Origin of the sequence: Streptomyces sp. CA2R106 (assembly GCF_037034245.1) — a bacterium.
GTDB lineage: Bacteria > Actinomycetota > Actinomycetes > Streptomycetales > Streptomycetaceae > Actinacidiphila.
Genome location: NZ_JBAGKC010000028.1, coordinates 57,505 through 106,922 on the forward strand (window position 1 = coordinate 57,505; position 49,418 = coordinate 106,922).

Annotated in this window: 40 protein-coding genes and 2 pseudogenes (1 of these 42 running past the window's edge); 23 read left to right on the forward strand and 19 right to left on the reverse strand. The window is 74.2% G+C overall.

The genetic code is table 11. From position 1 onward, the window contains the following. The 3 genes from WA788_RS29025 to WA788_RS29035 form a co-directional block, all read left to right on the forward strand. On the forward strand, positions 1-704 hold the 3' portion of the coding sequence (locus WA788_RS29025; protein ID WP_335982258.1) for a polyprenyl synthetase family protein. Its footprint begins 340 nt before the window's first position; only the last 704 of its 1,044 coding nucleotides appear in the window; the start codon falls outside the window, past its left edge; the stop codon is at positions 702-704. 78 nt (positions 705-782) lie between these two features. Then, entirely contained in the window at positions 783-1,919 is a 1,137-nt protein-coding gene (locus WA788_RS29030) for a methyltransferase domain-containing protein (protein ID WP_335982259.1), read from the forward strand. Then, positions 1,916-2,287, forward strand: a complete 372-nt coding sequence (locus WA788_RS29035; RefSeq protein ID WP_335982261.1) for a GntR family transcriptional regulator — start codon at positions 1,916-1,918, stop codon at positions 2,285-2,287. The genes WA788_RS29030 and WA788_RS29035 overlap by 4 nt, the downstream gene beginning before the upstream one ends. A 49-nt stretch (positions 2,288-2,336) precedes the next feature. Here WA788_RS29035 and WA788_RS29040 read toward each other — a convergent pair whose 3' ends face one another. Then, positions 2,337-3,494 (reverse strand): DUF5925 domain-containing protein, encoded by a 1,158-nt coding sequence (locus WA788_RS29040; RefSeq protein ID WP_443034109.1) that lies wholly within the window; start codon positions 3,492-3,494, stop codon positions 2,337-2,339. Positions 3,495-3,795: 301 nt separating this feature from the next. Here WA788_RS29040 and WA788_RS29045 point away from each other — a divergent pair, with 301 nt between their 5' ends. Beyond that, complete coding sequence (locus tag WA788_RS29045) at positions 3,796-4,059, forward strand: hypothetical protein (protein ID WP_335982264.1); 264 nt, start codon at positions 3,796-3,798, stop codon at positions 4,057-4,059. A gap of 93 nt (positions 4,060-4,152) precedes the next feature. Here the strand turns inward: WA788_RS29045 and WA788_RS29050 are convergent, their stop codons facing one another. From WA788_RS29050 to hmgA, 3 genes are read right to left on the reverse strand one after another with little or no spacing between them, the layout of a single operon-like run. Then, positions 4,153-5,400 carry a type ISP restriction/modification enzyme gene (locus WA788_RS29050; protein ID WP_443034110.1) on the reverse strand — a complete coding sequence of 416 codons (1,248 nt, stop codon included), beginning with the start codon at positions 5,398-5,400 and terminating at the stop codon, positions 4,153-4,155. A 23-nt stretch (positions 5,401-5,423) separates the two neighbouring features. Then, positions 5,424-6,179, reverse strand: coding sequence for a GntR family transcriptional regulator (locus WA788_RS29055; RefSeq protein ID WP_335982267.1), 756 nt, complete (start codon positions 6,177-6,179; stop codon positions 5,424-5,426). Next, positions 6,176-7,498 carry a homogentisate 1,2-dioxygenase gene (gene hmgA, locus WA788_RS29060; RefSeq protein WP_335982268.1) on the reverse strand — a complete coding sequence of 441 codons (1,323 nt, stop codon included), beginning with the start codon at positions 7,496-7,498 and terminating at the stop codon, positions 6,176-6,178. Before hmgA ends, WA788_RS29055 begins: the two co-directional genes overlap by 4 nt. 406 nt (positions 7,499-7,904) lie before the next feature. Between hmgA and WA788_RS29065 the strand changes: the two genes are divergently transcribed. From WA788_RS29065 to WA788_RS29075, 3 genes are all read left to right on the forward strand, one after another. Beyond that, a complete protein-coding gene (locus WA788_RS29065) occupies positions 7,905-8,510 on the forward strand; it encodes a TetR/AcrR family transcriptional regulator (protein WP_335982270.1) in 606 nt (201 codons plus the stop codon). 219 nt (positions 8,511-8,729) lie between these two features. After that, positions 8,730-10,172, forward strand: coding sequence for an aldehyde dehydrogenase family protein (locus WA788_RS29070; protein ID WP_335982272.1), 1,443 nt, complete (start codon positions 8,730-8,732; stop codon positions 10,170-10,172). A gap of 102 nt (positions 10,173-10,274) precedes the next feature. Beyond that, positions 10,275-11,357 (forward strand): zinc-binding dehydrogenase, encoded by a 1,083-nt coding sequence (locus WA788_RS29075; RefSeq protein ID WP_335982274.1) that lies wholly within the window; start codon positions 10,275-10,277, stop codon positions 11,355-11,357. Between the two features lie 24 nt (positions 11,358-11,381). On the opposite strand, the gene WA788_RS29080 is transcribed toward WA788_RS29075, so the two are convergent. Continuing rightward, on the reverse strand, positions 11,382-11,921 hold the full coding sequence (locus tag WA788_RS29080) for a DUF402 domain-containing protein (RefSeq protein WP_335982276.1): 540 nt from the start codon (positions 11,919-11,921) through the stop codon (positions 11,382-11,384). A 33-nt stretch (positions 11,922-11,954) separates the two neighbouring features. Beyond that, entirely contained in the window at positions 11,955-12,590 is a 636-nt protein-coding gene (locus WA788_RS29085) for a TetR/AcrR family transcriptional regulator (protein WP_335982278.1), read from the reverse strand. 76 nt (positions 12,591-12,666) lie between these two features. On the opposite strand from WA788_RS29085, the gene WA788_RS29090 reads away from it, so the two are divergent. After that, complete coding sequence (locus WA788_RS29090) at positions 12,667-13,815, forward strand: acyl-CoA dehydrogenase family protein (protein ID WP_335982338.1); 1,149 nt, start codon at positions 12,667-12,669, stop codon at positions 13,813-13,815. A gap of 119 nt (positions 13,816-13,934) precedes the next feature. Next, positions 13,935-14,552 carry a TetR/AcrR family transcriptional regulator gene (locus WA788_RS29095; RefSeq protein ID WP_335982280.1) on the forward strand — a complete coding sequence of 206 codons (618 nt, stop codon included), beginning with the start codon at positions 13,935-13,937 and terminating at the stop codon, positions 14,550-14,552. A 64-nt stretch (positions 14,553-14,616) separates the two neighbouring features. Here WA788_RS29095 and WA788_RS29100 read toward each other — a convergent pair whose 3' ends face one another. Both WA788_RS29100 and WA788_RS29105 read right to left on the reverse strand, forming a co-directional pair. Continuing rightward, positions 14,617-15,078, reverse strand: coding sequence for a MaoC family dehydratase (locus WA788_RS29100; protein ID WP_335982282.1), 462 nt, complete (start codon positions 15,076-15,078; stop codon positions 14,617-14,619). 110 nt (positions 15,079-15,188) lie between these two features. Continuing rightward, positions 15,189-16,007 carry a helix-turn-helix domain-containing protein gene (locus WA788_RS29105; protein ID WP_335982284.1) on the reverse strand — a complete coding sequence of 273 codons (819 nt, stop codon included), beginning with the start codon at positions 16,005-16,007 and terminating at the stop codon, positions 15,189-15,191. Between the two features lie 151 nt (positions 16,008-16,158). On the opposite strand from WA788_RS29105, the gene WA788_RS29110 reads away from it, so the two are divergent. The 7 genes and pseudogenes from WA788_RS29110 to WA788_RS29140 all read left to right on the forward strand — a co-directional run bounded on the left by WA788_RS29110 (position 16,159) and on the right by WA788_RS29140 (position 25,655). Then, a complete protein-coding gene (locus WA788_RS29110; protein WP_335982286.1) occupies positions 16,159-17,163 on the forward strand; it encodes an NAD-dependent epimerase/dehydratase family protein in 1,005 nt (334 codons plus the stop codon). A gap of 244 nt (positions 17,164-17,407) precedes the next feature. Continuing rightward, positions 17,408-18,151, forward strand: coding sequence for a methyltransferase domain-containing protein (locus WA788_RS29115; protein ID WP_335982288.1), 744 nt, complete (start codon positions 17,408-17,410; stop codon positions 18,149-18,151). Positions 18,152-18,366: 215 nt separating this feature from the next. Next, positions 18,367-21,141, forward strand: a complete 2,775-nt coding sequence (locus WA788_RS29120; protein ID WP_335982290.1) for a penicillin acylase family protein — start codon at positions 18,367-18,369, stop codon at positions 21,139-21,141. Positions 21,142-21,300: 159 nt separating this feature from the next. Then, positions 21,301-22,086 (forward strand): annotated as a pseudogene (locus WA788_RS29125) (SDR family oxidoreductase); the annotation flags it as partial. A 158-nt stretch (positions 22,087-22,244) separates the two neighbouring features. Then, positions 22,245-23,960 carry an AMP-binding protein gene (locus tag WA788_RS29130; protein WP_335982292.1) on the forward strand — a complete coding sequence of 572 codons (1,716 nt, stop codon included), beginning with the start codon at positions 22,245-22,247 and terminating at the stop codon, positions 23,958-23,960. Positions 23,961-24,024: 64 nt separating this feature from the next. Further along, on the forward strand, positions 24,025-24,675 hold the full coding sequence (locus WA788_RS29135; RefSeq protein ID WP_335982294.1) for a TetR/AcrR family transcriptional regulator: 651 nt from the start codon (positions 24,025-24,027) through the stop codon (positions 24,673-24,675). Next, a complete protein-coding gene (locus WA788_RS29140) occupies positions 24,672-25,655 on the forward strand; it encodes an NADPH:quinone oxidoreductase family protein (RefSeq protein ID WP_335982296.1) in 984 nt (327 codons plus the stop codon). The genes WA788_RS29135 and WA788_RS29140 overlap by 4 nt, the downstream gene beginning before the upstream one ends. Positions 25,656-25,775: 120 nt before the next feature. Here WA788_RS29140 and WA788_RS29145 read toward each other — a convergent pair whose 3' ends face one another. Both WA788_RS29145 and WA788_RS29150 read right to left on the reverse strand, forming a co-directional pair. Further along, positions 25,776-26,990 (reverse strand): acyl-CoA dehydrogenase family protein, encoded by a 1,215-nt coding sequence (locus tag WA788_RS29145; protein ID WP_335982298.1) that lies wholly within the window; start codon positions 26,988-26,990, stop codon positions 25,776-25,778. A gap of 6 nt (positions 26,991-26,996) precedes the next feature. Beyond that, the gene (locus WA788_RS29150; RefSeq protein WP_335982300.1) at positions 26,997-28,094 is read right to left on the reverse strand and encodes a phosphotransferase family protein; all 1,098 of its coding nucleotides are present in this window, start codon (positions 28,092-28,094) and stop codon (positions 26,997-26,999) included. 152 nt (positions 28,095-28,246) lie between these two features. Here WA788_RS29150 and WA788_RS29155 point away from each other — a divergent pair, with 152 nt between their 5' ends. Then, positions 28,247-29,566, forward strand: a complete 1,320-nt coding sequence (locus tag WA788_RS29155) for a glucarate dehydratase family protein (RefSeq protein WP_335982340.1) — start codon at positions 28,247-28,249, stop codon at positions 29,564-29,566. Positions 29,567-29,647: 81 nt separating this feature from the next. Here the strand turns inward: WA788_RS29155 and WA788_RS29160 are convergent, their stop codons facing one another. Next, the gene (locus WA788_RS29160; RefSeq protein ID WP_335982302.1) at positions 29,648-30,604 is read right to left on the reverse strand and encodes an acyl-CoA desaturase; all 957 of its coding nucleotides are present in this window, start codon (positions 30,602-30,604) and stop codon (positions 29,648-29,650) included. A 209-nt stretch (positions 30,605-30,813) separates the two neighbouring features. Then, positions 30,814-32,022, reverse strand: a complete 1,209-nt coding sequence (locus tag WA788_RS29165) for a helix-turn-helix domain-containing protein (protein ID WP_335982304.1) — start codon at positions 32,020-32,022, stop codon at positions 30,814-30,816. A 341-nt stretch (positions 32,023-32,363) separates the two neighbouring features. Between WA788_RS29165 and WA788_RS29170 the strand changes: the two genes are divergently transcribed. The 4 genes from WA788_RS29170 to WA788_RS29185 all read left to right on the forward strand — a co-directional run bounded on the left by WA788_RS29170 (position 32,364) and on the right by WA788_RS29185 (position 41,475). Beyond that, on the forward strand, positions 32,364-33,911 hold the full coding sequence (locus WA788_RS29170; RefSeq protein WP_335982305.1) for an acyl-CoA carboxylase subunit beta: 1,548 nt from the start codon (positions 32,364-32,366) through the stop codon (positions 33,909-33,911). A 100-nt stretch (positions 33,912-34,011) separates the two neighbouring features. Then, on the forward strand, positions 34,012-35,841 hold the full coding sequence (locus WA788_RS29175) for a fatty acyl-AMP ligase (protein ID WP_335982307.1): 1,830 nt from the start codon (positions 34,012-34,014) through the stop codon (positions 35,839-35,841). Continuing rightward, positions 35,834-40,438 carry a beta-ketoacyl synthase N-terminal-like domain-containing protein gene (locus tag WA788_RS29180; protein WP_335982309.1) on the forward strand — a complete coding sequence of 1,535 codons (4,605 nt, stop codon included), beginning with the start codon at positions 35,834-35,836 and terminating at the stop codon, positions 40,436-40,438. Before WA788_RS29175 ends, WA788_RS29180 begins: the two co-directional genes overlap by 8 nt. A gap of 8 nt (positions 40,439-40,446) precedes the next feature. Further along, on the forward strand, positions 40,447-41,475 hold the full coding sequence (locus WA788_RS29185; RefSeq protein WP_335982311.1) for an alpha/beta hydrolase: 1,029 nt from the start codon (positions 40,447-40,449) through the stop codon (positions 41,473-41,475). A gap of 59 nt (positions 41,476-41,534) precedes the next feature. Here the strand turns inward: WA788_RS29185 and WA788_RS29190 are convergent, their stop codons facing one another. Then, positions 41,535-42,122 carry an NUDIX hydrolase gene (locus WA788_RS29190; protein ID WP_335982313.1) on the reverse strand — a complete coding sequence of 196 codons (588 nt, stop codon included), beginning with the start codon at positions 42,120-42,122 and terminating at the stop codon, positions 41,535-41,537. 156 nt (positions 42,123-42,278) lie between these two features. Between WA788_RS29190 and WA788_RS29195 the strand changes: the two genes are divergently transcribed. Together WA788_RS29195 and WA788_RS29200 are read left to right on the forward strand one after the other, a co-directional pair. Next, positions 42,279-44,159, forward strand: coding sequence for an acyclic terpene utilization AtuA family protein (locus tag WA788_RS29195; protein ID WP_335982342.1), 1,881 nt, complete (start codon positions 42,279-42,281; stop codon positions 44,157-44,159). An 18-nt stretch (positions 44,160-44,177) separates the two neighbouring features. Beyond that, on the forward strand, positions 44,178-45,143 hold the full coding sequence (locus tag WA788_RS29200) for a pirin family protein (protein WP_335982315.1): 966 nt from the start codon (positions 44,178-44,180) through the stop codon (positions 45,141-45,143). A gap of 202 nt (positions 45,144-45,345) precedes the next feature. Here WA788_RS29200 and WA788_RS36125 read toward each other — a convergent pair whose 3' ends face one another. From WA788_RS36125 to WA788_RS29230, 6 genes and pseudogenes are all read right to left on the reverse strand, one after another. Then, positions 45,346-46,113, reverse strand: a complete 768-nt coding sequence (locus WA788_RS36125; protein WP_443034111.1) for a hypothetical protein — start codon at positions 46,111-46,113, stop codon at positions 45,346-45,348. Next, positions 46,110-46,700: a hypothetical protein gene (locus tag WA788_RS29210; RefSeq protein WP_335982317.1), complete on the reverse strand. Its 591-nt coding sequence runs from the start codon at positions 46,698-46,700 to the stop codon at positions 46,110-46,112. The genes WA788_RS36125 and WA788_RS29210 overlap by 4 nt, the downstream gene beginning before the upstream one ends. Further along, the gene (locus WA788_RS29215) at positions 46,694-47,296 is read right to left on the reverse strand and encodes a 3'-5' exonuclease (protein ID WP_335982319.1); all 603 of its coding nucleotides are present in this window, start codon (positions 47,294-47,296) and stop codon (positions 46,694-46,696) included. The genes WA788_RS29210 and WA788_RS29215 overlap by 7 nt, the downstream gene beginning before the upstream one ends. Then, on the reverse strand, positions 47,293-48,396 hold the full coding sequence (locus WA788_RS29220) for a radical SAM protein (protein WP_335982321.1): 1,104 nt from the start codon (positions 48,394-48,396) through the stop codon (positions 47,293-47,295). Before WA788_RS29220 ends, WA788_RS29215 begins: the two co-directional genes overlap by 4 nt. 41 nt (positions 48,397-48,437) lie before the next feature. Next, positions 48,438-49,064, reverse strand: coding sequence for a nucleoside-diphosphate kinase (locus tag WA788_RS29225; RefSeq protein WP_335982322.1), 627 nt, complete (start codon positions 49,062-49,064; stop codon positions 48,438-48,440). Then, positions 49,061-49,418, reverse strand: a pseudogene (locus WA788_RS29230) (hypothetical protein); the annotation flags it as partial. The gene WA788_RS29225 and the pseudogene WA788_RS29230, both read right to left, overlap by 4 nt.

Consider the following 49,418-nt stretch of genomic DNA (forward strand, 5'->3'; position numbering starts at 1 on the left):
CGAGCGTGGCCGCGCGCTTCGGCCAGGCCGACGCCCTGGTGGGCGGGGACGCCATGATGTGCGCCGCGCTCGGGCAGGCGCGGGCGCTCGCGACCAGCGGCTACGGTGCCGAACAGGCACTCCGGGTGCTGGATGTGATCAGCACGGCCGCCGTCGAGGTCAGCCGCGGCCAGATGATGGAAGCCGACCTCGCCGGGCGGATGGACTGCGCCATGGCGCAGTACCTCCGGATGGTCCGGCTCAAGACGGGCGCCCTGCTCGACGCCGCGACCCGTGCGGCCGCCGTGCTGACCGAAGCGGAGCCGCCGCACGTCCGCGCCCTGGCCCGGTTCGCCGACCACCTCGGGATCGCCTTCCAGATGCAGGACGACCTGCTGCCGTACGCCGAGGACGACCGGGCGGCCGGCAAGCCCGCCCTCAGCGACCTGCGCAACCGGCGCCCGACCCTGCCGGTGCTGATCGCCTTCGGCAACGCGACGCCCCAGCAGCGCCTGCTGTTGCAGGACCTGTGGCAGCGGCCGGCGGAGGACGCCCAGCACGCCTTGGCCGGACTCCTGGAAGCGGCCGGGGCGCTGCACGCCGCCCGGGCCACCGCCGCCGATCACCTCGCGGCCGCGCTGGCCGCGCTGGAGGACCTCCCGCCCGGACAGCACCGCGACCACCTCGCCGCCATGGCCGGACGCCTGGCCGCCCGCCGCGCCTGAGCCCTCCTCGTCCGTCCGATCCGCTCGGCCGGTCAGCACGCCGGCGGCCGTGTCAGTGGTGGGTGCGAAGCTTCTCGTATGAGCACCGACGCAGACGCCCGGCAGTACTGGGATGCCGCCGCGGACCACTTCGACGACGAACCCGACCACGGCCTGCGCGACCCGGGCGTCCGCTCGGCCTGGGAGGCGCGGCTGAGGTCCTGGCTGCCGGCGGAGCCGTCCGACGTGCTGGACCTCGGCTGCGGCACCGGGAGCCTCGCCCGCCTCGCCGCTGCCGGCGGGCACCGCGTCACCGCGGTGGACCGGTCGGAGCGGATGGCCGCGCGGGCCCGCGCGAAACTCGCCGGCACGGACGCGCGGGTGGTCGTCGGCGACGCGGGGCACCCGCCGGTGGGGGCCGGCGGATTCGACGTCGTCCTCGTCCGCCACGTGCTGTGGGCGCTGCCGGACCCGGACGCCGTGCTGCGGCGGTGGGCGGACCTGCTGCGGCCCGGCGGACGGCTGGTCCTCGTCGAGGGAAGGTGGGGGACGCCCCCGGTCGGCATCTCGGCGGACACCCTCGTCGAACTCACCGCGCCGCTCGGCGGGTCGACCCGGGTCGAACAGCTCGGACACGACACGGCGCTGTGGGGGCGGGAGGTGTCCGACGAGCGGTATGCGGCGGTGGTCCGCCCGGTGCCCCGCGGCTCCCGCCGGCACACCGAGGTCGTCGACGTCCACCTGCTCCTGCTGCGCGGCCGGGACGTGCTGCTCGCCCGCCGGGCCGGGACCGGCTACGCGGACGGCCTGCTGCACGCCCCGTCCGGGCACCTCGAGGACGGCGAGGACGTCAGGAGCGGAATGATCCGCGAGGTGCGGGAGGAGATCGGGCTCGACCTGGCCCCCGGCGACCTGGAGGCCGCACTGGTGATGCAGCACCGGGCGCCCGACGGACGGGCCAGGATCGGCTGGTTCTTCGTCGCGCACCAGGCGCCCGGCGGCCCCGAACCGGTCAACCGGGAGCCGGACAAGTGCTCGGAGTTGGGCTGGTATCCGCTGGACGCGCTGCCCGACGACATGGTCGCCTACTGCCGCGCGGCGATCGACGGCCACCTGGCCGGCCACCGCTTCCTGCTCCATCTGCACGAGAGCGGGGACTCCATCGCCTACGCCCCGGGCGGTCCGGCCCGAGCGGTGCCGCTGGCGGTGCCCGCTGTGCCAGTATCCGGCGTATGAGCCTGGAGATCACGATCGATCCGGACGCGACCGCCGCCCCGTACGAGCAGGTGCGCGGTCAGATCGCGGAGAAGGCCCGCGCGGGGGAGCTCCCGGTCCACTACAAGCTGCCCACCGTGCGCGGGCTGGCCGAGCAGTTGGGACTCGCGGCGAACACCGTCGCGAAGGCGTACCGGGCACTGGAGGCGGACGGGGTGATCGAGACCCGGGGCCGTCACGGCACGTACATCGCGGCGGGCGACGCCCAGGCCCGCGAGGTGGCCGCTGCCGCGACCGGCTACGCGCAGCGGGTCCACCGTCTCGGCCTGGACGCCGCCGCCGCGCGTGCCGCCGTGGAGGAGGCGCTGCGCGCGGAGTACGGCGCGTAGGCCGGGGCCGGCGGGGCCGGCGGGCCGGACCGGTGGCGGGGCCCGGCCGTCACAGGTAGAGGCCGCCTTCCGCCTGGGGCGGCACGGCGAGGGTGGGCGAGGCGCCGCGGCGCAGGGCGTACAGCTCGGCGAGGGTGGCGCCCTCGCGTCCGATGCCCTCGCTGGTGCCGAGCCACCGCACCGCCTCCTCGCGGTTCAGCGGGCCGACCTCGATGCGGGCGAGGCAGCGGCCGGGCCGGACGACAGCCGGGTGCAGGCGTTCCAGGGCTTCGTTGGTGGTGATGCCGACCAGGACGTTGCGGCCCTGGCCGAGCAGCCCGTCGGTGAGGTTGAGCAGCCGGGACAGCGCCTGGCCGGTCTCGTGCTTGGCCTGGCCGCGGATGAGTTCGTCGCAGTCCTCCAGCAGGAGCAGCCGCCAGCGGCCGCCCTCGCTCTCGTCCTCGCCGATGGCGATGTCCATCAGGTAGCCGACGTCGTTGAAGAGGCGTTCGGGGTCCAGGACGCAGTCCACCTGGCACCAGTCGCGCCACGAGCGGGCCAGGGTGCGCAGGGCGGACGTCTTGCCGGTGCCGGGCGGTCCGTGGAGCAGGAGCAGCCGCCCGGTGACGTCGTCGGCGGTCATCTTCATCAGGCCGTCCATGGCGTCGGCGACCGGTGCCGAGTAGTTGCCGCGCAGCTCGTCCCAGGTGTCGGCGGAGATCTTCCGGGTGGTGCGGTGCGGGCCGCGCCGGGGGGAGACGTACCAGAAGCCCATGGTGACGGTCTCCGGCTGCGGCTCCGGTTCGTCCTCCGCGTCCTCGACCGCCGACTTCAGCACCCGCTCGGCGAGTTCGTCGGAGGTCGCCGTCACCGTGACGTCGGCGCCCCGGTTCCAGCGCGAGACGAGGATCGTCCAGTCCTCCCCCTCGGCCAGGAGGGCACTGCGGTCCTTGTCGCGGGCCTGCCGCAGCACGGTCGCGTCCGGCGGCAGCAAAGTGAGGCCGGCCTTGACGTTCTCCAGGGAACTGCTGCGGGCGAAAGGCTGCTGTCCCGAGGTGAAGCGCCCCAGGAACAGGGCGTCGACGACGTCGGACGGGGAGTCGCTGTCGTCCAGCCGCAGGTGGACCGGCAGGGCGCGGAACGGATCGGCGGCCGCGGCGGCCTTCGCGTCGGCGGCGGGAGAGGTGGGCGGCACGTGCCTCCTCGGCGGACGGGATGTGGCGGACATGAGGCCATGATCCGGCACGGCGGCGCGATCGCCCAGCGCTTTTCGGTTCGACTCGGGCTGTTACGCGAACTTCCAAACCCCTCGAAAGGGTTGATTTGCCGTACGTGTGTCCGGAAATGATTCCGGTGAGGCCGGAGCGATGACGTGCGATGCCGTCCTCCTTTGCGCCCTGTACCGCGTCAACCCCCTTGGGTGGAGGGCGAATCGGGCGACCGGGGCGGCGGGGGATGCGCACGTGACGTGACGGGGCGATAGGGTTACCCTGCCCGTGCTGGGTGCCCTCGACAGGGTGGGGAGAGTCATGGAACAGATAGCGATGCACAGCAGGTCCAGAGTGCCTGCCATCAACTGCGGTACTACGGCGTCCAGTGCGCGTCTGGACCGGCACCTTGCGATACTGGCCGGCCCGGCCGTTCCGCAGCGCGAGGCCGAGGAGGCCACCGTGCTGCTGCGGGAGCTGACGGCGCGTGACACCACGCGGGTCAGGACCAGCAGGAGCGCCCGGGTGTCGCTGTTCGCGCCGCTGCGTCGACTGCGGAGGACGCTCTTCGGCAACCACCGCTGAGCCACGAGCAGTTCGCGTCCGTCCTGCTGTCCATGCGGTGGGGTGTGTGCGGCCGTCCTCCCCAGCGGCCGCAGCCGACCCACCGCACCGCCGTCACAGCAGGGCGAACTGCCCGTCGGGACCTTCTTCCTGGTGCTCCAGTACCGAGGCCGGCCTGCGCCTGGCCGGGGGCACCGGAAGGACTCCGGCGGTTCGCAGTGCCACCGCGCCGGTGGTATCCGCCCTGTCGACGCCCGTAGCGGCCGACCGCGCCGCGAAGTCCGCCAGTTCCTCCCGGAGTTCGGCGAGCAGCGTCAGTACGCCGATCAGTTCCAGTAGTTCCGAGGTCGTGGCCCGGCTCCAGGAGGCCGGCCGCAGCGCTTCGAGCGAGCCCTGCTCCCCGGAGGCGGTCCGCCTCCCGTACCACGCCTCCAGGACCCGTACGCCGCCCGCGCTGGCCTCCCAGGCCGCGGGCGCCACCGGCGCGACCTGGCCGGTCCCGATCCACAGGGCGCGCTCCTGCGGGTCGTACCGCAGGTCGTCCGGCCGGGGCCGGTCCGGCAGCGGTGCCCGGACGTAGGGGCGGCTGCCGCCGGGCGGTCGCAGCCGGGAGGCGTCGCGGCCCTGCCCGGGGTCGGCGCAGCGGGCACCGCGGGTGTGCAGCCACAGGGACCTGCGGCCCAGGGCGGTTCCCTCCCGCCACTGGTCCAGGCCGCGGGGGAGCGGCACCGCGCAGCCCCGGTGGCCGGGCCGGGCCGCGGCCGCGATCCAGGCGAGGGTGTCCTCGGCGGTGACTCCGGTGCCCAGGCGGCCGGCGAGCCAAGCGGTCAGGCCCGGCGCGAGGTTGGGGTCGCGGCCGCCGGGCTGCCGGTACAGCGGCCGGATCAGCGCGGGCTTGCCGGCCGGGGAACGCCCGTCCGGAAGCAGGGCGCTGAAGGTCACCGCGGCTTCCTCGGTGTCCGGCAGCGGGGTGTGCTCGACCGCGAAGACCTGCCGGTCGTCGGCGATCCGCCACAGCTCGGGCCGGGCCACGTCGATCAGCCGGTGATCGGGTATCAGCCACTGCTGGTCGTACGGTCCGTGCTGGATGCGGACCGGCTCCGGGCAGCGGCCCGCCTCGCGGGAGATCGCGGTGGTGGGGGTCTGGTGGCCGGGGAGCTGGGCGACCGGGGTGTGCAGGCCCCGGGCGCGGGTGGGGTGCAGCAGGGTGGCTTTGGCGCTGTCGTCCGGGGCGGTGGTGAGGAGCGTCCAGCGGGCTCGCAGGCAGGCGGAGTCGGATGCCATCGGCCAGCCGCGGCCGATGCGCAGCGGGCGGACCGACCAGGGCATCAGGTCGTGCAGCAAAGGCGCGTCATCGCTCACCACATGCATGCTACTGACGCCCCTCAGGGTGCCTCCATCGTCACGCTGAAGGAGAACCTGTCGCCGCGGTAGTGGATGTGTGCCACGTCCACCACCTGGCCGGTGTCGTCGTAGGTCACGCCGGTGTAGTGCAGTATCGGGCTGAGCAGCGGTACGCCGAGCAGGCGGGCGGTGTCGGGGTCGGCGAGGCGGGCCGTCACGGTGTCGGTGATGCGGCTCATCCGCACGCCCAGCACGTCGCGCAGGACCTTCGTCATCGGCCAGCGTTCCAGGTCGGCGAGGTCGATGCCGGCGGCGAGTTCGGGACGGACGTAGTTCTGCGCCCAGTTGGAGGGTTCGCCGGACTCGTCGTGGCGCAGCCGCCGGAAGGAGACGGCCTCGGTGCGGCCGGGGAAGTGCTCGGCCGCGTCCGGCGGCAGGGGAGCCGGGCCGTGGGAGAGGATCGTGGTGCGGCCGCCGGACTGCTGGGCGACGATGGCGTCCACCGAGCCGAGCAGCTTCACCGGCACTGCGCGCCGCGCGGTCGGTTCGATGAAGGTGCCGCGCCTGCGGTGACGGGATATCAGCCCCTCGGCCTCCAACTCCTTGAGCGCCTGGCGCAGGGTGAGCACGCTCACCCCGTAGTGCGCGGCGAGTTCCTCCTCGGTGGGCAGCCGCAGCGGGGCGTCCGCGGGGCGGCCCAGTATCGAGGCGCGCAGGGACTGCGAGACCTGGTACCACAGGGGCAGTTTGCCGTTGAGCACCAGGGAGTCGGGGGCGAAGGCGTTCGCGGTCGTCACGGCCGGAAGTTTCGCTCAAGCCCCTCCCAGACCGAGTCGTACCCGGCCTGGCGGTGCTCCGCGCCCATCGCGAACCCGGTCGGCACCACCGGCCAGCGCGTCTCGAACATGAACGCCAGCCCGTCGTCGACCTTCTGCGGGCGCAGTTCCGCGGTGCTGGCCCGGTCGTACGTCGTGCGGTCCGGTCCGTGCGCGGACATCATGTTGTGCAGCGAGGCACCGCCGGGGACGAACCCCTCGGCCTTCGCGTCGTAGGCGCCCTCGACCAGCCCCATGAACTCCGACATCACGTTCCGGTGGAAGTACGGCGGGCGGAAGGTGTCCTCGCCGACCAGCCAGCGCGGGGCGAACACCACGAAGTCCGCGCCCGCGAGCCCGGGGGTGTCCGACGGGGAGGTGAGGACGGTGAAGATGGACGGGTCCGGGTGGTCGTAGCTGATCGAGCCCAGGACGTTGAAGCGGTGCAGGTCGTAGAGGTAGGGCACATGGTTGCCGTGCCAGGCCACCACGTCGAGCGGGGAGTGGTCGTAGACGGCGGCCCACAGGTTGCCGCCGAACTTGCTGACGACCTCGGTGTCCTCCTCGCGGTCCTCGTAGGCGGCGACCGGGGCGAGGAAGTCCCGTGCGTTCGCCAGGCCGTTGGCGCCGATCGGGCCGAGGTCGGGGAGTTGGAACGGGCGGCCGTAGTTCTCGCACACATAGCCCCGGGCGGTCGACTCCAGCAGCTCCACCCGGAAGCGGACCCCGCGCGGGATCAGGGCGACATGGCCGGGCTCGGCGCGCAGCACGCCCAGTTCGGTGCGCAGCAGCAGGGCGCCCTGCTCGGGGACGATCAGGAACTCGCCGTCGGCGCAGGAGAACACGCGGCGGTCCATCGAGGTGTTCGCCGCGTACCAGTGGATGCCGATGCCCTCGCGGCGCAGCACATCACCGTTGCCCCCCACGGTGACCAGGCCCTGGACGAAGTCCGTGGGTTCGTCGGGGAACGGAAGGGGGCCCCAGCGCAGGCGGTTGGGGTCCGGCTCCACGTCGTGGAAGGGGGCGCTGCGCAGCGCCCCGTTCGGCACGCGGTGGAACGGGGGGTGGGCGGCGGACGGGCGGATGCGGTAGAGCCAGCTGCGGTGGTTGTGCGCCCGGGGCTCGGTGAAGGCGGTGCCGCTGAGCTGCTCGGCGTACAGCCCGAGAGGCGCGCGCTGCGGGGCGTTGCGCCCCACGGGGAGGGCGCCCGGTACGGCCTCCGTGCTGTGCTCGTTGCCGAATCCCGGCTGGTAGTCCAGGTCCTTGCCCTCGTCGCCGGGCCCGGCGCCTTGCAGCTCCATGCTTCGCTCCCCGTCCTGCCGTCGTCATTCCTATGCTGGGCCATAGGAATCGCGGCGGCAAGCCTCGCGGCCGCGCACGGATGGGGCGGGTGTGCCGGCCGGGGCGGGGAGGGGCGGGGTGCGGTGCCGAGGGCGCGGGCTTGGGGGCGCGGGCCTGGGGGTGCGCAACGGCCTTGGCTAGGGTGGAGCGGCAGCAGGCCGCCGGTTCGATCGGCGGGCAGGGGCGGGAGGCGCGCCGTGGCGGGACCGGGCGGGTACGGAAGTGGGCGGCGCGTCGTCGGGCGGGCGCGCGGCGCCGCAGGCAGGACGGAACCGACGGCGACCCGCGGGCCGCGGATCGCACGCGTGAGGCGGCCGTCCGAGCCGTCCGGTCCGCTCGATGCCGCGGCCGCGGGCTGAACCCGCCATGCCGGGGCCGGAGTCCGCAGGGGGCGCGCTGCGCCGCGTCCCCGTCCAGCGCCGCAGCGCCGAGCGCCTCGCCCGCATCCTCGACGCCTGCGCCCGCGAACTCGACGAAGGCGGGTACGAGCGGCTCAGCACTCGGGCGGTGGCGGCGCGTGCCGGAGTGCCCATCGGCTCCGTCTACCGCTTCTTCTCCGACAAACGAGCCATGACCGACGCGCTGGCCCACCGCAATCTCGACGAGTTCCTCGACCGCACGGCGGCGCGGCTGGCCGAGCCGGGCACCGGAACGGACTGGCGGGCCGCTGTCGACGTGCTGGTTGACGAGTACACCGCGATGAAGCGGACCGCGCCCGGCTTCGCGCTGGTGGAGTTCGGTGCCCCCGACGAGAGCAACCAGGACCTCGCCGACCGGCTGCCGGAACTGCTGGGCGACCGGCTCACCGCCGACCCCGCGGACCCGCGGCTGCGGCTGGCGCTGACCGTCGCGGTCGAGGCCGCCGACGCGGCGCTCCAGCTCGCGTTCCGTGTCGGCCGAATGGGTGATTCACGCGTGATCGACGAGGTGAAAGTGCTGGTCAGGGCCTATCTCGGGACCGTGCTCGAATAGCGAACCCGCATTCGATGGGTAACTCTGTGTAGTCGGGGTAGATCGATGGTGGAGCCACTCGGCGCCGGTCGGGCGGGATCGACGAGGACCGGCGGTATGACGCGAGTGGCCGGCGATCGCATACATGGGCCCGAGGGGGATCGGGCGGGCACTGGCCACACAAAACTATCGGCGCTAGTTTGGCGTCGCGGGCGGAAACAGGATGCGGAGGGCAGCAGCGTGGACAGCAGGACAGGCACGGCAGGCGGTGGCGAGGGCGTCCACCAGGGGCGCGACGAACTCTATGTCGACGGGCGCTGGCAGCCGGCGCTGGCCGACGCGTGGATCGACGTGGTCGACCCCGCGACCGAGCAGGTGATCGCCCGCGTCCCGGCCGGCGATGCCCGCGACGTGGACACGGCGGTGCGGGCGGCCCGCCGGGCGCTGCCCGGATGGGCGGCGACCGAGCCCGAGCAGCGGGCGGTGGTGCTGGCCGCCGCGGCGGATCTGATGGCCGAGCGGCGCGACGAGATCGCCGCCACGGTCGCCGCCGAACTGGGCGCGCCGCCGAAGTTCGCGATGGCGGTGCACACCGACATGCCCACCGCGGTGATGAGGTCGTTCGCCGAACTCACCGCCGAACACAGCTTCGAGGAGCGCATCGGCAACTCCCGGGTGCTGCACGAACCCGTCGGCGTGGTCGGTGCCATCACGCCCTGGAACTACCCGCTGCACCAGGTGGTGGCGAAGGTGGCGCCCGCCCTCGCCGCGGGGTGCACCGTGGTCCTCAAGCCGGCCGAGGACACCCCGCTCGTGGCCCAGTTGATGGCGGAGATCCTGCACGCCGCGGGCCTGCCCGCCGGGGTGTTCAACCTGGTCACCGGGCTCGGACCGGTCGCGGGCCAGGCGCTCGCGGAGCACCCCGGGGTCGACCTGGTGTCCTTCACCGGCTCGACCGCGGTGGGGCGGCAGATAGGCGCGGCGGCGGGCGGCGCGGTCAAGCGGGTCGCGCTCGAACTCGGCGGCAAGTCGGCGAACGTGATCCTGCCGGGCGCGGACCTGGCCCGCGCGGTCAACGTCGGGGTGGCGAACGTCTTCGCCAACTCCGGCCAGACCTGTAGCGCCTGGACCCGGATGCTGGTGGACTCCGCCCGCTACGAGGAGGCGGTCGAACTGGCCACGACCGCCGCCGCGAAGTACGTCCCCGGCGAACGGCTGGGCCCGGTGGTCAGCGCGAAGCAGCGGCAGCGGGTCCGCGGCTACATCACCAAGGGTATGGAGGAGGGTGCCAAGGTCGCGATCGGCGGCCCCGACGCACCCGAGGGCCTCACCACCGGCTACTACGTGCGCCCCACCGTCTTCACCGACGTCGCCCCGGAAATGACGATCGCCCAGGAGGAAATCTTCGGCCCGGTGGTGGTGCTCATACGGTACGAGGACGAGGAGGACGCGCTGCGGATCGCCAACGGCACCGTGTACGGGCTGGCCGGGGCCGTATGGGGCGCCGACGAGGCGGAGGCGGTCGCCTTCGCCCGGCGGATGGAGACCGGCCAGGTCGACATCAACGGCGGCCGGTTCAACCCTCGGGCGCCCTTCGGCGGGTACAAGCAGTCGGGTGTCGGGCGGGAGCTGGGTCCGCACGGCCTGGCGGAGTACCTCCAGACGAAGTCCCTGCAGTTCTGAGCAGGCCGCACTGAGCAGGCCGCACCGGGAAAGCCGTACCGCCCGCTCCCACCGTTCGACCGTCCGATGCCGACGTCCGTCGCGAGAAGTCCAGGAGAGACCGTGGTCCGTGCTGCCGTACTGCCCGAAGTGAACGCTCCACTGCTGGTCACCGACATCGAGTTGCCGTCGCCCGGGCCCGGCCAGGTGCGGGTGCGGCTGGCGGCGGCGGGGGTGTGCCACTCGGACCTGTCGCTGTCCAACGGCACGCTGCGGCAGCCGGTGCCGGCGGTGCTCGGCCACGAGGGCGCGGGCACCGTGGTGGAGGTGGGCGAAGGTGTCACCCATGTCGAGGTCGGCGCCGAGGTGGTGCTCAACTGGGCACCGGCCTGCGGCAGCTGCCACTTCTGCGGGCTGGCGGAGCCGTGGCTGTGCGCCGACGCGGGCGCGGCGGCGGCAGCGCCCTACGCGCGACTGGCCGCGGACGGCAGCGAACTGTATCCCGGGCTGGGCACCGCGGTGTTCGCGGAGGAGACCGTGGTGGCGGCGAACGCGGTGCTGCCGCTGCCCGCGGGGGTGCCGCTGGCTGACGCGGCGCTGCTCGGCTGCGCGGTGCTGACCGGCTACGGCGCGGTGCACCATGTGGCCGGGGTGCGGCCCGGGGAGTCGGTCGCGGTGTACGGAGTGGGCGGGGTCGGCCTGGCGGTGCTCCAGTCGGCCCGGATCGCCGGGGCGGAGCGGATCATCGCGGTCGACGTGGCGCCGGGCAAGGAGGAGTTGGCCAGGGCGGCGGGCGCCACGGACTTCGTGGTGGCGGGCGAGGACACCGCCAGGCGGGTCCGGAAGCTGACCGGCGGTCACGGCGCGGACGCCGCGGTGGAGTGCGTGGGCCGTGCGGAGACGATCCGCACCGCGTGGTCGTCCACCCGGCGGGGCGGGCGGACCGCGGTCGTCGGTATCGGCGGGCAGGACCAGCAGGTCACTTTCAGCGCGCTGGAACTCTTCTACTTCGGCCGCACGTTGTCGGGGTGCGTGTACGGCAACTGCGACCCGGCGAAGGATCTCCCCGTCCTCGCCGGGCACGCACGCGAAGGGCGGCTCGACCTGTCCGCACTGGTCACCGACCGCATCGGCCTCGACGGCATACCGGATGCCTTCGAGGCGATGACCGCCGGCCGCGGCGGCCGGGCCCTGGTGGTGTTCTGACCGGCCGCCGCGGGTGGGCGAATATCAGGGTGAGGGCTGGGCGACCTGGGCCAGCCAGGGTTCGTGGGCGCCGTCGAAGGGACCGGAGCGCTCGGTGACCGCGTGCATCAGCCAGGACGCGGACTGGACGGCGGAGCGGATGACGTCGGCGGGATAGCCGTACCGCACCTGGTGTTCGGCGAACTCGTCCTCGTCGACGAGGACCGGGAGCCGGGTGCCGCGGCGGCGCAGGACGTCGAGGTCGAGGTCGACCATGGTCACTTCGGTCGCCGACGGCCACTGCGGCGGGGTGGTGATGTCGCAGTAGATCTCGGTGCGGTGCGGGGCGGCGTTGAAGGTGGCGGTCCACCAGGAGTCGAGGGGGAGGAGGAGGATGTGGGCTTCGGGAAGGTTCATGGTCAGGTCGTAGCCCTTGCGCGTGGTGCTGCCGGCGGGGAGGCCGAGCCACGTTCCGTGCTCGTCCTCACCGAGCCGGCGCATCTTCAGGTTCCAGTGCAACGAGCCGTCGTACTTGGTCCAGTTGACCTGGACGAGATCATCGGCGGTTCCGTCGAAAGCGGGCATGTGCGTCATGCTGTCACCGGAGGGGCGGTGCGCTCAGCGGAATTGGAGTGCCAGTCCGTCGATGAGCGCACGCAGGCCGGTTTCGAACGCTCCCTGGTCGATCTGCTCGCGGCGTTCGGCCAGCAGGTGGGCCTGGCCGAGGTGCGGGTAGTCGGCCGGGTCGTACGCCTGGGGGTCGCCGACGAAGCCGGCGGCGAAGGAGCCGAGCGCCGAGCCGGTGACGAAGTAGCGCATCAGGGCGCCGATGTGCGTCGCCTGGGCGGCGGGCCAGCCGGCCTCGACCATGGCGCCGAAGACGGCGTCGGCCATCCGCAGGCCGGCCGGCCGCAGCCCGGGGCCGACGGCGAGGAAGGGCACGATGTGCGGGTGCTCGGTCAGCGCGGCGCGGTAGGAGCGGCCCCAGGCCAGGAGGGCGGCGCGCCAGTCGGGCCGGCCGTCGGGCGAGGGGGCGAACATCGACAGGTCGACCTGGGCGATGACCGTGTCGGCGGCGGCGTCGAGGATCGCGTCCTTGGTGGCGAAGTGGTTGTAGAGGGAGGGCCCGCTGACCCCGAGCTCGGCGGCGAGGCGGCGGGTGGACAGCGCGTCGAGGCCCTCCTCGTCGATGAGGGCGAGCGCCGTCGTCACGATGCGGTCGCGGCTGAGCAGGGGCTTGCGGGGGCGGGCCATGCGGCACATAGTAGAGGCTGCCGACAGAAAACTAGCGCCGTTAGTTTAATGGGTGTGGAAGGGCCGGGTGACCGCGGTGGACCTTGAGCTGTCCGAGGAGCAGGCTGCCGTGAAGGCGCTGGCGAGGGATTTCGCAGACCGGGAGATCGCGCCGTACGCCGCCGGGTGGGACCGGGCGGAGAGCGTGGACCGCGGGATCGTGAAGAAGCTCGGCGCGCTCGGCTTCCTGGGGCTGACGATCGACGAGGAGTACGGCGGTTCGGGCGGCGACCACCTGGCGTACTGCCTGGTCACCGAGGAGTTGGGGCGCGGGGACTCCGCGGTGCGCGGGATCGTGTCGGTCTCGCTCGGCCTTGTCGCCAAGTCGATAGCGCACTGGGGCAGCCCGGCCCAGAAGCGGGAGTGGCTGCCGCGGCTGACAGCCGGTGACGCGGTCGGCTGCTTCGGCCTCACCGAGCCCGGGACCGGTTCGGACGCCGCCAACCTCACCACGCGCGCGGTGCGGGACGGCGACGCGTACGAGATCACCGGCAGCAAGATGTTCATCACCAACGGCACCTGGGCGGATGTCGTCCTGCTCTTCGCACGCACCGGAGGGGAGGGGCACCGGGGGGTGAGCGCCTTCCTCGTGCCGGCCGACGCGCCCGGCCTCACCCGCCGCGAGGTGCACGGCAAGCTGGGGCTGCGCGGGCAGGCCACGGCCGAACTGGTGCTGGACGCGGTGCGGGTCCCGGCGGACGCGATGCTCGGGCCCGAGGGCAAGGGCTTCTCGGTGGCGATGTCCGCGCTGGCCAAGGGGCGGATGTCGGTGGCCGCGGGATGTGTCGGCATCGCGCAGGCGTGCCTGGAGGCGGCCACCGGATACGCCGGGCAGCGCGAGCAGTTCGGGGTGCCGATCGCCCGGCACCAGCTGGTGCAGGAGATGATCGCCGACATCGCCGTCGACGTGGCCGCCGCACGACTGCTGACCTGGCGCGTCGCCGACCTCATCGACCGCGGGCAGCCCTTCGCCACGGAGTCGTCGGTCGCCAAGCTCTACGCCAGCGAGGCCGCGGTGCGCTGCGCCAACAACGCGGTGCAGGTGTTCGGGGGCTATGGCTATATCGACGAGTATCCGGCGGGCAAGCTGCTGCGGGACGCGCGGGTGATGACGCTGTACGAGGGCACCAGCCAGATACACAAGCTGCTCATCGGGCGGGCGCTGACCGGTGTGTCCGCGTTCTAGGGAGCCGTCCGCACGCGCCGCGCGCCTGGCTCCGCGCCGTTGGCTAAGCGCTTGCTCACCCGGGACGGTAGGGTATGGCCCTGTCGGCCAAGTGGGTGGACAGGTGTGAGGAGCGTGGGATGACTGCTGCGGAGGAGGCGACCGGCGAGGCGTGGGGTGACATCACCCCCGACGCCGCGAGGCGGCTGGTGATCGCCGCGGTCGAGGCGTTCGCGGAGCGCGGCTATCACGCCACCACCACCCGGGACATCGCCGGGCGGGCCGGGATGAGCCCCGCCGCGCTCTACATCCACTACAAGACCAAGGAAGAGCTGCTCTACCAGATCAGCAAGGTCGGCCACCACCGGTCGCTGGCGATGCTGGCGGAGGCGCGCGACGCCGAGGGCACCCCGGCCGAACGGCTCGCGGGGGCGGTCCGCGTGTTCGTGCGCTGGCACGCCGAGCACCACACCACCGGCCGCATCGTGCAGTACGAACTCGGTGCCCTCGCCCCCGAGCACTACCGGGAGATCGTCGTACTGCGCCGGCAGAGCGAGGACGCGATCCGGACGATCATCAAGGACGGGGTGGCGACCGGGGAGTTCGACGTGCCCGACGTCTCCGGGACCACCCTCGCGGTGCTGTCGCTCTGCATCGACGTGGCCCGGTGGTTCAGCCCCGACGGCAGCCGCACCCCCGACGAGGTGGGCGCGCTCTACGCCGGGCTGGTGCTGCGGATGGTCCGCCGGATCGACTGACCGAGCGGCGCTCGGGCCTGCTCGGAGCCGGCGCTCGGAGGTGCCAAGACGTGCGAAGAGCTGCTCAGAGGTAGAAGCGCACCACGGTCTCGGCCACGCACACCGGCTTCTCGCCGCCCTCGCGTTCGATGGTCACCTGGGAGACGAGTTGCACGCCCCCGCCCGCCTCCGACACCTCCGCGATCTCCGCGGTGGCCCGCAGCCGGGAGCCGACCGGCACGGGGGCGGGGAAACGGACCTTGTTCAGGCCGTAGTTGACGCCCATCCGCACCCCCTCGACGCTGAACAGCAGCGGGGTCAGCGACGGGATCAGCGAGAGCGTGAGGAAGCCGTGCGCGATGGTGGTGCCGAAAGGTCCCTGCGCCGCCCGTTCGGGGTCGACGTGAATCCACTGGTGGTCCCCGGTCGCCTCGGCGAAGCGGTCGATCCGCGTCTGGTCGACCTCGATCCAGTCCGTCCAGCCGAGTTGCACGCCGACGGCGGCGCGCAGCTCGTCGAGCGAGGCGAAGACGCGGGGCTGCGACATGGCGGTGGGACCTCCTGGACGACGGGTTTCCAAGCGCTTGCTCAGCATGGTTCGGTCCACCCGTCGTGTCAACGTGCCGACGCCGTACGGCCCGCCGTGCCGCGGTCGGTTCAGCCGCGGGCCAGCAGCTCGAGCCGTGCGGACGACGCGGTGCCCGGCCGCGCGTGGTACGTGATCAACATCTGCCCGGGCGCCTGCGGCAGCGCCAGCTTCTCGTAGTGCAGGTCGAGGTCGCCGACCCGCGGGTGCCGCAGCAGCGTGACCCCGCTGGTCCTGATCCGCACGTCCTGCCGCGCCCACAGCGTGCGGAACCGCTCGCTGCGCAGGGTCAGCTCGCCGATCAGCGCCAGCAGCCGCGGGTCGTCCACCCCCGCGGCCATCGAGCGCAGATGGGCCACGGTCTTCGCGGTCATGGCGTCCCAGTCGCGGTAGTACGCGCGCATCGCCGGTTCGAGGAAGGCGGCGCGCAACGTGCTGGTGCCGGGGGCGAAGTACGGGTTGAGCGCGACGGCGAGCGGGTTCGCGGCCAGCGTGGTCAGGGAGCGGCCGACCACTGTCGCGGGAGTGGCGGTCCAGCTGTCGATCAGCGACCGTACGCCCGCGCCGGCCCGTTCCGGCCGCAGCGCGCCGCCGCCGTGCCGGGCCGCCGGGCGCCGCGGCCGGGCGAGCGCGCGCAGATAGGTCTCCGCGTCGGCGTCCAGCCGCAGCGCGCGGGCCAGGCTGTCGAGCACCTGGTCCGAAGGGTGCTGGTCGCGGCCCTGCTCCAGCCGCAGGTAGTACTCGACGCTGATCCCGGCCAGCAGCGCGACCTCCTCCCGCCGCAGCCCCGGCACCCGGCGCCTGCTTCCCGCGGGCAGCCCCACGTCCTGCGGCCGCAGCCGCTCGCGCCGCAGCCGCAGATAGCCGCCCAGCTCGCTCACCGTGGCCATGCCACCCAGCGTACGGCCGGGCGCGCCGCTCATCCTGTCCCTCCCGCTACCAGTGTCCGCAGGGTCTTACTCTGCGTGACGGTCGGCCGCACCATCGACAGAGCCGACCGGGCGGACCGGCGGCACGGCGGAGAGAGCGGGAGCAAGCGGTATGAGCGGCGAACGGGTACTGGTCACGGGCGGTTCGGGATTCGTGGGCGCGCACTGCGTCGTACGACTGCTGGAGGCGGGATACCGGGTACGGGCCACGGTGCGTTCCGCGGCGCGGGAGGCGCAGGTGCGCGCCATGGTGGCGGAGGGCCTCGCGCGAGCGGGCGGACCGGGCGGCCCCGCAGGCGCCGCCGCCGATGTCACCTTCGCCGTCGCCGACCTGGCCGGGGACGAGGGCTGGGCCGAGGCCGTCGACGGGTGCGCGTACGTACTGCACGTCGCCTCGCCCTTCCCGCCGGGCGAGCCCGCACACGAGGACGACCTGATCGTGCCGGCCCGCGACGGCGCCCTGCGCGTGTTGCGGGCGGCGCGCGCGGCGGGGGTGCGGCGGGTGGTGCTCACCTCGTCGTTCGGCGCGGTCGGCTACGGCCACCCGCAGACCGAGGCGCCCTTCACCGAGGAGAGCTGGACCGACCTCGCGGGCCCGGGCGTCAGCGCCTACGTCAGGTCCAAGACGCTGGCCGAGCGCGCCGCCTGGCGGTTCGCGGCGGCGGAGGGCGCGGGGACCGAACTCGCGGTGGTCAACCCGGTGGGTGTCTTCGGCCCGGTGCTCGGCCCCGACTACTCCGCCTCCGTCGCCCTGGTCCGCCACCTGCTCGATGGCGCGATGGCCGAGGTGCCGCGGCTGCACTTCGCGGCGGTGGACGTGCGCGACGTCGCCGACCTGCACCTGCGCGCGATGACCGACCCGGCCGCGGCGGGGGAGCGGTTCGTGGCGGCGGCCGACGGCGTGATGTCCCTGCACGAGGTCGCGGTGCTGCTGAAGGAGCGGTTGGGCGCGGCAGCGGCGAAGGTGCCGACGGCGGAGGCGGCCGGCGCCGGACCGGTGGCGGTACGGCACACCAGCAGCGCGAAGGCCCGGCGGCTGCTGGGGTGGGCGCCCCGGACGGGTGCGGAGGCGGTGCTCGCGACGGCGGAGAGCCTGCTGCGGCTCGACCGGCGCTAGCCTCGGGCCCCGGCGCCAGGCCGCCCGGCCCCCGGCCGCCCGCCGAACGGCCCCCCGCCCCCGGCCGCCCGGTCCCGCCGCCCGCTCCCACCGCGCCCCGCCACCTGGCCCCCTCACCCGCGGCAAAGCGACAAGTCGACCCGTCACCAGGCGATATCGAGTGGCGTCCGCCTCCCGGATCGGGCACGATGCGCGAGTTCCGCCCCCGCCGGGGCCGCCGTACCCGAGGAGCCCGAGAAACCGCATGAGCCTGCGCCACCACGAGATCGCCGAGTCCGGGCACCGCATCCTGAACCCGATCACCGAGGAGAAGCTGATGCTCCTCGGCGAGATCTGCCGCCTCCGGGAGGGGCAGCGGCAGCTCGACCTGGCGTGCGGGAAGGGGGAGATGCTCGCCCGCTGGGCGGAGCGGTACGGCACCGGGGGCGTCGGGGTCGACCTGAGCGAGGTGTTCCTGACCGCGGCCCGGCTGCGCGCGGCGGAGCTGGGGGTGGCCGAGCGGCTGGACTTCGTCCGCGGCGACGCGGGGGCGTACGAGGCGGAGCCGGCGGCGTACGACGTCGTGTCCTGCATCGGGGCGACGTGGATCGGCGGCGGGCTCGGCGGCACCATCGAACTGCTGCGGCCGGCGCTGCGCCCGGGCGGGCTGATGCTCATCGGCGAGCCGTACCTGACGGAGCCGGCGCCGGAGGAGGCGCTGGAGGCGATGGGGTTCGGCCCGGAGGAGTTCACCTCGCTGGTGGGCACCTCGGAGCGGTTCGAGGCCGCCGGGACGGAACTGGTGGAGATGGTGCTGGCGGACGGCGACAGCTGGGACCGCTACGTCGCGGAGCAGTGGTTCGCGATCTCGGACTGGCTGCGCGCGGTGCCGCCGGACCACCGGGACGCGGCGGACATGCGGGAGTTCCTGGCGCACAGCCGCCGTACGCACCTGGAGTACCAGCGCCGGTACCTCGGGTGGGGCGTGTTCGTGCTGCGGGCGGCCTGAAAACGACGACTCCCCGACCGCGGGACGGGCCGCGGCCCCACCTCGTGTGCGGCCCCACCTTGCGCGCGGCCCCCGCGCCCGGGTGATCTGCCCCCATATCACCGTGTTCACGCCACAACCGGCTCCGGCCGAATCCAAAAGCTGACGTATGTTCATCTTCCGGCGACCCCGTACCGGCGGTAACCTCCGCGCACCGGTATCCGGAAGGAGCAGTTATGCCGCTACGGACCCCACGACGGATCGGCACGCGCGTCGGCAGACGGATCGGTACCCTGAGAACCGCGGCAGCCGCCGCGCTGCTCGCCCTCGGCGCCACCCTCATGGCGCCGGGCGCGATGGCCGCCCACGCCGCGGACTCCACCACCGACTACTGCGGCGGGCAGTGCTCGGACATCCTGCCGCCCGGCGAGAACGGCAACGCCACCCTCGCCGACATCCTCGCCAACAAGGCGTTCGGCACCCGCCCCGCCCACACCACGGACCAGCTCGGGCCCTACTCCTCGCTCGCGACCGGGTACCAGAACCTGACGGACTCGACGTTGAGCAGCTTCTTCAACTCCTCGTCCTTCGGGGTGCCTTCGGCCCAGGTCGCCTCGGTGATCAGCCCGCGCTCCGATGTCACCATCACCAGGGACAAGGCCACCGGGGTGCCGCACATCAAGGGCACCACCCGGGACGGCACCGAATTCGGCGCGGGATACGCCGCCGCGCAGGACCGGTTGTGGCTGATGGACCTCTTCCGGCACGTCGGCCGGGGGGAGTTGTCGTCCTTCGCCGGCGGCGCCGCCGCCAACCGCGGCCTGGAGCAGGAGTTCTGGCAGCAGGCCCCTTACACCGAGGACGACCTCCAGGCCCAGGTCGACTGGCTGAGCACCCACAGCGGCGACCGCGGCAAGCAGGCGCTGGCCGACGCGCAGGACTACATCGACGGCATCAACGCCTACATCACCGCGGCGAAGAGCGGCCGGTACTTCCCCGGGGAGTACGACCTGACCGGGCACGTGAACGCGATCACCAACGAAGGGGACATCGAGCCGTTCAAGCTCACCGACCTGATCGCGCTCGCCTCCGTGGTCGGCGCGCTGTTCGGCACCGGCGGCGGCGGAGAGGTCCAGTCGGCGCTGTCGCTGCTGGCCGCGCAGCAGAAGTACGGCGTGCAGCAGGGCACGAACGTGTGGGAGTCGTTCCGGGAGCGGGACGACCCCGAGGCCACCTCGACCGTGCACGACGGCACTTCGTTCCCGTACGCGGGCAAGCCGGCGAACGCGCAGGGCGAGGCGCTGCCCGATCCGGGCTCGGTGGTGCCGGAGCCACTGGTCTACGACGAGACCGGCGGCGCGACGCAGAGCACCACGAAGAGCCCGGGCGTGCTGCCCGCGAACCTCTTCTCCACCCCGCGCAAGGGCATGTCCAACGCGCTGGTGGTCAGCGGCGCGCACACCGCCAGCGGCCACCCGGTCGCCGTGTTCGGCCCGCAGACCGGCTACTTCGCCCCGCAGCTGCTGATGCTCCAGGAGCTCCAGGGCCCGGGGATCAGCGCGCGCGGCGCGTCGTTCGCGGGGCTCGGCATGTACGTCGAGCTCGGCCGCGGCCAGGACTACGCCTGGAGCGCCACCTCCGCCTCGCAGGACGTGACCGACACCTACGCGGTGCAGCTGTGCCAGGACGACACCCACTACATCCTGCACGGCAGCTGCGTGGCGATGGAGAAGCTGGAGCGGACCAACTCCTGGTCGCCGACGCTCGCGGACTCCACGCCCGCCGGGTCCTACCGGATGCAGGTGTACCGCACCGCGTACGGGCCGGTGATCTACCGGGCCACGGTCGGCGGGAAACCGGTCGCCTACACGCAGTTGCGCAGTTCGTACATGCACGAGGCCGACTCGATCATCGGGTTCCAGGAGCTGAACGACCCGGGGTTCGTGCATGACGCGGCGTCGTTCCAGAAGGCGGCGCAGGACATCAACTACACCTTCAACTGGTTCTACGCCGACTCCCGGCAGACCGCGTACTACAACAGCGGCACCAACCCGGTGCGCGCGAGCGGGGTGGACGCGTCCTTCCCGGTGTGGGGGACCGGCGCCTACGACTGGCAGGGCTGGGACCCGACCCATAACACGGCCACCTACACGCCCGCTTCGCAGCACCCGCAGTCCATCGACCAGGACTACTACATCAGTTGGAACAACAAACAGGCGCCCGGCTACACCTCGGCGACCTTCGGCAACGGCTCGGTGCACCGGGCCGACCTGCTGGAGGACCGGGTCAAGGCGCTGGTCCAGGCGGGCGGCGTGACCCGGTCGTCGCTGGTCAAGGCGATGTCGGACGCCTCGCTGACCGACCTGCGCGGTGAGGACGTGCTGCCCGACCTGCTCCAGGTGATCAACAGCCAGCCGGTCACCGACAGCCAGGAGGCCACCGCCGTCCAGCAGTTGACCACCTGGCTCGGGCACGGCGCCAAGCGCACCGAGACCTCCGCCGGCTCGCACACCTACGCCGACGCGGACGCGGTGCGGACCATGGACGCGTGGTGGCCGCTGCTGGTCAAGGGCGAGTTCGCCCCCGGGCTCGGCACCGACCTGTACACCGCGCTGGCCACGGACCTGAGCATCGACGAGTCGCCCTCGGCCGGGCACGGCCCGACCGGCTCGCACGCGGGCAGCTCCTTCCAGTACGGCTGGTGGTCCTATGTCGACAAGGACCTGCGGCAGGTGCTCGGGCAGAACGTGAAGGGGCCGCTGGCGCAGACCTACTGCGGCGGCGGGCAGCTCTCGGCCTGCCGGGACGTGCTGCTGTCCACGCTGAAGCAGGCGGCGGCCACCCCGGCGACCACCGTCTACCCCGGTGACGACGGCGGCTGCTCGGCCGGCGACCAGTGGTGCGCCGACTCGATCGTGCAGCGGCCGCTCGGCGGCATCACCGACGACCGGATCAGCTGGCAGAACCGCCCCACCTACCAGCAGGTGGTGGAGTTCCCCGCGCACCGCTGAGCGGAAAAGCGCCACCGCGCGCCGCGGCACCGTACGGCCCTGGGGGCCGGGTCCCGAGTGGGCCCGGCCCCTGCCGCGTCCCCCGCGCGGCGGCGGGCCGCCGGGCGGCCGGGGCGGGCCCTTCCGCGACGGTGACCGACCGCTTAGTATGCGAAGGTCATGCCGTCGAGTCGAAGGAGACACGTCGTGGTCGTGGAAGCGCTGCGCGACGCCCGGGTGGTCGTCACCGGGGCCGGGGGCGGGATCGGGGCCGCGCTGGCCCGGCGGTTCGCGGCCGAGGGCGCCCGGGTCGCGGTCAACGACATCGACGCCGACGCCGCCCGGAAGACCGCCGACGAGATCGGCGCGGCCGTGGTCCCCGGCGACGCCTCCGACGTGGTGCCGGCCGCGCGGACCGCGCTCGGCGGCGGCATCGACGTGTTCTGCGCCAACGCCGGCGTCGGCACCGGCGGCGGCCCCGAGGCGGACGACGCCGCCTGGGAACTGGCCTGGGACGTCAACGTGATGAGCCACGTCCGCGCCGCCCGCGCCCTGCTCCCGGAGTGGCTGGAGCGCGGTTCCGGCCGCTTCGTGTCCACCGTCTCCGCCGCCGGGCTGCTGACGATGATCGGCGCGGCGCCGTACTCCGTGACCAAGCACGGCGCGCTCGCCTTCGCCGAGTGGCTGTCGCTCACCTACCGGCACCGCGGCATCCGCGTGCACGCGGTGTGCCCGCAGGGGGTGCGCACCGCGATGCTCGCCACCACCGGCCCCGCCGGCGACCTGGTGCTCGCACCGACCGCGATCGAACCCGAGGACGTCGCCGACGCGGTGCTGGCCGGGATAGCGGCCGACCGCTTCCTGATCCTGCCGCACCCCGAGGTGGCGGGCTACTCCGCCGCCCGAGCCGCCGAACCCGAGCGGTGGCTGCGCGGCATGAACAAGCTCCAGCGCCAGTACGAGCAGCAACTCGCCGCCCAGGACGGCGGCTTCGCGAGCGGACCCGCGAGCAGTCCGGCGGACGGACCCGCGAGCAGTCCGGCGGACGGACCCGCGAGCAGGCCGGCGGGCGGACCCGCAGGCGGACCCGCGGACGGGTCCCGGGACGGGAAGGGCGGCCGGGCATGACGACCTCCGCGGACCAGCCGTGGCTGCGGCACTTCACCCCGGAGCAGCGCGCCGAGACCGAGCACCCGCCGTCCGTGCTGCACACCTTCCTCGCCGTCGCCGAACGTGCCCCTGACCACCCGGCGCTGCGCTACTTCGACGGCACCCTCGGCTACGGCGAACTCGACGCGCTCTCCGACGGCCTGGCCCGCCACCTCGCCGCCCGCGGCTTCGCCCCCGGCGACCGGCTCGCGGTCATGCTCCAGAACGTGCCGCAGTTCGCCATCGGGGTGCTCGCCGCATGGAAGGCGGGCGGGGCGGTGATCCCGGTCAACCCGATGTACAAGCAGCAGGAGCTGTCCCACATCCTCCACGACGCGGGCGCCGCCGCGATCCTGTGCTCGCGCACCGCCTGGGAGGAGTACGTCCGGCAGACCGTCGCCGGCTCGCCCGTCCGGATCGCGCTGACCGCCGACGAACACGACCTCCAGACCCGCGACGACCCCCGGGTGCTCGGCGAACGGCGGCCGTCCGCACAGGAACCGGCCACCGAGGGCTCGCCCGCCGGGGAAGCGCCCGACGGCGCCCTCACGCCGCAGGACGTCCTCGCCGCCGCCCGCGCCCACCCCGGGCCGCGCCCGGTGCGCACCGCCGCCGACCTGCCCGCCGCCGGCGACACCGCGCTGGTCAGCTACACCTCCGGCACCAGCGGCCGCCCCAAGGGCGCCCTCAACACCCACGGCAACATCTCCTTCAACGCCCACCGCCAGGTCCGCATCCAGCAACTCCCGGACGACGCCGTGCTGTTCGTCCTGGCGCCGCTGTTCCACATCACCGGCATGGTCTGCCAGTTCGCCGCCGCCCTCGCCGGCGGCCACACCGTGGCGCTCGCCTACCGCTTCGAGCCCGGGGTGGTGCTCGACGCGTTCCGCGAGCACCGCCCCGCCTACACCGTCGGCCCCTCCACCGCCTTCATGGCGCTGCTGGCCCGCCCCGACGCCGCGCCCGGCGACTTCGCCTCCTTCCGGCTGATCTCCTCCGGCGGCGCGCCGCTGCCGCCCGCCGTGGTCGAGGACTTCCGGGCCCGCTCCGGCGGCCACTACCTCGCAGGCGGCTACGGCCTGACGGAGTGCACCGCGCCGTGCGCGAGCGTGCCCCCGGGCCTGGAGGCGCCCGTCGACCCGGACTCCGGGACCCTCGCGGTCGGCGTGCCCGGCCCCGGCACCATGGTCCGCATCCTCGACGACGACGGCGCCGAGGTGCCGTTCGGGCAGCACGGCGAGATCGCGGTCAGCGGGCCGATGGTCGTACCGGGGTACTGGAACAAGCCCGAGGCGACCGCGGCGGGCCTGCCCGGCGGCGAGCTGCGCACCGGCGACATCGGCTTCATGGACGAGGACGGCTGGCTGTACGTCGTCGACCGCAAGAAGGACATGATCAACGCGTCCGGCTTCAAGGTCTGGCCGCGCGAGGTCGAGGACGTCCTCTACACCCACCCGGCCGTGCGCGAGGCCGCCGTGGTGGGCGTGCCGGACCCCTACCGCGGCGAGAGCGTCAAGGCGTACGTCAGCCTGCGGCCCGGCGCCGCGGTCGAGCCGGCGGACCTGGTCGCCTACTGCCGGCAGCGGCTGGCGGCGTTCAAGTACCCGCGGCAGGTCGAGGTGCTGGTCGAGCTGCCCAAGACCGCCAGCGGGAAGATCCTGCGCCGGGAGCTGCGGACGGCGGCCGGATAGGGTCCGTACCGGTCGGAAGGTCGGAACGCCGGCCGGCCGCGGACGGCACGAGGAGAGGGCAGTCATGGCACGCAGAGCGACGAGCGGCAGCAGCGGTGGTGGCGGCACGGCCCCCGGCGCCACCGGAGGCGTGCCCGAACGGCTGCTCGCCGAGGCCACCCGGCTCTTCGCCGAGCGCGGCTACGACCGCACCTCCGTGCAGGAGATCGTCGAGGCGGCCGGCGTCACCAAGGGCGCCCTCTACCACTACTTCGGCTCCAAGGACGACCTGCTCCACGAGATCTACGGGCGCGTGCTGCGGCTCCAGACCGAGCGGCTCGACGCGATCGCCGCCCGGCCCGTCCCGGTCACCGAGCGGATCGCCGAGGCCGCCGCGGACGTCGTGGTGACCAGCATCCAGAACCTCGACGACACCAAGATCTTCTTCCGCTCGATCCACCAGCTCGGGCCGGAGAAGCAGAAGGCGGTGCGCGCCGAGCGCCGCCGCTACCACGAGACGTTCCGCGCACTGATCGAGGAGGGCCAGCGCGACGGCCTGCTGCGGCCCGAGCCGCGGCCGGACCTGGTCGTGGACTACTTCTTCGGCTCCGTGCACCACCTCGGCACCTGGTACCACGCGGACGGCCCGCTCACCGCCGAGCAGGTCGCCGCCGAGTTCTCCGACCTGCTGCTGCACTCGCTGCGGCCGCCCACGAACCCGGGAGATCCCACGTGAAGGCATGGCGTGTCCACCACAACGGCGAACCGCGCGAGGCGATGCGGCTCGACGACATAGCCACCCCGGCGCCCGGCGCGGGCGAGGTGCTGCTGCGGGTGCGGGCCGCCGGCGTCAACTTCCCCGACGCGCTGCTGTGCCGCGGCCAGTACCAGGTCCGCCCGCCACTGCCCTTCACCCCCGGGGTCGAGCTGTGCGGGGAGGTCGTGGAGCCCGGCGCCGGCGTCACCGGACTCGCCCCCGGCGACCGCGTCATCAGCCCGGCGGCCCTGCCGGCGGGGGCGTTCGCCGAGTACGTGGTGGTGCCCGCGGCCGGTGTGCTGCCCGCGCCCGCCGCGCTCGACGACGCCGAGGCCGCCGCGCTCCACGTCGGCTACCAGACCGGCTGGTTCGGGCTGCACCGCAGGGCGGCGCTCCAACCCGGCGAGACGCTGCTCGTGCACGCGGCCGCGGGCGGGGTCGGCAGCGCCGCCGTCCAGCTCGGGAAGGCGGCGGGCGCCACCGTCATCGGGGTCGTCGGCGGGGCCGAGAAGGCCGAGGCCGCCCGCGAGGCGGGCGCCGACATCGTGGTCGACCGGCACACCGAGGACTTCGTCGCCGTCGTCAAGGAGGCCACCGGCGGGCGCGGCGCCGACGTCGTCTACGACCCGGTGGGCGGCGACGCGTACGCCCGCTCCACCAAGTGCATCGCCTTCGAGGGCCGCATCCTGGTGGTCGGGTTCACCAGCGGGACGATTCCCGCGCCCGGGCTCAACCACGCGCTCGTGAAGAACTACACGATCCTCGGGCTGCACTGGGGGCTGTACAACACGCACGACCCCGCGGCGGTGCGCCGCGCCCACGACGACCTCACCCGGCTTGCCGCGGAAGGCTCTGTCAAGCCGCTCGTCAGCGAACGCCTTCCCTTCACCGCCGCCGCGGAAGCGGTTCAGCGCGTCGCTGACGGCAGGACGGTCGGACGGCTCGTCGTCCTCCCCTGAGCGGCCGTGCCGGCTGCCCGGTTCGGCGGTCTGCCGGACCTGGCGGCCGGTGAGTGGCTGGTCGCGCAGTTCCCCGCGCCCCTGGGTTCTCTCGGGTGCGGGGAACTCCGCATGTGCGGGTCACACGTAGTTGCGGAGCTCGCGCCGAGCGAGCGACCGCTTGTGGACCTCGTCCGGGCCGTCGGCGAGGCGCAGGGTGCGCACGGCTGCCCACAGTTCGGCCAGCGGGAAGTCCTGGGAGACGCCGCCGGCGCCGTGCACCTGGATGGCGCGGTCGACGATCTGCTGGACGGCGGCCGGCGTCGCGATCTTGATCGCCTGGATCTCGGTGTGGGCGCCCTGGTTGCCGACGGTGTCCATCAGCCAGGCGGTCTTGAGCACCAGCAGCCGCAACTGCTCGATCTGGACCCGGGCTTCGGCGATCCACTCCTGGATCACGCCCTGCGCGGCGAGCGGCTTCCCGAACGCGGTACGGGTGCTGGCGCGCCGGCACATCAACTCCACGGCGCGCTCTGCCATGCCGATCAGCCGCATGCAGTGGTGGATGCGGCCGGGCCCCAACCGCGCCTGGGCGATGGCGAACCCGCCGCCCTCCTCGCCGACGAGGTTGGTGACGGGCACCCGCACGTCGTGGAAGACCACCTCGGCGTGCCCGCCGTGGTCGCCGTCGTCGTAGCCGAACACGCGCATGCCGCGGCGGACTTCGACGCCCGGGGTGTCGCGGGGGACCAGCACCTGGCTCTGCTGGCGGTGCCGGTCGGCGGCCGGGTCGGTCTTGCCCATCACGATGAGCACGGCGCACTTGGGGTTCATCGCCCCGGAGATGTACCACTTGCGGCCGTTGATGACGTACGAGTCCCCGTCGCGCTCGATCCGGGTCTCGATGTTGGTGGCGTCGGAGGAGGCGACGTCGGGCTCGGTCATCGCGAACGCCGAGCGGATCTCCCCGGCGAGCAGCGGTTCCAGCCACTCCTTGCGCTGCTCGGGGGTGCCGAACTCGGCGAGCACCTCCATGTTGCCGGTGTCGGGCGCGGCGCAGTTGAGCGCGGGCGGGGCCAGGTGCGGGCTGCGGCCGGTGAGTTCGGCGAGCGGCGCGTACTGGAGGTTGGTCAGGCCCGCGCCGTGCTCACCGGGCAGGAAGAGGTTCCACAGGCCCTGCGCGCGGGCGGTCGCCTTGAGCTGCTCGACCACCGGCGGCGCCGTCCAGCGCTCGTCGCCGACCGCCTGCTCGCGCTGCGCGGCGAAGACCGGCTCGGCCGGGTAGACGTGCTCGTCGAGGAACGCCGAGAGCCTGGCGCGCAGCTCCTCGGTCCTGGTGTCGTAGCCGAAGTCCATGGGCCTTCAGTCCTCGTCTCGGGTGGTGGAGTGCGGTGCGGTGCCGGCAGGCTGCCCGGCGCCGGAGGTCCGCGCGGTGCCGGCGGTGCGCAGGGTGTGCAGCCCGCGGTCGATGAAGACCGGTACGACGGTGCCGATCCGGTCGAACCCGGCGCCGACGGTCTGCCCGAGGGTCCACCGGTAGTGGATGCCCTCCAGGATCACGGCGAGCTTGAAGTAGGCGAACGCGGTGTACCAGTCGACGAAGGACACGTCGCGGCCGGACCGCTCGGCGTAGCGCGCGACGATCTCGCGGGAGTCGGGGTGGCCGGGCGCGCCGCCGGTGGTGGGTGCCGCGAGCAGGTCGGCGCTGCGCTGCTCGGTGTACATCACCAGCAGCCCGAGGTCGGTGAGTGGGTCGCCGAGGGTGGACATCTCCCAGTCCAGTACGGCGGTGAGCCGGCCGTCGGTGTCGATCAGCACGTTGTCCAGGCGGTAGTCGCCGTGCACGATCGCGGGCGCGGGGGAGTGCGGCAGGCTGCGGCCGAGGGCGGCGTGCAGCTCGTCGACACCGGGCAGCTCGCGGCTGCGGGAGGCGTCGAGCTGCTTGCCCCAGCGGCGCAGCTGGCGGTCGAGGAAGCCCTCGGGCCGCCCGAAGTCGGCCAGGCCCACGGCCGCCGGGTCCACCGCGTGCAGGTCCACCAGCGTGTCGACCAGGGTGTGCACGGCCGCCCGGGTGCGCTCCGGGCCGATCTCCCGCAGCTGGTGCTCGCTGCGGTAGGGCGTGCCGGCGACGAACTCCATGACGTAGAAGGGCGCGCCGATCACCTCCGGGTCGTCGCAGCGCAGCAGGGTGCGCGGCACCGGTACGGCGGTGTCGGCGAGGGCGGTGATCACGCGGTGCTCGCGGCCCATGTCGTGCGCGGTGGCCAGTACGTGGCCCAGCGGCGGGCGGCGCACCACCCAGGTGCCGGTGCCGTCGGTGACGCGGTAGGTGAGGTTGGAGCGGCCGCCCTCCAGCAGGTCGGCCCGCAGCTCGCCGCGGACCAGGCCCGGGTGCTCCCGGTCCAGGTGGTGGCGGAGGCGGTCGAGGTCCAGGCCCGGCGGGTTGGCGGATGCACTCATGCCGGGGATCGTACCGACTGGTTGGTATGGGGTCCAGTGCGCCTGTGGCGGCGGCCGTGCTCGCGCGGTGCCCCGCCGGCCGGAGGCGGCCGCATTGACGGTGGCCGGGCCGCCCGCCTAGGCTCAATCCCATGGGTGAACGCGATTCATATATGCAGACGGCGGGTTCGGCGGCGGCCCCCACCTCCGGGCAGACCATCACCGAGGTGCGGCTGACGCCCATCCTGATCGCCGATCCGCCGCTGCTCAACACCCAGGGGGTGCACCAGCCCTACACCCCGCGCCTGATCATCGAGGTGGTCACCGCCGACGGCACCACCGGTGTCGGCGAGACCTACGGCGACCGCGGCTACCTCGACCTGGTCGCGCCGCTGGCCGAAGCGCTGCCCGGCCACCAGGTCAGCGACCTGAACGGGCTGTTCACCCTCGCCGAGCGGGTGTGCGGCGAACCCGGCGGCGTCTCCGACTCCGTCAGCACCGGCGGGCTGCGCGGGGTGCAGACCGCGGACAAGCTGCGGCTGTCGGTGATCTCCGGGTTCGAGGTGGCCTGCCTCGACGCGCTCGGCAAGTCCCTGGGCCTGCCGGTGCACGCGCTGCTCGGCGGGAAGGTCCGCGACGCCGTCGACTACAGCGCCTACCTCTTCTACCGCTTCGCCGAGCACCCGCAGGGCGCCGGGGAGCCCGACGACTGGGGCGCCGCCCTCGACCCGGCCGGCGTCGTCGCCCAGGCCCGCCGCTTCGCCGACACCTACGGCTTCGGCTCCTTCAAGCTCAAGGGCGGCGTCTTCCCGCCCGCGCAGGAGATCGCCGCCGTACGGGCGCTGGCCGAGGCGTTCCCGGGCAAGCCGCTGCGGCTGGACCCCAACGGCGCCTGGTCGGTGGAGACCTCGCTCGAGGTCGCCCGCGAGATCGGCGACGTGCTGGAGTACCTGGAGGACCCGGCGAGCACCACCGACCGGATGGCGCGCGTGGCCGCGCGGACGGACGTGCCGCTGGCGACGAACATGTGCGTGACGACCTTCCCGGAGATCCAGGAGGCGTTCACCCGCGGCGCCGTGCAGGTGGTGCTCTCCGACCACCACTACTGGGGCGGGCTGCGCAACACCCAGCACCTCGCGGCGATCTGCCGCACCTTCGGGGTGGGCCTGTCCATGCACTCCAACACCCACCTGGGCATCAGCCTCGCCGCGATGACGCACGTGGCCGCGACGGTGCCCAACCTCGACTACGCCTGCGACACGCACTACCCCTGGCAGACCGACGACGTCATCACCGAGCGGCACGTCTTCACCGACGGGCGGCTCGCCGTCTCCGACCGCCCCGGGCTCGGCGTCGAACTCGACCGCGACGCCCTCGCCCGGCTGCACCAGCGCTGGCTGGACGACGACGGCACGATGCGCGACCGCGACGACGTGGCCGCGATGCGCAAGGCCGACCCGGACTGGCAGACCCCGACGGTGCCCCGCTGGTAGGCAGGGCGGGCCGTACGGGGCCGGGGAACCCCGGTGCCGTACGGGCCCTCAGGGGGAGCGGTGCGGCGGCGCCCGGGGCCGTCACGCGTCGGCGCGGTCGCGGTCCTCGCGGGCGGCCGCCGTCCGCGCCGCCAGGCGGCGGCGGTCGGGCCAGCGCACCGAGCGGGCCCAGCCGAGCAGTTCGAAGATCCGGATCAGCCGGGCGCTGGAGTCGAGCTGCCCGGGCAGCACCCCGTGCCGGGCGGAGGTCGGGTCGGCGTGGTGCAGGTTGTGCCAGGACTCGCCGCCGGACAGCGGCGCCAGCCACCAGACGTTGCCGGAGCGGTCGCGGGACCGGAAGGGGCGCGAACCGGCCACGTGGCAGATCGAGTTGATCGACCAGGTGACGTGGTGCAGCAGCCCGATCCGGACCAGCCCGGCCCAGAAGAACGCCGACAGCGCGGCCGTGCCGTTCCAGGGGTGCGGCCCCCACAGCCCGCCCGCCACCGCGGGCAGCCCGAACGAGGCGGCCACGACGAGGGGTTGCCAGCGCGCCACCCGCACCAGGTCGCGGTCGGCCAGCAGGTCGGGTACGTAACGGGCCTGGTTGGTCTTCTCGTTGGTGAACGTCCAGCCGATGTGCGCCCACACCATGCCCTTGGCGACCGCGGCCGCGGACGTGCCGAACCGCCACGGCGAGTGCGGGTCGCCCGGCCGGTCCGCGAACTGGTGGTGCCGGCGGTGGTCGGCGCACCAGGTGATCACGTCGCCCTCCACCGCCAGCGTGCCCGCCACCGCGAGGGCGATCTTCAGCGGGCGGGCCGCGCGGAACGCCCGGTGCGTGAACAGCCGGTGGTAGCCGACCGTCACACCGTGCACGGCCACCGCGTACGCCACCGCGCCGATCACCACCTCGTGCCAGCCGATGCCCCAGCCCCACAGCACCGCGACGGACGCGATCACCGCGGCGAACGGCACCCCGACGAACAGGCCGACCACCACCCGGTCGGAGGTGCCCATCGGCTCGCCCCACGGGGCATCTGCGGAACTCGTCGCCATCGGACGCCTCCTGGGCGCGCTCGGGGCCTGCGCGCGGTCGCGGCAGTGGGGGAAGACCCGCAGCCTACGAACGGTCCGCCGCACCGGCTACGCGCCGTACGCGCACCTGGCCGCGCCCGGTCATCACCCGGCTGACAACCGCGCCGCCGTGCCGTCCAGCCGCCCCGGCCCCGCCCCGCCGTCCAGCCGCCCCTCGCCGCCGCGCCGCGTCACCGCAACTGGCGCAGCCGCAGGGCGAGTTCCATCTCGAAGCACGCGTCCGGCTGCTGGAGCCGCGCGCCGAACAGCTCGTCGAGGCGGCGTAAGCGGTAGCGGACGGTCTGCGGATGGATGCCCAGCCGCACCGCCACCTCACTGGCGTTGCGGCTGCACTGCAACCACGACAGCAGCGTCTCCGCCAGCCGCTCCCGGTACGGCCGCGGCATCCGCTCCAGCGGGCCCAGATGGCGCGCGCCGAGCGCGTCCACCAGGGCCTCGTCCTGGAAGAGCAGCAGCGTGGTGAGGTGGTCGGCGCACCGCACCAGCCCGCGTCCGGGCAGCACACCGCGCCGGGCCAGCGCCAGCGCGTCCAGCGCCCACCGCAGCGACCGGGCGCCCTCGGTGAGCGGCACCGCGGGCCCCAGCGCCGCGCGGTGGCCGCGCAGCGCCGCCTCGACGGCGCGGGACCGGCCGGGGCCGTCCGGGTCCGGCACCACCACACGGGTCGGCTTGCGGTCGAAGCGCACCAGCAGGTCCGGCGGCAGGATCGGCCGCGACTCCTCCTGCTCCCACTGGTGGTCGACCACGGCGACCGCGATCCGCGAGGGCACCGGCCAGCGGGCGGCGCCGGCCAGCGCCGCGATCGCCTGCGCGGTGGGCGGCTGCTCGTCGGTGAGCATGTCCAGCAGGCGCAGCCGGCGCCGCCGCGGCTCGTCGGCCAGCCGGGACTGGGCCTCGGCGAAGCCCGCCGAGGTGGCGGCGGCGATCTCGTCCAGGTGCACCAGCGCGGCCTCGCCGAGCAGCGCCAGCTCCTGGCGGGGCAGCGCGTCGCGGCCCGCCAGGGCGCTGACGGTCCGCCAGGTGATGCGGGCGGCGATCCGCAGCGCGCCCTGGAAGGAGTCCAGCGAGCGGCCCTCGCGGGCCTCGCCGCGCCCGATGGCGTGGTAGATGTCGAAGATCTCGCGGGCGCTGACGCCGGGCGCGGTGAGCCGGTCCAGCAGGAGGTTCAGGCCGAGTTCGACGCCGGTGCTGATGGTGGTGGTGTAGGCGGCGTTGGTGGGGCGGGCGTACTCGGGGATGCCGGCGACGATCGCGCTCACCACCTCCCGCCGGATGTCCTCGGTCAGCGGGCGCAGGTGCTCGGCGAGGCCGGCGGGGAACCGGTTGAACGGCTCCTCCGCGAGTTCGGCCCGATGTCCCGCCACGGCATGGCTCAGCACGGCGCGGCCCCTTCCGCTCGATCAGGTGGAGTGCCGTGACCTTACTCTCCGGTAGCAACACGTGCACCAGTAGTGAACCGGACACGGCCGCCGGCAGCTGCCCGCGGCCGCTTTCCCTGTCACCTGGATGACAGTGCGCTGCCGTGGTCCGCTCACCGGCCTCAGCGCCGCCTGCGGCGATGCCGCGTCCGCCGGGCGAGCGCCGCGCGGCGCCGGGGGGCGGTTGTCACCGAAGTGACAGGGCCCGCGCGGACCGCTGTCAGGTCCCGCACTACTCCGCCCGCCCCACCCGGCGGAGCCTGCTGGTGTCCATGACGCCCCTGGCCGGAGGAGGACCGCGCATGACGCGTACCGCCGAGTTCGAGGCCCGCCGGGCCCGCCTGCTGCGGGGCGGCCCGCCCGAGGCCGTGGCCCGGCTGCGCGCCCGCGGCCGGCTGACCGCCCGGGAACGGGTCGACGCGCTGCTGGACGCCGGGTCGTTCACCGAGTTCGACGCGTTCGTGCGATCCCGCGCGACCGGGTCCGGGACGGCCGACCGGCGGCCGGACGGCGACGGCGTCGTCACCGGCCACGGCACCGTGGACGGCCGCCAAGTCGCGGTGTTCGCGCAGGACCCCACCGTCTTCGGCGGCAGCATGGGGGAGGCGTTCGGGCAGAAGGTCGCCAAGGTGATGGACCACGCCGTCAAGGTCGGCTGCCCCGTCATCGGCCTCAACGACGGCGGCGGCGCCCGTATCCAGGAAGGCGTCGTCGCGCTCGCGCACTACGCCGAACTGGTGCGCCGCAACGTACGGGCCTCCGGTGTCATCCCCCAGCTCTCCCTCGTCCTCGGCCCGTGCGCGGGCGGCGCCGCGTACTCGCCCGCGCTCACCGACTTCACCGTGATGGTCCGCGGCATCTCGCACATGTTCGTCACCGGGCCCGACGTCATCCGCTCGGTGACCGGGGAGACCACCACCGCCGAGGAGTTGGGCGGCGCCCACACCAGCGGCGCGGTCAGCGGCACCGCCCACTACGTCGCCGACGACGAGGCGGACGCCTTCGACTTCGTCCGCGTCCTGCTGTCCTACCTGCCCGCCAACAACCGTGCCGCGCCACCGCAGTACGGTCGGCCCGCCGATCCCGGCGTCACCGCGCAGGACCTGCTGCTCGACACCGTGATGCCCGAAGAGCCCGGCCGCGCCTACGACATGCGGGACATCCTGCGCCGCGTCGTGGACGACGCCGAACTGCTGGAGGTACACGAGCTGTTCGCGCCGAACATCATCTGCGCCTTCGCCCGCGTCGAGGGCTCCTCGGTCGGAGTCGTCGCCAACCAGCCGCTGCACTTCGCCGGTGCGCTGGACATCGACGCGTCCGAGAAGGCGGCCCGCTTCGTCCGGTTCTGCGACGCGTTCGGCATCCCGATCCTGTCCTTCGTGGACGTGCCCGGCTACCTGTCCGGGGTCCGGCTCGAACACGAGGGCATCGTGCGGCGCGGCGCGAAACTCCTGTACGCGTATGCCGAGGCCAGCGTGCCCACCGTCACCGTCGTGGTCCGCAAGGCGTACGGCGGCGGGTACGCCGTCATGGGCTCCAAGCACCTGGGCGCCGACCTCAACCTCGCCTGGCCCACCGCGCGGATCGCCGTCATGGGCGCCCAGGGCGCCGTCGCGATCCTGCACCGGCGGGCGCTGGCCGCGGCCGAGGACCCCGAACTGCTGCGCAAGCAGCTCGTCGAGGAGTACGAGAACGACTTCGCCACGCCGTTCCAGGCCGCCCAGCACGGCTACGTCGACGCCGTGATCATGCCGCACGAGACCCGCGGGCAGATCGTCCGCGGGCTGCGCGCGCTGCGGACGAAGGAACTGGCGGTGCCGCAGCGCCGCCACGGCAACATCCCGCTCTGACCTCGCACGTCCTTCCGCCGCCCCGCCGTACCGCCCTGCGAACGCCGAGCCCACCGCCCCGTTCCGTACGCCCCCTTCGTACGTCCCCTCAGGAGTGCCTGTGCCGACACCGCCCCCCACGCGGCCCGTCCCGCTGACCGAGTCCCTGCGCCGCTGGTCCGCCGAGCGCGGCGGGCAGCGGGCGTTCACCTTCGTCGACCACCCGACCCCCGACTCGCCCGGCCGGGCCCGCTCGCTGACCTGGCGGCGGCTGGACGAGCACGCCCGCGACATCGCGCTGCGGCTGCGCGGCCGGGTCGGCCCCGGGGAGCGCGCCGCCCTGATGCTGCCCCAAGGGCTCGGCTACGTCGCGGGGTTCCTCGGCTGCCTGTACGCCGGGGTGATCGCGGTGCCGCTGTTCGGGCCCGACCTTCCCGGGCACGCCGACCGGCTCGCCGCGGTCCTCGGCGACTGCGAGCCGCGCTGTGTGCTCACCGACGCCGCGACCGCGCCCGCGGTGGCCGCGTTCACCGCCGCGCACGGCATCCCGGCGGTGCCGGTGCTGCACGTAGAGCGGGCCGCGGGCGCCGAGCCGCCGCCGCGGATACCGTGGCCGGCCGCCGACCCGGAGGACATCGCCTACCTCCAGTACACCTCCGGCTCCACCCGCGTCCCCGCCGGGGTGATGATCAGCCACGGCAACGTCGTCGCCAACGCCCAGCAGGCGATCGACGCGTTCACCGCCACCGCCGAGGGCACCACGACCGTCGGCTGGCTGCCGCTCTTCCACGACATGGGCCTGGTGCTCAGCGTCGCCGCGCCCGTCGTCGGCGGCTTCCCCTCGGTCCTCACCGACCCCGTCGCCTTCCTCGAACAGCCCGTCCGCTGGCTGCGGTTGCTCGCCGCCTACCCGGGCGCCATCAGCGCCGCGCCGAACTTCGCCTACGACTACTGCGCCGCCCGGATCGACCCGGAAGAGGCCGCGGGCCTGCGGCTGGACGGGGTCCGGGCGCTGATCAACGGCAGCGAACCGGTCCGCGCCGGCACCGTGGAGCGCTTCCGTGCGGCCTTCGCGCCGGCCGGGTTGCGCCCCGAAGCGCACTGCCCCTCCTACGGGCTGGCCGAGGCGACCGTCTTCGCCACCACCGACCCGCCGACCGCGGCGCCCCGCACCCTGACCTGCGACCCGGACGCGCTCGCGCAGGGCCGGGTGGAGCCGGTCAACGACTCGGCCACAGCGGCGGGTTCGGAGCCCGCGGCAGCGGCGGACGGCCCGGCGCCGGTGACGCTCGTCGGCTGCGGCACCCCGGTCGGCCAGGTGCTGCGCATCACCGACCCGCGCACCGGCCGCCCGCTGCCGGCCGGCCACGTCGGCGAGATCCGGCTGCGCGGCCCCAACATCGGCCTCGGCTACTGGAAGCGGGCCGACCGCTCAGCGGAGTCCTTCGCCGCCCGCATCACCGGCGAGTACGGCGACTGGCTGCGCACCGGCGACCTCGGCGCCCTGTACGACGGCCAGTTGTACGTCACCGGGCGGCTGAAGGACCTGCTCGTGGTGGACGGCCGGAACCACTACCCGCAGGACGTCGAGGAGACCGTGCAGGCGGCGGTGCCCCTGGTCCGGCGGGACCGGCTCGCCGTCTTCACGGCGCCCGCCGGACCGGGGAGCGGGCCCGGCGGCGACGACGCGGCCGCCGCCATCGCGGCCACCGCGATCGTGGCCGTCGCCGAGTACCGCCGCGGCGCCGAACCCACCGCCGACGAAGGTGCCGCCGCCGAGGGCGCCGCCCGCGCGGCCGTCTCCGACCGCCACGGCATCCGCCTGGCCCGGCTCGTGCTGGTGCCCCCGGGCGCCGTGCCCCGCACGTCCAGCGGGAAGGTCGCGCGGTCCGCCTGCCGCGAGCGGTACCTCGCCGGTGCCTTCGCGCCGAAGGGCGGCTCCGGTGCGTAGCGCCGCCGCCCCGGCCGCGACCGGCGCCCCGGCGGCGCGGCGCAGCGGGGTGCGGGAGGCGGTCGTGGCCCGGCTGGGGGAGTGGTACGGCATCGACCCCGCAACCATCGACGACGACCGGCCCTTCGCCGAGTTGGGGCTCACCTCGCGGGACGCGGTCGCGCTGGCCGGGGACGTGCGCGAGCTGACCGGGGTGGCATTGGCGCCCACCGCGCTGTGGGACGCCACGACGCTCGGCCGGCTGCTCGACGTGATCGCCGCGGGCGGCACCGACGGCACCGACGGCACGGGCGGTACCGGCGGGACGGTCACGGTCGGCGGCGCGGTGGCGCCCCCGCGCCCGCAGGCGGCGGCCACCGGCCCGGGCCCCTCCGCCGCACCGGCGCCCGTACCGACATCCGTACCCGTGGCCGTCATCGGCCTCGGGTGCCGGCTGCCCGGCGGCGCCACCTCGCCCGCGGCCCTGTGGGAACTGCTGTGCGCGGGGCGGGACGCGGTGGGCACGGTGCCGGACGACCGGTGGACGCCCTTCCTCCCGCCGGGCGGCCCGGCTGCGGACCCCGCGGCGCCGGGCGGGGTGAGCCGGCACGGCGCCTTCCTGCCGGACATCGCCGGCTTCGACGCGGAGTTCTTCGGCATCTCCCCCCACGAGGCCGTCCGGATGGACCCGCAGCAGCGGCTGCTGCTGGAGGTCGCCCGCGAGGGCCTGGACCACGCGGCGATCCCCGCCCCCGAACTCGCCGGCACCGCCACCGGCGTCTTCGTGGGCATCAGCGGCAACGAGTACGCGTCGCTGACCACCGCCGACCTCGGCGCGGTCGACGCCTGGACCCCGCCGGGCGCCGCGCTGAGCATCGCCGCGAACCGACTCTCGTACGCGCTGGACCTGCGCGGCCCGAGCATGGCCGTGGACACCGCCTGCTCGTCGTCGCTCGTCGCGGTGCACCACGCCGTACGCAGCCTCGCCGGCGGCGAGACCGACACCGCGCTGGCCGCGGGCGTCAACCTGCTGCTGTCACCCGCGCTGACGCTGGCGTTCCAGCGCGCGGGCGCCCTCGCACCGGACGGCCGCTGCAAGACGTTCGACGCGAAGGCCGACGGCATGGTGCGCGGCGAGGGCTGCGTGGTGGCCGTGCTCAAGCGGCTGGCCGACGCCGAACGGGACGGCGACCGGGTGCTCGCGGTGATCCGCGGCACCGCCGTGAACTCCGACGGCCGCTCCAACGGGCTGCTCGCCCCCAACCCCGCCGCGCAGCGTGCCCTGCTGCGCCAGGTCCACGGCGACCAGGGCACGCTGCTGGACTACGTCGAGGCGCACGGCACCGGCACCGCACTCGGCGACCCGATCGAGGCACACGCGCTGGGCGCGGTGCTCGGCGCGGGCCGCGACCCCGACCAGCCGCTGCTGCTCGGCTCGGCGAAGACCAACTTCGGCCACTTGGAGGCCGCCGCGGGCCTGGTCGGCCTGGCCAAGACGGTGCTCGCGCTGCACCACGGCGTGCTGCCGGCCCACCTCCACCTCGACCGGCCGAACCCGCTGATCGACTTCGACGCGCTCGGGCTGCGCGTCGTGACCGGCCCCGAACCCTGGCCGCGCTACTCCGGCACCGCGACCGCGGGCGTCTCCGCGTTCGGCTTCGGCGGCACCAACGCCCATGTCGCGCTCGCCGAGTACCACCCGGCCGACGCGCCCCGGTCCCGGTCCCGCTCCCGGCCCGCCGTCACCGAGCCGCCGCCCGCCGTGCTCGTGCTCGACGCGGCGACGGACGCCCGGCTGCGCGCCGCCGCGGAGGACCTCGGCCGCTGGCTCACCACCCGGGACGGCCGCGCCGCGCCGTTGCGCGACACCGCCCGCACCCTGCACGGCCGTACCGGCCGCGGCCGCCACCGCGCCGCCGTCGTGGCCGCGGACCACGCCGAGGCCGCCGACGCCCTCACAGCGCTGGCCGCCGGCCGGCCCCACCCCGCCCTGGTGCGCCCGGCCCCGCCGCCGCTGCCCGACGGACCCCGGCCCGCCTACCCGCCCCGCCCGTCGGACAGCGCCCGCCCGGTGTGGGTCTTCTCCGGCTACGGCTCGCAGTGGCCCGGTATGGGCAGCCGGCTGCTCGCGGCGGAACCGGCGTTCGCGGCCGCCGTGGACCGGCTGGAACCACTGCTGGCACGCCACGCCGGCCTGTCCCTTCGCGCGCACCTGCGGCCCGACGCGGAGTTGGCGACCCCGTCCGTGGTGCAGCCCGTGCTCTTCGGGCTCCAGGTCGCGCTGGCCGCGCTGTGGCGCTCCTACGGCCTCCAGCCGGCCGCCGTCATCGGGCACTCCATGGGCGAGGTGGCCGCCGCGGTCGTGGCCGGCGCGATCGACGAGGAGAGCGGCGCGCGGATCATCGGCACCCGGGCGCGGCTGCTCGACGGACTGTCCGGCGGCGCGATGGCCGTGGTGGAGCTGTCCGCGGCCGAGGTGCGCCGCCACGCCGCCACCTGCCCGAGCGTACGGGTCGCCGTGCACTCCTCGCCCGCGCAGAGCGTGGTGACCGGCACCGCCGGCGACATCGCGAACCTGGTCGCCGTGGTGCGCCGGCTGGGCGGAATGGCCCGCCCGCTGAGGGTGGTCGCCGCCGGGCACTCCCCGCAGGTGGACCCGCTGCTCACACCGCTCACCCGGCAACTCGGCGAGGTGCCGCACACCGCGCCCGGCTGCGCCTTCTACGGCACCGTGCTGGACAACCCGCGCGAGGCGCCCGCCTTCGGCGCCGGCTACTGGGCCGCCGGGCTGCGCCGCCCGGTGCGGTTCGCGCAGGCGGTCGCCGCCGCGGCCGCCGACGGCCACCGCACGTACGTCGAGATCTCCGCGCACCCCACCCAACTCCACCCGCTCGCGGAGACGTTGGCCGCCGACGGCATCGAGGGCGCGGTGCTGCTGCCGACGCTGCGCCGGAACACCGACGACGCCCGAGGCTTCCGCGCGGGGCTGGCCGCGCACCTGCTGCACGGCATCCCGGTCGCGCGGGACCTGCTGCATCCGGGGGCCCGGCTCGCGGACGTGCCCGTGGCCGGGTGGCTGCACCGCAGGTACTGGGCGGCGGCCGCGGCGGTGCACCGCGTAACGGCTGAACAGGCCTGCGACGAGGGCGTGTCGGCGTCGTCGACCGCTTCCGCGACCGCGGCTGCCCCTTCCACTGCCCCTCCCGCCGCCCCGACCGTCCTCGACCGCCTGCTCGGCCACGTCGCCCAGGTCATGGGGTACACCCCGGCCGACATCGACCCGCGCGCCCCGCTGACCGACCTCGGCCTCGACTCCCTGATGGCCGCCCGCATCCTCGCCGCCGTCGGCCGGGACTTCGGGGTCGCCGTCGAGCCGCGCGTGCTGCTGCGGCACGGCACCGTCGAGGCACTGGCGGCGTGGCTGGAAGCAGCGGACAGCGGACCGGCCGCCGAACCCGCCCCGGCGACAAGGCTGTTGGCCGACCGGCGCCCCCGCCGCCGGGTCCAGCCGCGCGACGCCGCCGAGCGGCTGGTCGCCCACGCCTGGGCCGCCGTCACGGGCGGGCCGCCGCCCGGTGCCGAGGACGACCTCGGGCTGCCCTCCCGTGCGACCGGCCAGGTGATCCGGCTCGCCGAGGAGTTGGCCGCCCGCAGCGGACACCCGGTCACGCCGGGGGAGTTGGCGGCGGCCCGGCCGCCCACCGTGGCTGCGATCGCCCAACTCCTGCGCCCGCGCCTGGAATCGGCGTCCGGCGGCCCCGTCCGCACCCTGCGCGCCGAAGGCACCCGGGCGCCGCTGTTCCTGCTGCACCCGGCGGGCGGCTCGTCCGCGGTCTACGCCGCCCTCGCCCAGCGGCTCGGCCCGGACCGCCCCTGCTACGGCCTGGACCGGCTGCCCGACCTCGCCGACGTCGGCGACCGCGCCCGCGCCTACGCCCGGCTGATCCGCGCCACCCGCCCCAACGGCCCCTGGGTGCTGGGCGGTTGGTCGTACGGCGGGCTGGTCGCGCAGGAGACCGCCCGGCTGCTCGCGGCACCCGAGACAGGCCCGGACCCGGACGCCGAGCCGCTCGCCGGGACGGTCGCCGCGCTGGTGCTCGTGGACAGCGTGCTGCCGCTGCCCGCCGAACGGCTCACCCCGCACGACGAGGCCCTGCGGCGCTTCGCCGGCTTCGCCCGCTACGTCGAGGAGACCTACGGCACCCGCCTCGACCTGCCGTACGACCACCTCGCCGCACTCGACGACGCCGGCCAGGTGGACCTCGTCGTCGGCGCGCTCGCCCGCACCGCCGACCTGCCCGCGGCCGTACTGGAGCACCAGCGCGCGTCCTACCTCGACCTGCGCAGCGCCGAACGGCACACCCCGCGCCCCTACGCCGGCCGCACCCTGCTCTACCGTGCCACCGAGCCCGCCCCGCACACGGTGTACGACCCCCGGTACGACCGCGCGGACCCGGCGCTCGGCTGGGACGCCCACTGCCCGGACCTGACGGTCCGCCCGCTGCCCGGCCACCACCTCGCGCTCCTCGACCCGCCCGTGGTGGACGAACTCGCCGCGCTGCTCGCCCGCGACCTGGCCGTCCCCGCCGCCGCCGCCCCCGTACCGCCTACGACATGAGGTGTCCCATGCCCACGCACCGCCGTCTCACCGGGGCCGCCGCCGCACCGGCCGTCGCACTGGCCGTCGCGCTCACCGCCGCCTCGGCGCTCGTCCTCGGCCCGGCCGGCCCCGCGTCGGCCGCCCCCGCCCGCGGCGCAGCGGCCGCCGTACCCGCCGGCACCGCCGCGGACGGCGCGCACGTCGTCTCCGAGACCTGGCTCGACGCCCGCACCGTCGACCTCCAGATCTCCTCGCCCGCGGTCGGCGGCACCGTGGCCACCCGGCTGCTGCTGCCCGCCGACTGGTCCGCCCAGGCCGGCCGCACCTGGCCGGTGCTCTACCTGCTCCAGGGCGCCCACGACGACTACACCTCGTGGACCCGCGAGACCGACATCGAGCAGTTCACCGCGGGCCAGGAGGTGATCGTCGCCATGCCGTCGTCCGGCCCGACCGGCATCCCCAGCACCTGGTGGAACTACGGCAGCGACCACCCCGACTACGAGACCTTCCAGGTCACGGAGTTGATGCAGCTGCTCCAGCAGGACTACCGGGCCGGCACCACCCGGGCGATCGGCGGGGTGTCCACCGGCGGCTGGGCGGCGATGGCCTTCGCCGCGCGGCACCCCGGCACGTTCGCCGCCGCGGCCTCGTACAGCGGCGTGCTCGACACCACGATGCCCGGCATGCCCACCGTGGTGGAGGCGATCGTCGCCCGGGAGAGCCTCGACCCGCTGTCGCTGTGGGGCTCGCCCGTCCTCAACTACGCGCTGTGGAGCGCCGAGAACCCCTTCGACGTCGCCTCGGGACTCCGGGGCACCAAGCTCTACCTCTCCTCCGGCACCGGAGTCGCCGGAGGCAACGGCGAGTTGAGCGCGGAGGCGCTGGAGACCGCGCTGTGGCCCGGATCGCAGGCGTTCGCCCTGCGGCTGGCGCTGCTCGGCATCCCGGTCCAGACGCACTTCTACACCGGCGGCACGCACAGCTGGACGTACTGGAAGGAGGAGTACAAGACGTCCTGGCCGCTGATCTCCCAGGCGCTCGGGCTGAACAGCTGAGCGGCCGACAGGAGTTGCACCGCTGAACCGGCCGGCGGGCCGAACAGGGCGGCGTACGGCTACCGTTCGGCCCGCCACCGCACGAGCCGGCGGTACGCCTCCAGGCCGTCCGGCACGAACTCCCACTCCGCCAGCCGCTGCCGCAGCTCCTCCTCGGTCACGAAGCCGTGCCAGGCGACCTCCTCCGGCTGCGGCCGGACCGGGCCGTCCACCCGCACCTCGTACACCGCCGAGAACCAGCCGCCGGGCTGGTCCTGCCGGTCGTAGCGGAAGGTGAACAGGTGCGTGGGCTGCGGCAGTCCGCTCACCCCGAGTTCCTCCTCGGCCTCGCGCAGCGCCGTCGCGTCGTAGGACTCGCCCGCGCCGACCACACCGCCGACGAACATGTCGTAGAGGGCGGGGAAGACGAGCTTGCGGGCGGTGCGGCGGTGCACGAAGATCCGGCCGGCCGGGTCGCGGGCCAGGATGAACGCGCAACGGTGCAGCAGTCCGCGCGCGTACGCCTCGCCGCGGGGGGAGGTGCCGATGACGTTGTCGTCCTCGTCCACGATGTCGATCACCTCGTGGACGGAGAGCAGGCTGCCGTCCTCGGTGGTGCCGTCGTCGTCGGCAGCGGCGGGGCCGGAGTGCGCGGGTGGTTCGCTCATACCGCGATTCAACCACCGCCCGCCGGGGGGCTTGCGCGGTGCGGGCATCGGCACGAGGATCGCGGGGCCGGTGACCCTGGGGCGAAGTGACGGGAGAGTACGGTGACGGATGCGGCGAACGGTCCGGTGGGCACGACCGCTGCGGCCGGTGCGCCGGTGTACGGCCGGGGCCGCACCGCACCGCTGCGGATCGCCAACTGCTCGGGCTACTACGGCGACCGGCTCGCCGCCGCCCGCGAGATGGTCGAGGGCGGCCCGATCGACGTCCTCACCGGCGACTACCTCGCCGAACTCACCATGCTGCTGCTGTGGAAGGCCCGGCGGCGCGACCCCGAGGGCGGCTACGCGCTGTCCTTCCTCGCCCAGATGCACGACGTGCTCGGCACCTGCCTGGACCGCGGCATCAAGGTCGTGGTCAACGCCGGCGGCCTCAACCCCGCCGGGCTCGCCGCGAAACTCCGCGAACTCGCCGAGGCCGCCGGGCTGCACCCCTCCGTCGCCCACGTCGAGGGTGACGACCTGCTCGACCGGCTGCCCGAACTCACCGCCCGCGGCCACGACTTCGCCCACCTCGCCACCGGCCGCCCGCTGGCCGCGGCCGGCGTCGAACCGGTCACCGCCCACGCCTACCTCGGCGGCTGGGGCATCACCCGGGCGCTGCGGGCCGGCGCCGACGTCGTGGTCTGCGGCCGCGTCACCGACGCCTCGCTCGTGGTCGGACCCGCCGCATGGGCGTTCGGCTGGGCCGCCGACGACTGGGACGCGCTGGCCGGCGCGGTCACCGCGGGCCACATCATCGAGTGCGGTACCCAGGCCACCGGCGGCAACTACTCCTTCTTCACCGAGATCCCCGATCCCGTCCACCCCGGCTTCCCCCTCGCCGAGATCCACCCCGACGGCTCCAGCGTCATCACCAAGCACCCCGGCACCGGCGGCGCCGTCACCGTCGGCACCGTCACCGCCCAACTCCTGTACGAGACCGGGCACCCCGCCTACCTCAACACCGACGTGGTGGCCCGCTTCGACACCGTGCGCCTCACCCAGCAGGGCCCCGACCGGGTCGCGGTCGGCCCGGTCGCCGGGGAACCGGCGCCCGACACCCTCAAGGTGTGCGTCAACCACGTCGGCGGCCACCGCAACTCCGCGGTGTTCGTCCTCACCGGCCTCGACCTCGACGCCAAGGCCGACTACGCCGAGGCCGCACTGCGCGACGCCACCGGCGGCCCGACCGCGTTCGCCGGCTACGACCTGCGGCGCGAGCACGGCCACGAGGTGGACCGCCTCACCCTCACGGTGAAGGACCCCGACCCGGCGAAGGTCGGCCGCGGCTTCTTCACGGCCGTCGCCGGCACCGCGCTGGCCGGCTACCCCGGGCTGTACCTGGAGCATGCCGGCGCCCGGCCCAGCGAATTCGGCGTGTACTGGCCCGCGTTGGTGCCCGCGGCGGAGGTGGCCGCGGTCACGGTGCTCGCGGACGGCACCCGGCTGCCGGTGCCCGGCCCGCCCGCGTCACCCGCGCCGTCCGCCACGCCCGGCCGCCTGCTGCCGGGACGCGCGGCCCCCGGGCTGCGGCCCGACGCCGTACCCCCGCCGCCGCCCCCCGTCGACGGCGCACCCCGGCCCGAGCGCGCGGAACCGTACGGCGGTCGCGGCGCCGCCACACCCGGCCGGACCGTGCGCCTGCCGCTCGGCACGCTCGTCGGCGCGCGCTCCGGGGACAAGGGCGGCGACGCCAACGTCGGCCTGTGGGCCCGCGACGACGACACGTACACCTGGCTGCGCGACTACCTCGACGTGCCCCGGCTGCGCGCGCTGCTGCCCGAGACCGCCCGGCTGCCGGTCAGCCGCTACGAACTGCCCGGCCTGCGCGCGCTCAACTTCGTCGTCCACGACCTGCTCGGCGACGGCGTCGCGGCCTCCACCGGCGCCGACCCGCAGGCGAAGGCGCTCGGCGAGCGGCTGCGCGCCCGGTTGGCGGACATCCCCGAGCACCTCGTGGAGCCCCCGCGGGCGCCGCACCCGGACCCCGGCGCCTGAGCGGTGCATGATCGGGGCATGAGCAATCTCGATGTGAAACCGTCCGCCAGCGTCTGCGGCGGCCGCGAGGACGTGTCCGCCGCCCCGGTCCGCGAACTGCTCGCCGGCCGCCTCACGCCGCTCGGCGAGAGCACCGAGGTGCGCCGGCTGCTCCCCAACCTCGGCCGCCGCATGATCGGCGCGTGGTGCTTCGTCGACCACTACGGCCCCGACGACATCGCCCGCGAGCCCGGCATGCAGGTGCCGCCGCACCCGCACACGGGACTCCAGACGGTGAGCTGGCTGCACGAGGGCGAGGTGCTGCACCGCGACAGCCTCGGCAGCAAACAGACCGTCCGACCGCGGGAGTTGGGGCTGATGACCTCCGGGCGGGGCATCTCGCACTCCGAGGAGTCGCCGCGCGACCACGCCCGCTACCTGCACGGCGCCCAACTGTGGGTCGCGCTGCCCGACGCCCAGCGCCACATCGCCCCCGCCTTCGAGCACCACGCCGAACTCCCCGAGGTCACCGCCCCCGGGCTGCACGCCACCGTCATCCTCGGCGAACTCGACGGAAGTGCCTCACCCGGCACCGTCCACACCCCGCTCGTCGGCGCCGACCTCACCCTCGCCGAGGGCGCCGCCGCCCGCCTGCCCCTCCAACCCGACTTCGAGTACGCCGCCCTGGCCATGTCCGGCCGCGTCGACGTCGACGGCGTCCCCCTCACCCCCGGGTCGCTCCTCTACCTCGGCGCCGGCCGCCGCGATCTCCCCCTCCTCGCCGACACCGCGTCCTCCCTCATGCTCCTGGGCGGCGAGCCCTTCGCCGAGAAGTTGATCATGTTTTGGAATTTCGTGGCCCGCACCGCGGAGGAGATCTCCCAGGCCCGCGACGACTGGCACACCGGCACCCGCTTCGGCGAGGTCCACGGCTACGACGGCGCCCGCCTCCTGGCCCCTGCGCTCCCCCCGACCCCCTTGAAGCCGCGCGGCCGCGAGCGCTGACCTGTGGGTTGTCTGACTTCCCCGGCCCGCTCGGCGCGGCATGCCCGACCTGATCCCGAGCGGCCCTCCGCGCTGTCCCCCGCGTGCGCTCTCCTGGCTCGGAAAGCACGCGCGGCGCGGCGGTGGATTCACATGTGCGTACAGGTGTGACAGGGTGCGCCAGGACTGATGCTGACCCAATGCTGACTTTACTGACCAGTAGTCAGGTGCTCGTCGTGGTTGCTCCTGGCCAAGTGCCACCGGTTTCGCGAGCTGAGCCCCACCGGTTACGACGCGACTCCGCACCATGCGGACCGCCGTAGACCTTGGTGCCCTCCATGGGGACTTCGCCATGGATCGGGTCCGGATGGCCGGTGGGAACTGCCGGAGCCGCTGCTGCCGAGGAAGGAGCGGCCGTTGCGGTATCCGGGCCACAGGCCGGTGCCCGACCGCGATGTGGCTGCGCGGGTTCGGCCGGACGGAAGTCGGTTGGGAGCCCGAGCGAGGCGTGTGACCGCGGCCAGGCTTGCCATTCCAAGTACGCGGTCTGCTGGAACTCCTGCGCCGCGATGGCGAATTGCGCCCGTGGCCGGGCCTTGGCCGGCAGCAGCTCCCACGCCCGGTTTCGGGAGACGATCGCCGGGTGCGAGCGGCCGTCCGCGGGTCGCAGGGCCTGTGCGGCCGCTCGTGAGAGCGGGGCAGCGCTGACGAACGTGTGGACGGTGACGAGGCGCCGCGACATCTGCCACCTGTCGATCAGCACCGGCAGAAGTGCATGCTCCGCGCTATCGGGACCGAGTAGTGCGTTCCGGGCGGCTTCCTGGGGTGTCTGGCTGTTGCGGACTGCCTGTCCGGGGAGGAGGAAGCCTCCGCCCACGTCGCGCAGCAGCAGGTGGTCAGGGTCGACCTCGATCACCACCGCGGTCCACTCCGTCGGCGGACGCCAGTTCATGTACGGCGTGCGCTCCCGGTCCGTCTGCGGCCTGGTCATGTCGAAGCCGCCGTGATCACGAAGTCGACTGCGAGCTGCACCGCCCGCGCTTGGTCCTCCTCGTCGTAGCCGACGCGCAGGTGCGCGAGGCGTTCTTCGGCCAGGAGCGCGTGCACGTGGCGGTCGACGAGGACGCGGTACCGCCCGTACGCGTCGTCCGTGTCGACGGGCGCGGTCCTGTCCAGCACCGTGGCGAGCAGGAGTTGGTACTTGGCGTGCTGGGTGCCTGCCAGCAGTCGCAGCCGCTCGTCCTCCGCCGGGGCGGCCGGCTCCGCGCGCAGGTCCAACGCCGCGTAGTAGTAGGCCAGGGCGTCGATCACCGCGCGGTCGGCCAGGACTACTTCCGCGCCCTGGGCTGCCGCGGCGATCTCGTCGGCGATGCCCTGTGCCATGATCCACTCGGTGGAGGCGGTCGTGTGTCGCGACATCTTCGGGAGTCCGAGGCCGGCGGCTCGTGTACCTAGGTGGCCGGTGCGGGCGACGGACAGTCCGGCCGCGCGCAGTTCCCTCTCTATGCGGCGCAGCAGCTGGGTCTTGCCGGTGAAGTGGGCGCCGGTGATGCCGATGCGCAGGGGGGTCTTCACCACAGGGTGGGGTCCTGTTCTGGTTGGGGGGCTCCGGGCAGGCCGGGCGGCACCGCGGCCGCTGCGAGTTGGTCCCAGGACGGGTAGTGCTCGGCCATGGCGAGGAGGAGTTGGGCGGTGGCGTACGCGTCGTATCGGGCCCGGTGCCGCTGGTCCGGCACGGCGCTGAGGTCCGGCTGCGCGGTCTCGAGGAGCGCGTCGAGGCTGTAGGAGGGCAGTCCGGGCCAGGTGGTGCGGGCCAGGCGGAGGGTGTCGAGGACGCCGGCTGGTGCCCAGCCGGGGAGGTGCGCGGACAGCGCCCGGTAGTCGGTGTGCGCGTTGTGGGCGCAGATCCACGCGTCGCCGAGCAGGTGGCGTACCTGCCCGGCGACGTCCGGCCAGGCCGGGCAGGAGGCGAGGGTCTCGTTGGTCAGGCCGTGTACCCGGGCCGCGAAGGGCGTGACGGGCCGGGCCGGGCGGATCAGCCATGCTCCGGCCGTGCCCACGTCCGGTCGTCCGTCGCGGATCGGCAGTGCGGCGATCTCCACCAGGTCGGGCGGGTTGGTGCCGTTGCCTTCGACGTCGACGACGAGCAGGGCGGGCCAGGTGCTGTGGTTCATGGCGTGTGCGGTCCGTTCTGTGCCGGCCAGCCGATCGGCGCGCGGCCGTGCTGGCGGTAGTGGTGGGGCTTGGCCTTGTCGTGGCACTGGAAGCCGTAGCCGTGCTGGAGGAAGTAGCGCGGAGGTTCGTCCAGGCCCTCCACGATGATGGCCCGCTCGTCGATCTCCACCGGGCCGGTCGCGCCCAACTGGCGTGCCGCCGCGGTCACCTCGGCGAGGTCGGGCCGTGTCCACGCCGCCTGGCACCGGGCGACCTGTTCGGCCGGGCAGATCTCGCACAGCTCCCGGATGCCGAGGTGGCCGTTGTAGTCGGCCTCCCCGTGGGCGTACGCGACCGCGCACGACGTCTTCCGGAACAGCGCGCCCCACGGGGCCATGGGCCGCTCGGGGCGGTGGAAGGAGTCCAGGATGCGCTGCTCGGTGTCCTCGGGCATGATCTTGCGGCGCGCGGTGTCGTCGTACGGCATCGGCAGTCCGTGCGCCGCGTAGTAGTCCGCGATCTCCTGCCGGAAGAACAGGCCGGTGAACACCGTGGCATGGGCATGCGCGGTCAGCTCTCGGGCGCGCTCCAGGTGGGTGGGGGAGTCGTTGAGGCCGGGCACGATCGGCCGCCAGTACAGCACCGTGCGGTACCGCTCGGCGTGCTCGTACAGCGTGCGCAGGCTGGTCGCTGCGATCGTGGAGTCAACCGGCTCGATCGAAGGGTCGTCGATCCCGGAGTGCGTGACCAGTACCGTCAGCCGCAGGTGCGTGAAGGAGTTGAGGATGGCACAGTCCTCGGGATCGACGCGCCACCGCGTGATGATCAGCACGTGGTTCGTCAGGCCCTGCTCGTCCAGCGCGCGCAGCACCGCGAACAGGTGGGGCTTGACGACCGGCAGCATCGGGTCGGTCGCCCGGTTCAGGAGCTGGATCGGGGTGCGGTGCGGGCGGAAGTACCGGTGGCCGGTGAGTGCGGCGACGGCTTCCTCGTCGGTGATCAACCGGCGCGGGGTCTTCATCTCGAAGTTGTCGAAGAGGTGGCGGACGCAGTAGCCGCAGTCGAGCGGGCAGCCGACGATCCAGTTCAGCGACAGCCCGCTCTTGCGGTACTCGATCACGTCGGCGAGTGCGGGCTTCGTCTGCCCGACCTGGTCGGGCGTCAGGATCGGCAGCGGGCGCCGAGACGACGGGACGGGCGTGCTGACGGTTCCTCCCAGGGGTGGATGGGGGTGGCGCGGGGCGTAGTGGTGCGCTGGTGGGGGAGCAGCAGGTCACGGCGGGCGGCGCCGTACCAGGTGCCGAAGTCCCGGCAAGCCGCCGCCGGGTCGTCGCTGGTGTGGACGAGGTTGCGGATCAGGCGCCGCTCGGCGAGGGCCTGGGCGAGTGAGTCGTCTCCGAGGTCGCCGCGGATGGTGCCGGCCGCGGCCACTGTCGGGTCGTAGTGCCCGAGCTGAGCCCGCAGCCACCCGTGGATGCCGCGCCGCCCGTAGGCCAGCGCCACGACGACCGCGCGGCCGGCGAACTCCGCGTCCAGGCACGCCGGGATGTCCCGGTCGGGGAACCAGTCCCGGTCGACGAGCATGTCCCAGTAGTGGACGTGGATCTGCCATGGCGCGACCGTCACCTCGGTCCGGCCGAGCACCTGCACGCCCGGCAGCGACAACCGGGCCAGAACACGGTCGACCAGCCCCCGCTCGACCGCGTCGGGCTTGCACAGGACCACCGACCAGCGATCCCAGTCCACGCCCTCGACCACCGCGCCGCTGCGCGCCGGCTTCCGGTTCACCGGGCACCTGCCGCGGCGGCGCAGGCCGGCCAGCGGTGCCCGGCCGGCCAGCGGTGCCCGGCCAGCCAGCGCAGCCCGGGGTCGAGCGCGGCGAGCACTGCGGCGTCGACCCGTTGGGCTCGCTCGTGGGTGATCTGCCGATGGACCTCGAAGAGCAGTACCGCCTGCTGCCAGTACGGGTCGAGGTCGAGGGCGGCGACATCGTCTGCGCTGTAGGCCGCCTGGTTCGTCCGCAGAGCGTGCTCGTGCTCCAGGATGTGTGTGATGGTGCCGGCGGTGGTCGTCGCGGGCATCGGCGGGAACGGGAAGGCGGGAGGCTCAGTCCGGGTCGCTGCCTCTGCCAGCACGCGGTCC

Coding starts and splice junctions, on each gene's coding strand:
- WA788_RS29170 (WP_335982305.1), top strand. CDS start 32,364: ATGACGCGTACCGCCGAGTTCGAGGCCCGCCGGGCCCGCCTGCTGCGG.
- hmgA (WP_335982268.1), bottom strand. CDS start 7,498: ATGGAGCTGCAAGGCGCCGGGCCCGGCGACGAGGGCAAGGACCTGGAC.
- WA788_RS29065 (WP_335982270.1), top strand. CDS start 7,905: ATGCCGGGGCCGGAGTCCGCAGGGGGCGCGCTGCGCCGCGTCCCCGTC.
- WA788_RS29035 (WP_335982261.1), top strand. CDS start 1,916: ATGAGCCTGGAGATCACGATCGATCCGGACGCGACCGCCGCCCCGTAC.
- WA788_RS29120 (WP_335982290.1), top strand. CDS start 18,367: ATGCCGCTACGGACCCCACGACGGATCGGCACGCGCGTCGGCAGACGG.
- WA788_RS36125 (WP_443034111.1), bottom strand. CDS start 46,113: ATGACCAGGCCGCAGACGGACCGGGAGCGCACGCCGTACATGAACTGG.
- WA788_RS29095 (WP_335982280.1), top strand. CDS start 13,935: ATGACTGCTGCGGAGGAGGCGACCGGCGAGGCGTGGGGTGACATCACC.
- WA788_RS29190 (WP_335982313.1), bottom strand. CDS start 42,122: ATGAGCGAACCACCCGCGCACTCCGGCCCCGCCGCTGCCGACGACGAC.
- WA788_RS29200 (WP_335982315.1), top strand. CDS start 44,178: ATGAGCAATCTCGATGTGAAACCGTCCGCCAGCGTCTGCGGCGGCCGC.
- WA788_RS29135 (WP_335982294.1), top strand. CDS start 24,025: ATGGCACGCAGAGCGACGAGCGGCAGCAGCGGTGGTGGCGGCACGGCC.
- WA788_RS29115 (WP_335982288.1), top strand. CDS start 17,408: ATGAGCCTGCGCCACCACGAGATCGCCGAGTCCGGGCACCGCATCCTG.
- WA788_RS29130 (WP_335982292.1), top strand. CDS start 22,245: ATGACGACCTCCGCGGACCAGCCGTGGCTGCGGCACTTCACCCCGGAG.
- WA788_RS29080 (WP_335982276.1), bottom strand. CDS start 11,921: ATGCCCGCTTTCGACGGAACCGCCGATGATCTCGTCCAGGTCAACTGG.
- WA788_RS29160 (WP_335982302.1), bottom strand. CDS start 30,604: ATGGCGACGAGTTCCGCAGATGCCCCGTGGGGCGAGCCGATGGGCACC.
- WA788_RS29045 (WP_335982264.1), top strand. CDS start 3,796: ATGGAACAGATAGCGATGCACAGCAGGTCCAGAGTGCCTGCCATCAAC.
- WA788_RS29085 (WP_335982278.1), bottom strand. CDS start 12,590: ATGGCCCGCCCCCGCAAGCCCCTGCTCAGCCGCGACCGCATCGTGACG.
- WA788_RS29150 (WP_335982300.1), bottom strand. CDS start 28,094: ATGAGTGCATCCGCCAACCCGCCGGGCCTGGACCTCGACCGCCTCCGC.
- WA788_RS29105 (WP_335982284.1), bottom strand. CDS start 16,007: ATGGCCACGGTGAGCGAGCTGGGCGGCTATCTGCGGCTGCGGCGCGAG.
- WA788_RS29100 (WP_335982282.1), bottom strand. CDS start 15,078: ATGTCGCAGCCCCGCGTCTTCGCCTCGCTCGACGAGCTGCGCGCCGCC.
- WA788_RS29110 (WP_335982286.1), top strand. CDS start 16,159: ATGAGCGGCGAACGGGTACTGGTCACGGGCGGTTCGGGATTCGTGGGC.
- WA788_RS29145 (WP_335982298.1), bottom strand. CDS start 26,990: ATGGACTTCGGCTACGACACCAGGACCGAGGAGCTGCGCGCCAGGCTC.
- WA788_RS29040 (WP_443034109.1), bottom strand. CDS start 3,494: ATGTCCGCCACATCCCGTCCGCCGAGGAGGCACGTGCCGCCCACCTCT.
- WA788_RS29215 (WP_335982319.1), bottom strand. CDS start 47,296: ATGAACCACAGCACCTGGCCCGCCCTGCTCGTCGTCGACGTCGAAGGC.
- WA788_RS29030 (WP_335982259.1), top strand. CDS start 783: ATGAGCACCGACGCAGACGCCCGGCAGTACTGGGATGCCGCCGCGGAC.
- WA788_RS29185 (WP_335982311.1), top strand. CDS start 40,447: ATGCCCACGCACCGCCGTCTCACCGGGGCCGCCGCCGCACCGGCCGTC.
- WA788_RS29155 (WP_335982340.1), top strand. CDS start 28,247: ATGCAGACGGCGGGTTCGGCGGCGGCCCCCACCTCCGGGCAGACCATC.